At 70.9% G+C, this 55,550-nt stretch carries 62 protein-coding genes and 1 riboswitch; of the genes, 27 read left to right on the top strand and 35 right to left on the bottom strand.

Annotated elements, in window-relative coordinates; genetic code table 11:
* Nucleotides 1–27 precede the first annotated feature (27 nt).
* Nucleotides 28–252, top strand: coding sequence for a DUF3107 domain-containing protein (locus tag HP507_RS11595; RefSeq protein WP_175351940.1), 225 nt, complete (start codon nt 28–30; stop codon nt 250–252).
* Between the two features lie 4 nt (nt 253–256).
* The gene (locus HP507_RS11590; RefSeq protein ID WP_175351939.1) at nt 257–553 is read left to right on the top strand and encodes a hypothetical protein; all 297 of its coding nucleotides are present in this window, start codon (nt 257–259) and stop codon (nt 551–553) included.
* A gap of 6 nt (nt 554–559) precedes the next feature.
* On the opposite strand, the gene HP507_RS11585 is transcribed toward HP507_RS11590, so the two are convergent.
* Nucleotides 560–1,276: a ferritin-like fold-containing protein gene (locus tag HP507_RS11585; RefSeq protein WP_271207168.1), complete on the bottom strand. Its 717-nt coding sequence runs from the start codon at nt 1,274–1,276 to the stop codon at nt 560–562.
* Nucleotides 1,277–1,367: 91 nt separating this feature from the next.
* On the opposite strand from HP507_RS11585, the gene HP507_RS11580 reads away from it, so the two are divergent.
* A complete protein-coding gene (locus HP507_RS11580; protein WP_175351938.1) occupies nt 1,368–2,843 on the top strand; it encodes a DEAD/DEAH box helicase in 1,476 nt (491 codons plus the stop codon).
* A 188-nt stretch (nt 2,844–3,031) separates the two neighbouring features.
* On the opposite strand, the gene HP507_RS11575 is transcribed toward HP507_RS11580, so the two are convergent.
* Complete coding sequence (locus tag HP507_RS11575; protein ID WP_271207169.1) at nt 3,032–3,904, bottom strand: PHP domain-containing protein; 873 nt, start codon at nt 3,902–3,904, stop codon at nt 3,032–3,034.
* Between the two features lie 70 nt (nt 3,905–3,974).
* Here HP507_RS11575 and HP507_RS11570 point away from each other — a divergent pair, with 70 nt between their 5' ends.
* Nucleotides 3,975–5,459 (top strand): aminopeptidase P family protein, encoded by a 1,485-nt coding sequence (locus HP507_RS11570; RefSeq protein ID WP_175351936.1) that lies wholly within the window; start codon nt 3,975–3,977, stop codon nt 5,457–5,459.
* Between the two features lie 9 nt (nt 5,460–5,468).
* Nucleotides 5,469–5,981, top strand: coding sequence for a GNAT family N-acetyltransferase (locus tag HP507_RS11565; protein WP_333781360.1), 513 nt, complete (start codon nt 5,469–5,471; stop codon nt 5,979–5,981).
* Nucleotides 5,982–6,035: 54 nt separating this feature from the next.
* Here the strand turns inward: HP507_RS11565 and HP507_RS11560 are convergent, their stop codons facing one another.
* On the bottom strand, nt 6,036–6,965 hold the full coding sequence (locus tag HP507_RS11560; RefSeq protein ID WP_175351935.1) for a YflT domain-containing protein: 930 nt from the start codon (nt 6,963–6,965) through the stop codon (nt 6,036–6,038).
* Between the two features lie 104 nt (nt 6,966–7,069).
* On the opposite strand from HP507_RS11560, the gene HP507_RS11555 reads away from it, so the two are divergent.
* The 5 genes from HP507_RS11555 (at nt 7,070) to HP507_RS11535 (ending at nt 12,356) form a co-directional block, all read left to right on the top strand.
* Nucleotides 7,070–8,389 (top strand): magnesium transporter MgtE N-terminal domain-containing protein, encoded by a 1,320-nt coding sequence (locus HP507_RS11555; RefSeq protein WP_175351934.1) that lies wholly within the window; start codon nt 7,070–7,072, stop codon nt 8,387–8,389.
* Nucleotides 8,373–8,924 (top strand): DUF1003 domain-containing protein, encoded by a 552-nt coding sequence (locus HP507_RS11550; protein ID WP_175351933.1) that lies wholly within the window; start codon nt 8,373–8,375, stop codon nt 8,922–8,924. The genes HP507_RS11555 and HP507_RS11550 overlap by 17 nt, the downstream gene beginning before the upstream one ends.
* On the top strand, nt 8,917–10,071 hold the full coding sequence (locus HP507_RS11545; RefSeq protein ID WP_175351932.1) for a P-loop NTPase: 1,155 nt from the start codon (nt 8,917–8,919) through the stop codon (nt 10,069–10,071). The genes HP507_RS11550 and HP507_RS11545 overlap by 8 nt, the downstream gene beginning before the upstream one ends.
* 10 nt (nt 10,072–10,081) lie before the next feature.
* Nucleotides 10,082–10,930: a class I SAM-dependent methyltransferase gene (locus HP507_RS11540; RefSeq protein ID WP_175351931.1), complete on the top strand. Its 849-nt coding sequence runs from the start codon at nt 10,082–10,084 to the stop codon at nt 10,928–10,930.
* Between the two features lie 139 nt (nt 10,931–11,069).
* Complete coding sequence (locus HP507_RS11535; RefSeq protein WP_175351930.1) at nt 11,070–12,356, top strand: carbohydrate-binding protein; 1,287 nt, start codon at nt 11,070–11,072, stop codon at nt 12,354–12,356.
* A gap of 80 nt (nt 12,357–12,436) precedes the next feature.
* Here the strand turns inward: HP507_RS11535 and HP507_RS11530 are convergent, their stop codons facing one another.
* Nucleotides 12,437–12,805 carry a twin-arginine translocase TatA/TatE family subunit gene (locus HP507_RS11530; RefSeq protein ID WP_175351929.1) on the bottom strand — a complete coding sequence of 123 codons (369 nt, stop codon included), beginning with the start codon at nt 12,803–12,805 and terminating at the stop codon, nt 12,437–12,439.
* A gap of 64 nt (nt 12,806–12,869) precedes the next feature.
* On the opposite strand from HP507_RS11530, the gene HP507_RS11525 reads away from it, so the two are divergent.
* The gene (locus HP507_RS11525; RefSeq protein ID WP_175351928.1) at nt 12,870–13,502 is read left to right on the top strand and encodes an O-methyltransferase; all 633 of its coding nucleotides are present in this window, start codon (nt 12,870–12,872) and stop codon (nt 13,500–13,502) included.
* On the opposite strand, the gene HP507_RS17600 is transcribed toward HP507_RS11525, so the two are convergent.
* The 7 genes from HP507_RS17600 to dapE form a co-directional block, all read right to left on the bottom strand.
* Entirely contained in the window at nt 13,503–13,742 is a 240-nt protein-coding gene (locus HP507_RS17600; RefSeq protein ID WP_217508718.1) for a VapC50 family PIN domain-containing toxin, read from the bottom strand.
* A complete protein-coding gene (locus HP507_RS17595; protein WP_217508717.1) occupies nt 13,739–14,050 on the bottom strand; it encodes a PIN domain-containing protein in 312 nt (103 codons plus the stop codon). Before HP507_RS17595 ends, HP507_RS17600 begins: the two co-directional genes overlap by 4 nt.
* A gap of 2 nt (nt 14,051–14,052) precedes the next feature.
* Nucleotides 14,053–14,559 (bottom strand): helix-turn-helix domain-containing protein, encoded by a 507-nt coding sequence (locus HP507_RS11515; RefSeq protein ID WP_175351927.1) that lies wholly within the window; start codon nt 14,557–14,559, stop codon nt 14,053–14,055.
* A gap of 38 nt (nt 14,560–14,597) precedes the next feature.
* Entirely contained in the window at nt 14,598–15,320 is a 723-nt protein-coding gene (locus tag HP507_RS11510; protein WP_175351926.1) for an AAA family ATPase, read from the bottom strand.
* Nucleotides 15,321–15,439: 119 nt separating this feature from the next.
* Nucleotides 15,440–15,610: a DUF3117 domain-containing protein gene (locus HP507_RS11505; protein WP_017887054.1), complete on the bottom strand. Its 171-nt coding sequence runs from the start codon at nt 15,608–15,610 to the stop codon at nt 15,440–15,442.
* A gap of 118 nt (nt 15,611–15,728) precedes the next feature.
* On the bottom strand, nt 15,729–16,973 hold the full coding sequence (locus HP507_RS11500) for a hypothetical protein (protein ID WP_175351925.1): 1,245 nt from the start codon (nt 16,971–16,973) through the stop codon (nt 15,729–15,731).
* The gene (dapE, locus tag HP507_RS11495) at nt 16,958–18,037 is read right to left on the bottom strand and encodes a succinyl-diaminopimelate desuccinylase (protein WP_175351924.1); all 1,080 of its coding nucleotides are present in this window, start codon (nt 18,035–18,037) and stop codon (nt 16,958–16,960) included. The genes HP507_RS11500 and dapE overlap by 16 nt, the downstream gene beginning before the upstream one ends.
* Nucleotides 18,038–18,158: 121 nt before the next feature.
* Here dapE and dapD point away from each other — a divergent pair, with 121 nt between their 5' ends.
* Nucleotides 18,159–19,127 (top strand): 2,3,4,5-tetrahydropyridine-2,6-dicarboxylate N-succinyltransferase, encoded by a 969-nt coding sequence (gene dapD, locus HP507_RS11490; RefSeq protein ID WP_271207170.1) that lies wholly within the window; start codon nt 18,159–18,161, stop codon nt 19,125–19,127.
* Nucleotides 19,128–19,231: 104 nt separating this feature from the next.
* On the opposite strand, the gene HP507_RS11485 is transcribed toward dapD, so the two are convergent.
* The 7 genes from HP507_RS11485 to typA all read right to left on the bottom strand — a co-directional run bounded on the left by HP507_RS11485 (nt 19,232) and on the right by typA (nt 27,228).
* Nucleotides 19,232–20,530, bottom strand: coding sequence for a citrate synthase (locus HP507_RS11485; protein ID WP_175352002.1), 1,299 nt, complete (start codon nt 20,528–20,530; stop codon nt 19,232–19,234).
* A 151-nt stretch (nt 20,531–20,681) separates the two neighbouring features.
* Nucleotides 20,682–21,800 (bottom strand): succinyldiaminopimelate transaminase, encoded by a 1,119-nt coding sequence (gene dapC, locus HP507_RS11480; RefSeq protein ID WP_175351922.1) that lies wholly within the window; start codon nt 21,798–21,800, stop codon nt 20,682–20,684.
* A gap of 14 nt (nt 21,801–21,814) precedes the next feature.
* Entirely contained in the window at nt 21,815–22,132 is a 318-nt protein-coding gene (gene fdxA / locus HP507_RS11475; RefSeq protein WP_175351921.1) for a ferredoxin, read from the bottom strand.
* Between the two features lie 37 nt (nt 22,133–22,169).
* Entirely contained in the window at nt 22,170–23,354 is a 1,185-nt protein-coding gene (locus HP507_RS11470; RefSeq protein ID WP_175351920.1) for a PIG-L family deacetylase, read from the bottom strand.
* A 25-nt stretch (nt 23,355–23,379) separates the two neighbouring features.
* Nucleotides 23,380–23,922, bottom strand: coding sequence for a hypothetical protein (locus HP507_RS11465; RefSeq protein WP_175351919.1), 543 nt, complete (start codon nt 23,920–23,922; stop codon nt 23,380–23,382).
* 141 nt (nt 23,923–24,063) lie between these two features.
* Nucleotides 24,064–25,257 carry an amidohydrolase gene (locus HP507_RS11460; RefSeq protein ID WP_271207171.1) on the bottom strand — a complete coding sequence of 398 codons (1,194 nt, stop codon included), beginning with the start codon at nt 25,255–25,257 and terminating at the stop codon, nt 24,064–24,066.
* Between the two features lie 48 nt (nt 25,258–25,305).
* Complete coding sequence (gene typA / locus HP507_RS11455) at nt 25,306–27,228, bottom strand: translational GTPase TypA (protein WP_175351917.1); 1,923 nt, start codon at nt 27,226–27,228, stop codon at nt 25,306–25,308.
* Between the two features lie 122 nt (nt 27,229–27,350).
* Here typA and HP507_RS11450 point away from each other — a divergent pair, with 122 nt between their 5' ends.
* From HP507_RS11450 to HP507_RS11440, 3 genes are all read left to right on the top strand, one after another.
* The gene (locus HP507_RS11450; RefSeq protein ID WP_175351916.1) at nt 27,351–28,100 is read left to right on the top strand and encodes a CPBP family intramembrane glutamic endopeptidase; all 750 of its coding nucleotides are present in this window, start codon (nt 27,351–27,353) and stop codon (nt 28,098–28,100) included.
* A 122-nt stretch (nt 28,101–28,222) separates the two neighbouring features.
* Nucleotides 28,223–28,702, top strand: a complete 480-nt coding sequence (locus HP507_RS11445) for a peroxiredoxin (protein ID WP_175351915.1) — start codon at nt 28,223–28,225, stop codon at nt 28,700–28,702.
* A gap of 208 nt (nt 28,703–28,910) precedes the next feature.
* The gene (locus HP507_RS11440; protein WP_175351914.1) at nt 28,911–29,459 is read left to right on the top strand and encodes a hypothetical protein; all 549 of its coding nucleotides are present in this window, start codon (nt 28,911–28,913) and stop codon (nt 29,457–29,459) included.
* Nucleotides 29,460–29,570: 111 nt separating this feature from the next.
* Here HP507_RS11440 and HP507_RS11435 read toward each other — a convergent pair whose 3' ends face one another.
* Nucleotides 29,571–31,346, bottom strand: coding sequence for an ABC transporter ATP-binding protein (locus HP507_RS11435; RefSeq protein ID WP_175351913.1), 1,776 nt, complete (start codon nt 31,344–31,346; stop codon nt 29,571–29,573).
* A gap of 116 nt (nt 31,347–31,462) precedes the next feature.
* On the opposite strand from HP507_RS11435, the gene HP507_RS11430 reads away from it, so the two are divergent.
* The gene (locus tag HP507_RS11430; protein ID WP_175351912.1) at nt 31,463–32,092 is read left to right on the top strand and encodes a PH domain-containing protein; all 630 of its coding nucleotides are present in this window, start codon (nt 31,463–31,465) and stop codon (nt 32,090–32,092) included.
* 14 nt (nt 32,093–32,106) lie between these two features.
* On the opposite strand, the gene HP507_RS11425 is transcribed toward HP507_RS11430, so the two are convergent.
* The 4 genes from HP507_RS11425 to HP507_RS17950 form a co-directional block, all read right to left on the bottom strand.
* Nucleotides 32,107–33,123 carry an ABC transporter permease gene (locus tag HP507_RS11425; RefSeq protein ID WP_175351911.1) on the bottom strand — a complete coding sequence of 339 codons (1,017 nt, stop codon included), beginning with the start codon at nt 33,121–33,123 and terminating at the stop codon, nt 32,107–32,109.
* Between the two features lie 52 nt (nt 33,124–33,175).
* The gene (locus tag HP507_RS11420; RefSeq protein WP_175351910.1) at nt 33,176–34,699 is read right to left on the bottom strand and encodes an ABC transporter permease; all 1,524 of its coding nucleotides are present in this window, start codon (nt 34,697–34,699) and stop codon (nt 33,176–33,178) included.
* Nucleotides 34,700–34,935: 236 nt separating this feature from the next.
* Nucleotides 34,936–36,477 carry an ABC transporter family substrate-binding protein gene (locus HP507_RS11415; protein WP_254701070.1) on the bottom strand — a complete coding sequence of 514 codons (1,542 nt, stop codon included), beginning with the start codon at nt 36,475–36,477 and terminating at the stop codon, nt 34,936–34,938.
* Nucleotides 36,478–36,696, bottom strand: coding sequence for a hypothetical protein (locus tag HP507_RS17950; RefSeq protein WP_254701069.1), 219 nt, complete (start codon nt 36,694–36,696; stop codon nt 36,478–36,480).
* A 318-nt stretch (nt 36,697–37,014) separates the two neighbouring features.
* Here HP507_RS17950 and HP507_RS11410 point away from each other — a divergent pair, with 318 nt between their 5' ends.
* The gene (locus HP507_RS11410) at nt 37,015–39,054 is read left to right on the top strand and encodes a S9 family peptidase (RefSeq protein ID WP_175351909.1); all 2,040 of its coding nucleotides are present in this window, start codon (nt 37,015–37,017) and stop codon (nt 39,052–39,054) included.
* An 84-nt stretch (nt 39,055–39,138) separates the two neighbouring features.
* Here HP507_RS11410 and gcvP read toward each other — a convergent pair whose 3' ends face one another.
* Genes gcvP through gcvT form a run of 3 tightly spaced genes read right to left on the bottom strand, consistent with a single transcriptional unit; the run spans nt 39,139 to nt 43,557 of the window.
* The gene (gcvP, locus tag HP507_RS11405) at nt 39,139–42,063 is read right to left on the bottom strand and encodes an aminomethyl-transferring glycine dehydrogenase (RefSeq protein ID WP_175351908.1); all 2,925 of its coding nucleotides are present in this window, start codon (nt 42,061–42,063) and stop codon (nt 39,139–39,141) included.
* Nucleotides 42,060–42,437, bottom strand: a complete 378-nt coding sequence (gcvH, locus tag HP507_RS11400) for a glycine cleavage system protein GcvH (protein WP_175351907.1) — start codon at nt 42,435–42,437, stop codon at nt 42,060–42,062. The genes gcvP and gcvH overlap by 4 nt, the downstream gene beginning before the upstream one ends.
* 4 nt (nt 42,438–42,441) lie before the next feature.
* Nucleotides 42,442–43,557 (bottom strand): glycine cleavage system aminomethyltransferase GcvT, encoded by a 1,116-nt coding sequence (gene gcvT / locus HP507_RS11395; RefSeq protein ID WP_175351906.1) that lies wholly within the window; start codon nt 43,555–43,557, stop codon nt 42,442–42,444.
* A 169-nt stretch (nt 43,558–43,726) separates the two neighbouring features.
* Nucleotides 43,727–43,830: riboswitch (glycine riboswitch) on the bottom strand.
* Between the two features lie 94 nt (nt 43,831–43,924).
* Here gcvT and HP507_RS11390 point away from each other — a divergent pair.
* Genes HP507_RS11390 through HP507_RS11380 form a run of 3 tightly spaced genes read left to right on the top strand, consistent with a single transcriptional unit; the run spans nt 43,925 to nt 45,578 of the window.
* Nucleotides 43,925–44,305 (top strand): BlaI/MecI/CopY family transcriptional regulator, encoded by a 381-nt coding sequence (locus HP507_RS11390; RefSeq protein ID WP_175351905.1) that lies wholly within the window; start codon nt 43,925–43,927, stop codon nt 44,303–44,305.
* Between the two features lie 13 nt (nt 44,306–44,318).
* Nucleotides 44,319–45,056 (top strand): M56 family metallopeptidase, encoded by a 738-nt coding sequence (locus HP507_RS17945; RefSeq protein ID WP_217508714.1) that lies wholly within the window; start codon nt 44,319–44,321, stop codon nt 45,054–45,056.
* Between the two features lie 39 nt (nt 45,057–45,095).
* Nucleotides 45,096–45,578: an FBP domain-containing protein gene (locus HP507_RS11380; RefSeq protein WP_175351904.1), complete on the top strand. Its 483-nt coding sequence runs from the start codon at nt 45,096–45,098 to the stop codon at nt 45,576–45,578.
* On the opposite strand, the gene HP507_RS11375 is transcribed toward HP507_RS11380, so the two are convergent.
* Both HP507_RS11375 and HP507_RS11370 read right to left on the bottom strand, forming a co-directional pair.
* Nucleotides 45,575–46,285 carry a hypothetical protein gene (locus tag HP507_RS11375; protein ID WP_175351903.1) on the bottom strand — a complete coding sequence of 237 codons (711 nt, stop codon included), beginning with the start codon at nt 46,283–46,285 and terminating at the stop codon, nt 45,575–45,577. The genes HP507_RS11380 and HP507_RS11375 overlap by 4 nt on opposite strands.
* Nucleotides 46,282–46,449, bottom strand: a complete 168-nt coding sequence (locus HP507_RS11370; protein WP_175351902.1) for a ribbon-helix-helix domain-containing protein — start codon at nt 46,447–46,449, stop codon at nt 46,282–46,284. Before HP507_RS11370 ends, HP507_RS11375 begins: the two co-directional genes overlap by 4 nt.
* 58 nt (nt 46,450–46,507) lie before the next feature.
* Between HP507_RS11370 and HP507_RS11365 the strand changes: the two genes are divergently transcribed.
* Nucleotides 46,508–46,762: a hypothetical protein gene (locus tag HP507_RS11365; RefSeq protein ID WP_175351901.1), complete on the top strand. Its 255-nt coding sequence runs from the start codon at nt 46,508–46,510 to the stop codon at nt 46,760–46,762.
* Between the two features lie 6 nt (nt 46,763–46,768).
* On the opposite strand, the gene HP507_RS11360 is transcribed toward HP507_RS11365, so the two are convergent.
* Nucleotides 46,769–47,656, bottom strand: coding sequence for a LysR substrate-binding domain-containing protein (locus HP507_RS11360; RefSeq protein WP_175351900.1), 888 nt, complete (start codon nt 47,654–47,656; stop codon nt 46,769–46,771).
* 68 nt (nt 47,657–47,724) lie between these two features.
* Here HP507_RS11360 and HP507_RS11355 point away from each other — a divergent pair, with 68 nt between their 5' ends.
* From HP507_RS11355 to HP507_RS11340, 4 genes are all read left to right on the top strand, one after another.
* The gene (locus HP507_RS11355; RefSeq protein ID WP_175351899.1) at nt 47,725–48,219 is read left to right on the top strand and encodes a GNAT family N-acetyltransferase; all 495 of its coding nucleotides are present in this window, start codon (nt 47,725–47,727) and stop codon (nt 48,217–48,219) included.
* A 64-nt stretch (nt 48,220–48,283) separates the two neighbouring features.
* Nucleotides 48,284–48,739 (top strand): GNAT family N-acetyltransferase, encoded by a 456-nt coding sequence (locus tag HP507_RS11350; RefSeq protein ID WP_175351898.1) that lies wholly within the window; start codon nt 48,284–48,286, stop codon nt 48,737–48,739.
* 17 nt (nt 48,740–48,756) lie between these two features.
* A complete protein-coding gene (locus HP507_RS11345; protein ID WP_175351897.1) occupies nt 48,757–48,948 on the top strand; it encodes a hypothetical protein in 192 nt (63 codons plus the stop codon).
* The gene (locus tag HP507_RS11340; protein WP_175351896.1) at nt 48,945–49,721 is read left to right on the top strand and encodes a class I SAM-dependent methyltransferase; all 777 of its coding nucleotides are present in this window, start codon (nt 48,945–48,947) and stop codon (nt 49,719–49,721) included. Before HP507_RS11345 ends, HP507_RS11340 begins: the two co-directional genes overlap by 4 nt.
* A 34-nt stretch (nt 49,722–49,755) precedes the next feature.
* Here the strand turns inward: HP507_RS11340 and HP507_RS11335 are convergent, their stop codons facing one another.
* Nucleotides 49,756–50,943, bottom strand: a complete 1,188-nt coding sequence (locus HP507_RS11335; protein WP_254701068.1) for a MalY/PatB family protein — start codon at nt 50,941–50,943, stop codon at nt 49,756–49,758.
* 330 nt (nt 50,944–51,273) lie between these two features.
* Between HP507_RS11335 and HP507_RS11330 the strand changes: the two genes are divergently transcribed.
* Complete coding sequence (locus HP507_RS11330; protein WP_175351894.1) at nt 51,274–51,561, top strand: hypothetical protein; 288 nt, start codon at nt 51,274–51,276, stop codon at nt 51,559–51,561.
* Between the two features lie 101 nt (nt 51,562–51,662).
* Here HP507_RS11330 and HP507_RS11325 read toward each other — a convergent pair whose 3' ends face one another.
* Nucleotides 51,663–52,013, bottom strand: coding sequence for a hypothetical protein (locus tag HP507_RS11325; RefSeq protein ID WP_175351893.1), 351 nt, complete (start codon nt 52,011–52,013; stop codon nt 51,663–51,665).
* A 144-nt stretch (nt 52,014–52,157) separates the two neighbouring features.
* Between HP507_RS11325 and HP507_RS11320 the strand changes: the two genes are divergently transcribed.
* Nucleotides 52,158–53,108, top strand: a complete 951-nt coding sequence (locus tag HP507_RS11320) for an AraC family transcriptional regulator (protein WP_175351892.1) — start codon at nt 52,158–52,160, stop codon at nt 53,106–53,108.
* A 73-nt stretch (nt 53,109–53,181) separates the two neighbouring features.
* On the opposite strand, the gene HP507_RS11315 is transcribed toward HP507_RS11320, so the two are convergent.
* The 4 genes from HP507_RS11315 to ychF form a co-directional block, all read right to left on the bottom strand.
* Nucleotides 53,182–53,433, bottom strand: coding sequence for a hypothetical protein (locus tag HP507_RS11315; protein ID WP_175351891.1), 252 nt, complete (start codon nt 53,431–53,433; stop codon nt 53,182–53,184).
* Complete coding sequence (locus tag HP507_RS11310) at nt 53,430–53,648, bottom strand: hypothetical protein (protein ID WP_175351890.1); 219 nt, start codon at nt 53,646–53,648, stop codon at nt 53,430–53,432. The genes HP507_RS11315 and HP507_RS11310 overlap by 4 nt, the downstream gene beginning before the upstream one ends.
* A gap of 156 nt (nt 53,649–53,804) precedes the next feature.
* The gene (locus HP507_RS11305; protein ID WP_175351889.1) at nt 53,805–54,311 is read right to left on the bottom strand and encodes a MarR family winged helix-turn-helix transcriptional regulator; all 507 of its coding nucleotides are present in this window, start codon (nt 54,309–54,311) and stop codon (nt 53,805–53,807) included.
* Nucleotides 54,312–54,458: 147 nt separating this feature from the next.
* A complete protein-coding gene (ychF, locus tag HP507_RS11300) occupies nt 54,459–55,532 on the bottom strand; it encodes a redox-regulated ATPase YchF (protein ID WP_175351888.1) in 1,074 nt (357 codons plus the stop codon).
* Nucleotides 55,533–55,550 lie beyond the last annotated feature (18 nt).

The raw sequence follows: 55,550 nt of genomic DNA, 5'->3' as shown, positions 1-55,550 counted from the left end.
CGCGGGCCGCTCGGATACGCTGTGCTCGTGGACATCAAGATCGGCATCATCAACAGCCCGCGCGAGATCGCGTTCGAGACCGCCCAGACCGCAGACGAGATCGAGAAGTCCGTGTCGGAGGCCCTCGCGGCGAAGTCGACGCACCTCTCGCTCCAGGACGAGAAGGGCCGTCGGTTCATCGTCCCCGTCGCGGCACTCGCGTACGTCGAGGTCGGCGCGGAAGAGTCCCGTCGCATCGGCTTCGTCGCCTGACGACGTGGAACTGCTCTTCGCGGTCCTCGGCGGCCTGATCGTCGGCGCCATCGCGCACGTCGTCGTGCCGTGGCGCTCGAGCCGCGGGTCGCTGCTCGGGCCGGCGGTGGGCGGCATCGTCGCCGCGGTGCTGTGGGAGGCGCTGACCTGGGCCGGTTGGCAGTACGACGCGACCTGGATCTGGGTCGTCGCGCTGGTCGGCGCGGGCGTGGTCGCACTCGTCACGGAGTGGGTCCTCGGCAAGCGCCGCACCGCTGCGGACGCGGCGTACTACGAACGCGTCAAGGCCCAGGGCGCCTGACGCTCGTCAGGCGGTGAGTCCGAGCGCGTCCATCCGACGCGTGTGCGCCGCGATGAGTTCGGTCCACACCGGCTCGAGGCGTTCCTGGTCCTCACGCGCGTGGGACGCGAGCGCCGACCGGGCGACCAGCAGCGTGTCCCCGACGAGCCGTCGGCCCCACATCGCCAGACGCGACCCGACCTGCGGGTCCTCGGCGATGCGGGCGGTGAGTTCCTCGACCACGGCGGCTTCCTCCCGCGCGTCGAACACGGTCTTCAGTCGCTGCCGGACCTCGGCCGGGAGCGACCGCAGCAGACTGCCGAACAGGTCGTTGAGGATACCGGCGGTCACGTAGCCGGTGAGCATCGACTCGTACCAGTCGGCGCCGCTCGTGCGTTCGAGGAAGAGGTCGATCGCCTCACGGTGCGGTGCCATCAGCGCGGCAGGGTCGCCCCCGGTGCGCTCGATCTCGGCGACGATCGTCCGGTGCCGCTCCAGTGCGGTGGTCGCGAGCACGCCCGTGACGAGCCGACCGGAGAGCGTCGGCGCCCCGGCACCGGCACGGCCCATCGTCTCGTACAGCGAGAGTTCGAGGTACGCCCCCTGGCCCAGGTACACGTCGAGCTCGGGGGTGACGTCGTCCAGCTGGAGGCGTTCCACGGGCGACGCGCCCCGCGGGTTCCGCGACGCGAGCCACGCGGCGGCGAGCTGCGCCGCGCGCTTCCGGTTCCACCACGAGACCACGCGACGAGCATAGCGGGAACCGCCTGCCGCCCCGCCCGGCCGGGCCCGTCGGTAGACTGGTCCGGACTTCCACCAGAACTAAGGTGATTCTTTGACTTTCGCAGACCTCTCCATCGAGCAGGACATCGTCGACGCGCTCGCGACGAAGGGCATCCTCGAGCCCTTCCCGATCCAGCAGCAGACGATCCCGCTCGCCCTCACCGGCCAGGACATCATCGGCCAGGCCAAGACGGGTACGGGCAAGACCTTCGGCTTCGGCCTCCCCCTCATCCAGCGACTCGGTGCCGACCCGGAGCACGGCGTGAAGGCCCTCGTGGTCGTCCCGACCCGTGAGCTCGCGGTCCAGGTGACCGAGGACCTCGAGCTGGCCACCTCGAACCGCCCGACGAAGATCGTGTCGATCTACGGCGGCAAGGCGTACGAGGGCCAGATCGAGCAGCTCAAGGCCGGCGCCCAGATCGTCGTCGGCACCCCGGGCCGCCTCATCGACCTGCAGCGCCAGCGGCTGCTCGACCTCTCCCACGTGCAGGAGGTGGTGCTCGACGAGGCCGACCGCATGCTCGACCTCGGTTTCCTCTCGGACATCGAGCGGATCTTCCAGGCCGTTCCCGCCGTGCGGCACACGATGCTGTTCTCGGCCACGATGCCGGCACCGATCGTGGCGCTCGCTCGCCGCTTCATGACCCGGCCGGTCCACATCCGCGCGACCGACCCGGACGAGGGGCTGACGCAGGCCAACATCAAGCACGTCATCTACCGTGCGCACTCGCTCGACAAGGACGAGGTCATCGCGCGGATCCTGCAGGCGGAGGGGCGCGGCAAGACCGTCATCTTCACCCGGACGAAGCGCGCCGCGGCGAAGCTCGTCGAGGAGCTGAAGGACCGCGGGTTCAACGCCGCGGCCGTGCACGGCGACCTCAACCAGGAGCAGCGCGAGCGCGCCATGGCCGCCTTCAAGGCCGGCAAGCGCGACGTCCTCATCGCGACCGACGTCGCGGCTCGCGGCATCGACGTGGACGACGTCACGCACGTCATCAACCACACCATCCCGGACGACCCGGACACGTACCTGCACCGCGCCGGCCGCACCGGTCGTGCGGGCAAGACCGGCATCGCGGTCACGTTCGTCGACTGGGACGACCTGCACAAGTGGACGCTGATCGACAAGGCGCTCGAGTTCGGCATCCCCGAGCCCGTCGAGACCTACTCGTCGTCGCCGCACCTGTTCGAGGACCTCGACATCCCGAAGGGCACGAAGGGTCGTCTGCCCGGTGCGTCCGCGCACGCGGCCTCCGCCGGTGGCCCCGCGGAGAAGCGGTCGGGCGACCGTCAGCGCACGGGCTCGCGTCCGCCCCGCACCCGGACCCGGACTGGAGGCGCGGAGCAGCCCGCCTCGCCGGCCGCGGCATCCGAGACCCCGGCCTCCGACTCCACGGCCCCCGAGGGCGCATCGGCCGACGGTGCGGCGAAGCGGCGTCGTCGGCGCCGCCGCCGCGGAAGCGGAAGCGGCAGCGGGTCGTCCGAGGCGACCGCCTCGGCGCCGCAGGGCACGTCGGACGGCGAGTAGCGCCTCCAGGCCGAAGGGTCCGTCGCTCACGCGACGGGCCCTTCCGCGTTCCCGGGCGGGCGGGGCCGGATTCGCCCTTCCGCGAAAGCGACAGTCTGCCGCCGGACTCCCGCGGCAGACTGTCGCTTTCGCGGAACCGACGAGGCGGGCGCGCCGGGAGGTGTCGCTGACGCGACACGAAGCGTGCGTCAGGGCAGGCGGGAACCGGCACCGACGACGGGGGTGCTTCCGGTCGCCTCGGACAGGATCGTGTCGAACGCGGCCCGTGCCGTGCGGTGCTCCCCGAGGCGGTTCGGCTTGCCGGTGCCGTGGTAGTCGCTCGAGCCGGTGACGAACAGGTCGTAGCGCGTCGCCCAGTCGAGCAGGGTCCGCTTGCCGTGGGCGAGGTTCTCGCGGTGGTCGACCTCGAGTCCACCGAGACCGGCCTCGACCAGTTCGCGGAGCATCGGCTCGTCGATGACGATCCCGCGCGAGGACGCCGCCGGGTGCGCGATCACGGGCACACCGCCGGCCTGCCGGATGAGCTCGACACCACGCAGCGGGGTCGGCGCCTCGTGCGGTTCGTAGTAGCCCGACGCCGGGTGCAGGATCCCGCGGAACGCCGCACTGCGATCGGCCTCGAGCCCCCGGGCGACGAGCGCGTCGGCGATGTGCGGGCGGCCGATCGTGGCGCCGTCCCGCGACTGCGCGAGCACGTCGTCCCAGGTGAGGGGGTGGTCGCGGCCGATGCGCTCGACCATCCGGCGGGCGCGAGCGAGCCGGCCGTCGCGGATGCGACCGGTCTCCGCGACGAGGCCGTGGTCGTCGGGGTCGACGAGGTAGCCGAGGACGTGCACGCTGCGGTGGCCGACACGGGTGCTCAGCTCGAGGCCCGGGAGGAGCGTCAGCGGCAGGTCGCGGACGGTCGCCGTGGCCTCGGCCCACCCCGCCGTCGTGTCGTGGTCCGTCAGGGCGACCGCGTCCAGTCCGGCGGCCGCTGCCGCCCGGACGAGGTCCGCGGGTCGCTCGGTGCCGTCGGAGACGCTCGAGTGCGCGTGCAGGTCGATGAACGGATCGGGCACGTCGACAATGCTATCCACAGGTGAGCGGGCGCACAGGCCGCGGTCCGATGGTCGGTGGGATGATGGGTCCATGTCCGACACCACTCCCCGCGCGACGAGCAACCGTTCCACGACCCCCGGATCCTCGACGTTCAAGGACTACATCGGCTCGCAGTGGGCTGACCGCGACCGTCCACTGCCCGAGCCGCGCGAGCAGGCCGCTTTCGCCGCCGTGCGCCGCGCCCGGATCTCCGAGCTGCACCCCGGACGGACGATCGTCGTCCCGGCGGGGCAGGCCAAGGTGCGCTCGAACGACTGCGACTATCCGTTCCGCCCGCACTCCGCGTTCGCGCACCTCACCGGCTGGGGCGCCGACACGGTCGTCGGCTCGGTCCTCGTGATGACGCCGAACGGCTCCGGGCACGACGCCACGCTGTACTTCCGCGCCACCGCCGGCCGCGACTCCGAGGAGTTCTACGCGAACCCGGAGATCGGCGAGTTCTGGGTCGGGCCGCGTCCCTCGCTCGAGGAAGTGGCAGCCGACCTCGGTCTCGCGACGGCCGACCTCGGCGCGTTCGACGCCGTGAGCGCCGGGCTCGACGCATCGGCGCTGGTCGTCCGTGACGCCGACACCGACCTCACCCGCGGGCTCGACGACCGTCTCGGCAGTGCGGTGGGTGGCGCCCCCGAGTCGGACGGCGTGCCCGCGACCGACGACGCCCTCGCCCGCGACCTCTCCGAGCTCCGGCTGGTCAAGGACCCGTTCGAGGTGAACGAACTCCGCAAGGCCGTGAACGCGACGAAGGCCGGGTTCGACGACGTCATCGCCGACTTCGACGCCGTGCTCGCGCACCCCCGCGGTGAGCGCATCGTCGAGGGCACGTTCAACCGCCGCGCCAGGGCCGACGGCAACACCGTCGGCTACGACACGATCGCCGCCTCGGGCCACCACGCCTGCATCCTGCACTGGACACGCAACGACGGCGCCGTGCAGCCGGGCGACCTCATCCTCATCGACGCCGGTGTCGAGGTCGACTCGTTCTACACGGCCGACATCACCCGGACGCTGCCCGTCAGCGGGACGTTCTCCGACGTACAGCGCCTCGTCTACGAAGCCGTGCTCGAAGCTGCCGACGCCGCGTTCGCGATCGTCAAGCCGGGCATCACGTTCCGACAGGTGCACGCCACCGCGATGGAGGTCATCGCGCGGAAGACCGCCGAGTGGGGCTTCCTGCCCGGCACCGCCGAGGAGTCCCTGCAGCAGGAGAACCAGTTCCACCGCCGCTACATGGTGCACGGCACCAGCCACCACCTCGGACTCGACGTGCACGACTGCGCGAAGGCCCGGCGCGAGATGTACATCGACGGCATCGTGCAGCCCGGCATGGTGTTCACGATCGAGCCCGGCCTGTACTTCCAGCAGGACGACCTCACCGTCCCCGAGGAGTTCCGCGGCATCGGCGTCCGCATCGAGGACGACATCCTCGTGACCGAGGACGGTGCCGAGAACCTGTCGATCGGCATCCCACGGACCCCCTCGGAAGTGGAGGGGTGGATCGCCCGCTCCGGCCGCTAGCCTGAGCGGGTGACGACTCCCGAGGTCTCCCCCACCACGAACGCCGGCGCGCCCGGCGACGACGCCGCGACCGCGTTCTCGATCGACGTCGAGCACTTCGACTCCCCCGACGCGCAGCGGCTCCGAGCCGCCCAGCGCCTGGAGATCGACCGTGCCTACGGCGGCGACACCGAGCCCGGCGAGAAGCCCACCGCCGAGTCGATCGCGGTGTTCTTCCTCGCCCGCGACGAGGACGGCACGCCGCTCGGGTGCGGTGGTCTGCGGATCGTGCAGGACGGCATCACCGAGATCAAGCGGATGTACGTCCGGCCGGAGTCACGTGGCGCGGGAGTCGCGACCGCGCTCCTGCGGCGACTGGAGGACGCCGCGCTCGACCTCGGTTCGCCGGCGCTCGTGCTGGAGACCGGGAACGAGCAGAAGCGTGCCATCGGGTTCTACGAGCGCGAGGGGTTCTCCCGCATCGCGAACTTCGGCCCCTACGTCGGCGCTCCCCTGTCGATCTGCTACTCGAAGGTCCTGTAGCCGTCCGTCCGCGTGAGATCGCGGTTCGCCGCGCGGCCGCACGCGGCCGCGGAGTCAGCGGGACTCGTCGTCCTCCGGACGCTCGGCCTCGGAGGACCCCGGCGACGACGGGGCAGCAGAGGGCGCCGACGTCGGCGTGGCTCCGGTGACCCGCTCGCCGTAGCGCGGCGGCTCCTCGGCGTGCGGCTGCGACGACGCCGCGGGCGCTGCCGGTGCGGGTGCCGTCGCCGGGGTCTCCCCGTACCGAGGCCCCTCGTTCGTGCCGTAGCGCGGCGCTCCCGTCTGGCCGCCGGGAGCCGACGTGCCGGACTGCTGCGCGCCTCCGGGCTGGTGGGGCGTGGAGTGCCCACCGTAGGGCGACTGCTGCGACCTGGGGTCCTGCGGGCCGGGTCGCCACGGCTGCTGGCCGTGCAGTCCGGGGCCGGCTGCACCGGGGCCACCGGCCGCGGGCCCGCCCGGTGCGCCGGGCGTCCCCGGGTTCCAGTGCGTGGCGGGGGCGACCCCGGCTTCCCCGAGGATGCGCCGGGCCTGCCCGGTCAGCTGCGGGTCGACGACGATCTGGTAGTTCGTGGCGAGCACCTGGTGCACGCTCGTGAAGTCGCGCTGCCGCTTCGTGATCGCGAACGAGACGATGCCGTAGAGCATGCCGAACGCGGCACCGATGATGGCGGCGGCGAGGATGAGGCCGCCGGCGCTCGGCGAGAACAGGGTGAGCACGATGCCGAAGAAGATGCCGAGCCAGAGGCCGGACAGGGCGCCGGCGATGGCGGCCCGGCCGTAGGTCATCTTGCCGGTGACGCGCTCGACGGTCTTGAGGTCGTTGCCGACGATCGAGAGCTGGTTGACCGGGAAGTCGGCCTCGGCGAGCTTCGCCACCACGCGCTGCGCGTCGGGGTAGCTGTCGTACGTGCCGAGGACGTCCCCGCGCGGCAGCGTCGGGAAGGCCTGGGCGGTGCGTCCGGCGAACGGGCTCTGATTGCTCACACAGCCATCATTCACCCGGCACCTTGCAATCGCACGTGCACTCACAGGGAAGCAGCCGACCGCTCGTGGCCGAGCCGCAGGACCGACCGACTACGCTGGGTCGGGTGAGCGCCACGAAGGTCTTCGTCGCCCGCCTCGCCGGGTGCTCCGTCTTCGACCCCGCGGGCGACCGTGTCGGCCGCGTGCGGGACGTCCTCGTCGTGTACCGCCGGGTGGACGCGCCCCACGTCGTCGGCCTCATCGTCGAGGTGCCGGGGAAGCGCCGCATCTTCGTCAGCATCGGGCGCATCACGTCGATCGGTGCCGGGCAGGTCATCACGACGGGCCTCGTGAACATGCGCCGCTTCGAGCAGCGGGGTGGCGAGGTCCGGGTGATCGCGGAGATGCTCGGCCGCAAGGTCCTCATCAAGAAGGAGCGCATCCGCGCCACGGTGGAGGACGTCGCGATCGAGGACCGCGGGCAGGGCGACTGGGAGGTGTCGCAGCTCTTCCTCCGCAAGCCGAAGACCACGCCGTCGCCGTTCGGCAAGGGCCCGACGACGTTCGCGACGTGGAACGAGGTCACCGAGGACGAACTCCCCGGCGAGGCCCAGTCCGCCGAGCACGTCATCGCCGCCTACTCCGACCTGCTGCCGGCCGACCTCGCGTCGACGCTGCTCGACCTGCCGGAGGAACGCCGGTTCGAGGTCGCCGAGGAGCTCCCCGACGACCGGCTCGCCGACGTGCTCGAGGAGATGCCCGACCAGGAGCGCATCGACATCCTCACCCGGCTCGAGGACTCCCGCGCCGCCGACGTCCTCGACCACATGCAGCCCGACGACGCGGCCGACGTGCTCGCGCAGTTCTCCGACGAGCGCAGTGAGGCCCTCCTCGAGCTCATGGAGCCGGAGGAGGCGCAGGACGTGCGCATGCTCCTCGAGTACGAGCCGGACACCGCCGGTGGGCTCATGACGACCGAGCCGGTGATCGTGTCGGCCGACGCGACGGTGGCCGAGGGTCTCGCCCTGGTCCGGCGTCACGAGCTCGCTCCGGTGCTCGGCGCCGCGGTCTGCGTCACGCTGCCGCCGTACGAGCCGCCGACCGGCCGCTTCCTCGGTCTCGTGCACTTCCAGCGCATGCTGCGGTACCCGCCGAACGAGCGGCTCGGCACCCTCATCGACCAGCAGACCGAACCGGTCCGGGTCGACGCGAGCGCCGCCGAGGTCACCCGCATCATGGCGACCTACAACCTGCTGTCCGTCCCCGTGGTCGACGACGCCCACCGACTCGTCGGGGTGGTGACGATCGACGATGTCCTCGACCACGTCCTGCCGGACGACTGGCGAAGTCAGGGCGAGGGGGAACCCTCACCGCTTCCACGCCAACGACCGCGCAAGACGCCCGTGACGACGGGAAGGAGGACCACCCGTGGCCCGAACGGATGAGAACCGTCAGGAACGCCTCGACTCCCCGAAGGGCATGCGGACGCGGGTGCTCCCGACCCGGCGGCGTTCCGGTCGCGGCGACACGTTCGGTCGCGCCACCGAGGGCATCGCGCGTGCGATGGGAACCCCGTGGTTCCTCGTCGGACTGACCCTGTTCTGCCTCGTCTGGATGGGGTACAACACGCTGGCACCGAAGTCGTGGCAGTTCGACTCCGCGGCGATCGGCTTCACGGCGCTGACCCTCGTGCTGTCGCTGCAAGCGTCGTACGCCGCGCCGCTCATCCTGCTCGCCCAGAATCGGCAGGACGACCGCGACCGGGTGCAGTTCGAGCAGGACCGGCAGCGCGCCGAGCGGAACCTGGCGGACACCGAGTACCTCGCGCGCGAGGTCGTCGCGCTGCGCCTGGCGATGCGCGACATGGCGTCGAAGGACTTCATCCGCGCCGAGATCCGCTCGCTGCTCGAGGAGCTCGACCGACGTGACGCGGACGGCGCCGGCTTCGCCGACGAGTCCGGCAGCACCGCCCGTGGCTGAGGACCCCGACGAGCAGCTCGGGTCCGCGGTCCTCGCCGCGCTCGGTCGCGTGATCGACCCGGAGATCCGCCGGCCCGTCACGGAGCTCGACATGATCCGTGGTGTCGACGTCCAGCCTGGAGGCGCGGTGCGCGTCGACCTGCAGCTCACGATCGTGGGGTGCCCGGCCGCCGACACGATCGAGCGCGACGTGCGCGCCGCCGCCGGTTCCGTGCACGGCGTGTCCGCGGTGTCGGTCGACGTGTCGGTCATGGCCCCGGCCACCCGTGCCGCACTCACCGAACGACTCCGCGCCGGCAGGCCGAAGGGCGTGCAGTTCACGCCGGACTCCCTCACCCGGGTCATCGCCGTCACGAGTGGCAAGGGCGGCGTGGGCAAGTCCACCGTCACCGTGAACCTCGCGGCTGCGCTCGCGGCCCGTGGGCAGCGTGTGGGCGTGGTCGACGTGGACGTGCACGGCTTCAGCGTCCCCGGGCTGCTGGGGCTCACCGACGAGCGCGGGGTCGCACCCCGCCCGACCCGGGTGGACAGCATGATCCTGCCGCCGGTGGCGCACGACGTGAAGGTCGTCTCGATCGGGATGTTCGTCGACGACGTCTCGACCGCGGTGTCCTGGCGCGGGCCGATGCTGCACCGGACCGTCTCGCAGTTCCTGACCGACGTGTGGTTCGGCGACCTCGACGTCCTCCTGCTCGACCTGCCGCCGGGCACCGGGGACGTGGCGATCTCCGTCGGTCAGCTGCTCCCCCACGCCGAGGTGCTCGTCGTGACCACGCCCCAGGCCGCTGCGGCGGACGTGGCCGAGCGGAGCGGGATCGTCGCTCGGCAGACCGGGCAGCGGGTCATCGGCGTGGTCGAGAACATGGCGGGCCTCGTGCAGCCGGACGGATCCGTGCTGCACCTCTTCGGCGAGGGCGGCGGCGCCGAGACCGCACGGCGGCTGTCTCGCGACCAGGACGTGCCCGTCCCGGTGCTCGGCAGCGTGCCGCTGTCCGTGCCGCTCCGCGAGGGCGGGGACACCGGCGTCCCGGTGGTGCTCGGAGCCCCGGACGACCCCGCTGCGGTGGCCCTCACCGCCATCGCGGACCGGATCACCACCATGGGCCGGGGGCTGGCCGGCCGGAAGCTCGGGCTGTCCCTGTCCTAGGGTCGAGTGCATGAGCACCGACCACGTCAGCGTCGACTGGGAGCACGCCCGCGACACCAACCGCGCGAACTGGGACGACCGCGTCCCGATCCACGAGGGCGCGTACGAGATCGACGCCCTCTCCGACCCCGACCACCGCTCGGCCGTGGTCCGCGACGACCTGCCCGCCCTCGCCCCGTGGCTGCCCGACGGTTCGCTCGCCGGCCTCGACCTCTGCCACCTGCAGTGCCACATCGGCACCGACACCGTGTCGCTCGCGCGCGAGGGCGCCCGCGTCACCGGCGTCGACTTCTCCCCTGCCGCCCTCGCGTCCGCGGCGGGGCTGTCCGAGCGGCTCGGGCTCGACGTGACGTGGGTCGAGACGGACGTCCTCGACGCCCGGGCCGTGGTCGTCGGCGACTTCGACGTCGTCTACACGAGCATCGGCACGATCTGCTGGCTCGCCGACCTCGACCGGTGGGCGGCACAGGTCGCCGCGCTGCTCCGCCCGGGTGGCGTGTTCTTCATCCGCGACGGCCACCCCGCGCTCTACGCCCTCGACGAGACCGCCGACGAGCTCGTCACCCGGTACCGGTACTTCCCCGACGGCACCGCCCAGCAGTGGGACGATGCCGGCACCTACGCGGGCGACGGAACGGTCGCGAACACCCGCACCTACGAGTGGCCGCACCCGCTGTCCGAGATCGTGAACGCGCTGCTCGGTGCCGGGCTCCGGCTTCGTCGGCTCGACGAGGGGCGGACCCTGCCGTGGCGGTTCAGTCCGCGGATGGAGGACACCGCCGACGGCTCCTGGGCCTGGCCGGCGTCCGACCGGGATCGGCTGCCGGCGACCTTCACGATCGTGGCGACGAAGGACTGACGACCTGTGCGTCCTTTCATGGACAGGCCGTCGCAGTCGCGCGCACCATGCAGGGGTATTCCACAATGCTCCTGCGAAATCGGGTCGCAGGGGTTCCACCCGCCGGACGACGAGGTCCGGCCGAGGACAGGAGAACCGTGTGAAGAACAACACTCGAGCGCGGATCGGCCTCGCGGCCGCCGTCGCCGCGACGATCGCAGGGGGATCACTCGCCGCCGCACCGGCTCTCGCCGCGACACCGTCGTGTGCGAGCGCATGGAGCGCCGGCACGGCGTACACCGGTGGCGCCACGGTGAGCGAGAACGGCACGAACTACACCGCGAACTGGTGGACGCAGGGCGATGACCCCGCGACCCACTCCGGCGCGACGGGCAGCGGGCAACCGTGGACCTCGACCGGCGCCTGCACGGGCTCCGGTGGCGGCACCACGGACCCCGGCGGCGGGACGACCGACCCCGGCACGGGCGGCAGCGCCGGCACCGCGAGCGGCCTCGTGTTCAGCCCGTACAAGGACGTCACGGTGAACCTCGACTGGAACACGAACGTCATGAACACCGCGGTCACCGGCACCCGGATCCCCGTCGTCGGGGCGAGCAACAGCCTCGTCTCCACCCGGGAGCCCGGGCTCAAGGCGATCACCCTCGCCTTCGCGACCGGCACCTGCGGCAGCGAGAACTGGGGCGGTGTCGCCGCGGACGCGTTCGCGAGCGCCAACATCCCGAAGCTCGACGCCGCGGGAGTGGACTACATCGTCAGCACCGGCGGCGCCGCGGGCTCCTTCACGTGCTCCGGCACGGGGCTGCAGAGCTTCATCGCCCGCTACGCCACCCCGCACATGATCGGAGTCGACTTCGACATCGAGAGCGGTCAGTCGGCCGCCGACGTGCAGAACCTGGTGAACGCCGCAGCACTCGCCCAGACGAAGTACCCGGGACTGCGCTTCTCGTTCACCCTGGCGACCCTCGCCGCGAGTGACGGGTCGTACGGCGGCCTGAACAGCACCGGCGACGCCACCGTGAGGGCGATCAAGGCGTCGAGCCTGACGAACTACACCGTCAACCTCATGACGATGGACTTCGGCCGCGCGACCACCGCGAACTGCGTCCTCTCCGGATCCACCTGCGAGATGGGGCAGTCCTCCATCCAGGCCGTGACCAACCTCGAGCACACGTACGGCATCGCGCCGTCGAAGATCGAGGTCACCCCGATGATCGGTGTGAACGACGCCTCCGACGAGGTCTTCACCCTCGCCGACGTCGACACGCTGTCCGCCTACGCCGAGGCGAACGGCCTCGCCGGCGTGCACTACTGGTCGCTCGACCGGGACACCCCCTGCGCCTCGACGACGGCGTCGTCCACGTGCAGCTCCGTCTCGAGCGCTCCGGCGCTCGCCTGGACCGACCGGTTCCTCGCCGACCTGAAGTAGTCGCCACCACGTGACGGACGGGAGGCACGGTGCCGGCTGGCACCGTGCCTCCCGTCCGTCTGCTGGTCACGCGCCGGTCGTCAGGTCGCCTCGGCGTCGAAGGGTGCGGCCTCGCCGGCGGCGAGCGGCACCACGGGTGCCGTCGCACGCACCTTCGAGGCGGTGACCTGCGCCGTCTGCACGGCGGCCGCGCTGCCGCCGGAGTCGAGCAGGGCGTCGCGGATGATCCGCCGGGGGTCGTACTGTCGCGGGTCCAGCTTCTGCCAGTCGACCTCGTCGAACTCGGGGCCCATCTCCTCGCGCATCCGGTCCTTCGCGGTGTCGGCGAAACGACGGACGGCCTTCACGAACTCGGCGAGCTTCTGGGCGTACATCGGCAGCCGCTGCGGGCCGAGCAGGAGGACGCCGATGATCCCGATCACCAGGAACTTCTCGAAGCCGTCGAACACGGTACGAGCGTAACCCGTCCGCACCGCACAGCACCCGTAGAGTTGTCCTCCGAACGGAGTGTGCGTGTCAGAGAAAGAGTCGAACTGGAAGTTCGCCGAGGACATCGTCTCGGAGTCCGAGGTGATCGCCCGAGCGCGGGAGCACTCCCTCGAACTCGGGGTGGAGGCGATCTCCCCCGCCATCGGTGCGCAGATCGGCGTCGTCGCTGCCGCCTCACGCGCGACGAGCATGATCGAGATCGGCACCGGTCTCGGCGTCTCCGGCCTGTACCTGCTCGGCGGCGCCCCGACCGCCACCCTCACCACGATCGACATCGAGGTCGACCACCAGCAGTACGCCCGTGACGCCTACATCGCCGCGGGCACGGCCCCCGCGCGCATCCGGCTCATCCCGGGCCGCGCGAACCAGGTCCTGCCGCGCATGAACGAGGCGTCCTACGACGTCGTCCTCGTCGACGCCGACCCGGAGCACGTCATCGAGTACGTCGAGCACGGGCTGCGGCTCGCGCGCCTCGGCGGGACCGTCCTGGTGCCCCACGCGCTCTGGCGCGGGCGCGTCGCGGACCCGGTGAAGCGGGACCGGGCGACCACGGACTTCCGGCTGCTCCTCACCGAGGTGTCGACGTCGGGGGCGGTCATCAGCGCGCTGTCGCCGGCGGGCGACGGCCTGCTGCAGATGACGAAGGTCTCCGCGTAGCTAGAGGTACCTGCGCACCTCATCGGTGAAGCGTGGCACACCAGCTCGTCGCAAGGTGCCCAGGACGTCTCCCACGCTCTGCGGCGGATCGACATAGTCCTCGCTGAGTTCCCGGGGCACCCGGGTGATCATTCCGGGGTAGAGGTCGAGCTGGTCGAGGAGGAAGGCGTCAGGGTGGACGACCTCGACGTCGAACGCCTGGAGCGACTCGGCCGGGAAGTCCCGAACGGTGAACGTCACGAGTGCATCAGCCTTCGCGCGGACGCGGCGGCCAGCACGTGGCGGTCCTTCGGATCGCACGTCAGGGCGTCCACCAGGTCGTCGTGCCCGGTCACCAGCGCATCAGGGAAGTAGGTCCGCATCACGTCCAGCCGTCGGTCGATGCCCGTCGGCGAGATCCCGGCGGCCACCGCGTTGCGACGGACTTCTTCGAGGACCCCCTCGGACCACAACGGGCGGAACGCTCCCTCGTCGGCGAGCCGGAGGAGGAAGTCGGAGAGCGTGATCCCGTAGATCGTGCAGGCGTCGAAGAAGACCGTGAACGCCACGATCAGTCGGCCGTCGCCCGGTCGCGTCGGTCACGTCGGTCACGTTCGAGCGCCTGTCCGTCGCGTGCGGCCTGCCGCAGGGCTGAACGGCGGCCCGTCCGGAACTGCTCCTGGAATTCGACGAGGTCCCGGAGGAGCACTCGACGGTGCCGACCACGCTTCTCGAACGCGATGCTGCCGTCCTCGAGGTACTTGACGAGCGTGGGGCGGGACACGCCGAGGAAGTCAGCTGCCTGCTGCGTGGTCATCTGTGTGTCGTTCCGCGCAACCGTGACGCCACTGCCCTGCGCGAGCGCATCGGCGACCTGCTCGAGCACCTCGAAGATCTCCAGCGGGATCTTCCGGACACGTCCATCGGGTGCGCGGAGTTCGGCGAGCTGCTCATCGCGCGCAGCCTGCTCGATCTCGCGCAGCAGCTGGGCGAGCCCGGCGATGTCCTCACGATCATCCGTCGGGAAGTACGTCCGCGACGTGGCACGGCGGTCCGGGAGGTCAGTGGCGGTCGGCATGGCAAGAGCCTAATCGAAATAACCGAAAGGCGCCCGCGCTACGCGAGGTGGCGCAGGTAGCGTTCCGGGGCCTCGAGGAACGCCCGCTGGTTGCGGACCAGATCGAGATCGCCCCAGGCCGCCCGGCGGAGGCCCCACTCCCCCACCTCGTGGATGGTGGCACCGGGGAACGCTGCGAGCACCGGTGAGTGCGTCGACAGCACGACCTGTCCGAGACCGCTGTCCACGATGGACTGCAGCAGGCCGATGAGCGCCAGGCAGCCGGAGAACGACAGCGCGGACTCCGGTTCGTCGAGGATCCAGAGCCCGGGCCACCGCGACCGGTCGATCACGAAGTCGAGGAACGACTCCCCGTGGCTGCGTTCGTGGAACCGGGGCTCGGGACGTGCGCCGGGGTGCTCCTCGAGGAACGTGAACAGCCCGTGCATGGTCTCGGCGCGGAGGAAGAACCCGCCCTTGGACGCCCCCGGTTCCCGAACGAGGACGAGGTGCTCCCAGAGCTGGGACTCGGTCGGGCGCGTCGAGTGCCCCGACATCGTCGAACCGCCTTCCGGTCCCATCCCGAACGCGAGTGCGATCGCCTCGACCAACGTGGACTTGCCGACGCCGTTGTCGCCGACGAACACCGTCACGGGGTCCAGGTCGAGCCCGTCGTCGAGGAGCTGCCGCACGGGCGCGAGGGTCCCGGGCCACCGCTCGCGCACCAGTGGGTCCGGCGCGTACTCCTCGACGCGGCGGATGGGCAGGCGGGTCCGTGGCACGCCCCCATGGTGCCGGACGGCACCGACAGGCCGACCGGCCGACCGGCCGCTCGCCGTGAGGACGCGGGACGGCCCGGAGCGTACGCGCTCCGGGCCGTCCCGTTCGGTGCGTCGACGTACTAGGCCGAGACGACCTCGGCGAGTGCGTCGTGGAGTTCCTTCGCCTCGGCATCGTTGACCGAGACGACCAGGCGGCCTCCACCTTCGAGCGGAACCCGCACGATGATGAGTCGACCCTCCTTAACAGCCTCCATCGGCCCGTCACCGGTCCTCGGCTTCATGGCTGCCATCAGATGTCCCCTTTCGTGCAGTACATGCGCGACCATTATCTCGTATCGATGGGGGAACTGCGAAACCGCCCAGGTCGGGGGGTGGTGGATCGCCACGTCCTCACGGCTCCGCGGCCGATCACGGCGGGGTCCAGTCGTAGCCGTCCACCCACCAGCAGGAGTACAGCCACACCCACTGGAGTGCGAGGCACACCACGACGACCAGCACCCGGTACACCCGTGACCGCGGCAACGCCACGATCCCGAGCAGCGGCGCGATCGGCAGCAGGATGCGCCAGGTGCTCGACTGCGGGAAGAACACCGCCAGCAGGTACACGAGGTAGGCGACGCCCCACAGGCGCAGCTCGAGCCCGATCCGCCGCGCGGCGGGCATGAAGACGAACGCAGCGAAGCCGACGACCACCACGGCGAGCAGGATCCCGCCGGCGGGCTGCCGGAACCACCAGTCGAAGCCCTGGATCCACGGCGCGAACGGGACGAGCTCCTTCCAGCCGATGTACGACGACCGCCACGCGAGCTCGGTGTCCGTGTAGGCCTTCGGCACGCCGGTGACTGCCCAGGCGATCGCCGGCCACGCCAGTCCGACGAGCCCCGAGACGACGGCGACGACCGCGGGCGGGACGAACCGCCGAACCGTGAGCGGCGACGGCGCGCGGACCCACCCGGGGCGGACGAACCACGCCCCGAGGAACAGCACGATCAGCAGCGCGAAGGCCAGTCCGGTCGGCCGGGTCATCCCGAGCAGCAGCACGACCGGGATCATCGTCCACCAACGCCGTTCGACCATCAGCAGGAGGGCGACGAGCAGCAGGAAGAGCCCCATCGCCTCGGCGTAGGCGACCTGGAACATCACCGAGACCGGCGCCACGCAGAACAGGACGGTCGCGAACGTCGCCCGCGCCGGGTCGAGGAACCTCCCCAGGAGGCGCCGGAAGACGAGCGCCGCACCCCACCCGAAGAGCAGCGACACCGACACCGCCACGAGCTCGAACGACGCCCCGGTGAGGACCATCAGCCCCCGTACCAGGAACGGGTACGCCGGCATGAACGCCCACGCGTTCTCGGTCACGTGGCCGGCGGCGTCGACCGGCAGCGTCGAGGGGTAGCCGCCCGAAGCGATCACCCGGTACCAGGCGCCGTCCCAGATCGACGAGAACGACAGCAGGCCCGGGTGCTGGACGGTGAACGAGTTCGCCGCTTGCGCGCTCGCGAACACGCCGAGCATCACGGCCGTGACGATCCGCGCGAGCACGTAGACGACCGTGATCCGCGCCCACCACGGCACGACCCGGTAGCGGGCGTGCCGCCGGGCGCGGGCAGGGGTCAGCCGGGTGGACCCGGCCGTGGTCAGGCCGTCAGCCACCGACGCAGACCGTCCTCGACCGAGGTGATCTGGTCGACGGGGACCTGCTCGTCGTCGTGGTGGGCGTAGACCGGTTCGCCCGGCCCGTAGTTGACCGCGGGGACGCCGAGCGCGGAGAAGCGCGCGACGTCGGTCCAGCCGTACTTCGGGCGGGGCGCCGGGCCACCGACCGCGGCGACGAAGTCCTGCGCGAGCGGGGCGTCGAGGCCGGGTCGGGCACCTGCCGCGAGGTCGACGATCTGCACGTCGTACCCGTCGAAGAGCTCCCGGATGTGGGCGACGGCCTCGTCGGCGCTGCGCGAGGGCGCGAAGCGGTAGTTGACGTGCACCATCGCCTCGTCGGGGATGACGTTGCCGGCGATGCCACCCGTGATCCCGACGGCGTTGAGGCCCTCGCGGTACTCGAGCCCGTCGACCGTGACGGTGCGGGGCTCGTACGCGGCGAGGGTGGCCAGGATCGGTGCCGCCTTGTGGATGGCGTTGTCGCCGATCCAGCTGCGGGCACTGTGCGAGCGCTTGCCGTAGGTGCGGATCTCGGCGCGGAGGTTCCCGTTGCAGCCGCCCTCGATCTGCGCGCCCGACGGCTCGCCGAGGATCGCGAAGTCGCCGGCGAGGAGCTCGGGCCGGGTGCGGGCCATGCGTCCGAGGCCGTTGAGCGAGTCGCTGACCTCCTCGTGGTCGTAGAAGACCCAGGTCACGTCCACGTTCGGTGCGGCGAGGTCGTGCGCGAGCTTGAGCTGCACGGCACAGCCGGCCTTCATGTCGACGGTGCCCCGCCCCCAGAGCACGCGCTGGCCGTCGACGTCCCGGAAGGAGGTCGGCAGGTTCCCGTTGAGCGGCACGGTGTCGATGTGCCCGGCGATGACGACCCGGCGGTCGCGCCCGAGGTTCGTCCGGGCCACGACCGCGTCGCCGTCCCGGATCACCTCGAGGTGTGCGAGCGGCGTCAGGGCCGCTTCGATCGCGTCGGCGAGCGGCCCCTCGTTGCCGGACACCGACTCGATGTCGCAGATGGCGCGGGTGATGTCGATGGACGAGGCGGTGAGGTCGAGCTGCTCCGGCATGCGGTCACCTTATCGGCCGCCCCTTGCCGCTCGCCCGTTCGGCCAGGAGGCGCGGTGCGCGTCCCGGAGACCCGTCCGGCCGGTCGGGTGGTCCCGTCCGACTCCTCGGTACCCTGGTCGGGTGACCGAGACGACCGCACCGAACGACCGCCCGACCCACGCCTGGGGCCACGGCCTCGCGACGATCGCCGCCGACGGCACGACGCTCGACACCTGGTACCCCGAGACGCACCTCGGGCAGCTGCCCGCCGATGCCGCCTTCCCCGAGGAACTCCGTGCGCACGCCGTCGACGACGCCCGCCGCGGCGTCACGATCGAGGCCGTCACCACCGAGGTCACCATCGACGCAGCCCCCGCGAGCACGCCGGACGCGTACCTCCGCCTGCACCTCCTCAGCCACCTGCGCGTACGCCCGAACGAGATCAACCTCGACGGCGTCTTCGGGCACCTGCCGATCGTCGCGTGGACGAACGCCGGCCCCGTGCACCCGGCCGACCTCACCCGCCTCCGTCCCGGCCTGCAGCGCGCCGGCATCGCCGTGCACGCCGTCGACAAGTTCCCGCGTCTCCTCGACTACGTCGTGCCGGACCGCGTCCGCATCGGCGACGCCGACCGCGTCCGCTTGGGCGCTCACCTCGCCCCGGGCACCACGGTCATGCACGAGGGCTTCGTGAACTTCAACGCCGGGACCCTCGGCGACGCCATGATCGAGGGCCGTGTCTCACAGGGCGTCGTCGTCGGGAACGGCACGGACATCGGCGGCGGCGCGTCCATCATGGGCACGCTGTCCGGCGGTGGCACGCACCGGGTGTCCCTCGGCGAGCGCGCGCTCCTCGGGGCGAACGCCGGGCTCGGCATCTCACTCGGGGACGACTCCGTCGTCGAAGCGGGCCTCTACGTGACGGCCGGCACCAAGGTCGTGCTCGTCGGCGCCGTCCCGAACCCGGACGGCACGCCGAAGACGGTGAAGGCCGCGGAGCTGTCCGGCGCGCCGAACATCCTGTTCCGACGCAACTCGATCACCGGGGCCGTCGAGGCACTGCAGCGCAGGGGCGAGGGCATCCAGCTCAACACCGCGCTCCACGCGTAGCGCCCCGCGCCCGTGCGTGAGGAGCTCACGGTCCCAGCGTGACCCTGACGGACTGGAGGCGCGGTGCCAGCCGGCACCGCGCCTCCCGTTCGTCACAACGTGCGTCAGCGCGCGGGAAGGTCCCGTTCCGGGTACCCGACGTAGAGCTGCTGCGGGCGACCGATCTTGTTCAGCGGGTCGTTGTTCAGCTCGCGCCACTGCGCGATCCACCCGGGCAGACGGCCGATCGCGAACAGCACGGTGAACATCCGCGGCGGGAACCCCATCGCCTTGTAGATGATGCCCGTGTAGAAGTCGACGTTCGGGTAGAGCTTGCGGCTGACGAAGTACTCGTCCTCGAGCGCGATGCCCTCGAGCTCCATGGCGATGTCGAGCAGGTCGTCCTGCACGCCGAGCGCCTCGAGCACCTCGTGCGCGGACTCCTTCACGAGCTTCGCGCGCGGGTCGTAGTTCTTGTAGACGCGGTGTCCGAAGCCCATGAGCTTCACCCCGCGCTCCTTGTTCTTCACCCGCTCGACGAAGCGCGACACCGGCTCGCCGGAGTCCTTGATCTGCTGGAGCATCTCGAGGACGGCCTCGTTCGCACCGCCGTGCAGCGGCCCGTACAGCGCGTTGATGCCCGCAGAGATCGAGGCGAACATGTTCGCCTTCGTCGACCCGACCAGGCGGACGGTCGCCGTCGAGGCGTTCTGCTCGTGGTCCTCGTGCAGGATGAGGAGCCGCTCGAGCGCCTTCGACAGCACCGGGTTCGGCTCGTACGTCTCGGCCATGGTGCCGAAGTTGAGGCGCAGGAAGTTGTCGACGAACGACAGCGAGTTGTCCGGGTACAGGAACGCCTGCCCGATCGACTTCTTGTGCGCGTACGCCGCGATGACGGGCAGCTTCGCCAGGAGCCGGACGGTCTGCAGCTCGACCTTCTCCGGGTCGTCGACGTCCATGTCGTCCTCGTAGTAGGTCGACAGGGCGCTGACAGCGCTAGAGAGGACGGACATCGGGTGCGCCGAGTGCGGGAGGGCGTCGAACAGTCGACGGAGGTCCTCGTGCAGCAGGGTGTGCCGACGGATGCGGGCGTCGAAGTCGGCGAGCTCGGACTCCGACGGCAGCTCGCCGTAGATGAGGAGCCAGGCGACCTCGAGGAACGTGCAGTTCGACGCGACCTGGTCGATCGGGTAGCCGCGGTACCGCAGGATGCCCTGGTCGCCGTCGATGTAGGTGATCGCGCTCTTCGTCGACCCGGTGTTCACGAACCCGTAGTCGAGCGTGTTCATCCCGGTCTGCTTCTTGAACGTCGAGATGTCCATGGTGGACGCACCGTCGACGCTCGGCAGGATCGGGAACTCCGCCGTGCCGCCCGGGAACGTCAACGTCGCGGTCTCAGCCGTCTGCTCGGCGGCGGGACTCACGGGGACGGGCGTGGTCGGCGGTGTGGCCGTCTTCTGAGCGTCATTGGCAGTGTCAGTCACGATGACAGCCTAATCGCGCGCACTGTCGGTCGTGCACACATCGAGCCTCTGGACTTGGTGGGAACCGCTGATTGCGCGGACGGCGAAAGGGTCAGGCGGACGCCAGACGCCGACCGCTGGCGAGTCGCTGGGCGGCCGCGGCGATCCGCTCATCGGTGGCGGTGAGGGCCACGCGGACGTGCTCGGCACCGGCCGGACCGTAGAAGGTGCCCGGCGCGACGAGGATCCCGCGGTCCGCGAGCCACGCCACGGTGTCCAGCGCGGGCTCGCCGCGGGTGGCCCACAGGTACAGGCCCGCCTCGCTGTGGTCGATGCGGAAGCCGGCGCCCTCGAGTGCCCGTCGGAGCATGTCCCGTCGCGCTCGGTACCGGGTCTTCTGCTGCTGCACGTGGGTCTCGTCGGCGAGGGCGACGATCATCGCCTGCTGCACCGGCAGCGGAGGCATCATCCCCGTGTGCTTCCGGACAGCGAGCACGTCCGCCAGGATCGCCGCGTCGCCGGCGACGAACGCGGCCCGGTACCCGGCGAGGTTCGACTGCTTCGAGAGGGAGTACACGCTGAGGACGCCGTCGAGGGAGTCGCCGACGACTCGCGGATCGAGGATCGTCGGAGTCGGCGCGGTGTCGTACGGCGGCTCCCACCCGAGTTCGGCGTAGCACTCGTCGCCGACGATCACGGCGCCGAGTTCCCGCGCCCGCGCCACGGCGGCGCGGAGGTCCTCGATCGACAGCACGCGCCCGTCGGGGTTGCCGGGCGAGTTCAGCCAGACGAGTCGGGTCGACGACGGCCACGCTGCGGGGTCGTCGGACGCCAGGGAGGTCGCGCCGACGAGCGCCGCGCCCAGCTCGTACGTCGGGTAGGCCGCCGCCGGGAACACCACCGTGTCCCCCGTGCCGATGCCGAGCCACAGCGCCAACCCGGCGATGAACTCCTTCGAGCCGATCGTCGGGAGCGTGTTCGCCTCGGTCAGCTCGACGCCGTGCCTACGGCCGTACCAGGCCGCGATCGCCTCACGCAGGGCCGGGGTGCCGGCGACCTGCGGGTAGGCGTGCGCGTCGGTCGCCTCGGCCAGCGCCGTGCGGACGACCGCGGGCGTCGGGTCGACCGGCGAGCCCACGCTGAGGTCGACGATGCCGCCCTCGTGAGCGGCGGCCCGCTGCTTGAACGGGACGAGCTGGTCCCAGGGGAAGTCGGGGAGGTCGAGCGCCACGTGCCTGCTCCGGTTCAACCGCGGGGCGGTTCGACCATGACGACCGGGTGGTCCTTGTGGATCACACCGACCTTCGCCGCTCCGCCGGGCGAACCGACCTCTTCGAAGAACTCGACGTTGGCCTTGTAGTAGTCGGCCCATTCTTCGGGCAGGTCGTCCTCGTAGTAGATCGCCTCGACCGGGCAGACCGGCTCACACGCACCGCAGTCGACGCACTCGTCGGGGTGGATGTACAGCGACCGGTCACCCTCGTAGATGCAGTCGACCGGGCATTCATCGATGCACGCGCGGTCCTTGACGTCGACACAGGGCTGAGCGATCACGTACGTCACGGCTGGGGTGCTCCCTTCGGACTGAGCGCTCCCGAGTCTACTCGCGGCGGGTGAGGGCTCCGGACCGCAGGCCCGACAGGTCCGGCCAGGCGAGGACGAGCGCGGCGATCACCGCCGGGCCGAACGTCCACACGTAGCCCGCCGTGTTGGCGAGCACGAGCGGGGAGCTCTGGCCCCCCACGGACGACAGGACCTGCGTGGCCGCGATGATCCCGATCCCGACCGCCGCGACCATCGCCCGCGACCGGTAGAGCAGCCGGATGCCGACGGTGAGCCCGACGACGATGAGGGTCGTCAGCACCATGCCGATCGGGAACGCGCCGAGCGTCTGCTGGTGGGTGACGGTCCCGAGGCCGCCGGCGACGAGCCCGAGCACGAGGGCGACGACGACCGCGGTGACCTTCGCCTGCCCGCTCATCTCGGCGTAGGTCTGCGGCGCCGGCGCAGCAGGGGCCTCGGCGTACCGGAACGCCTCGGTCGCGGGCGCATGGTGGCGGACGCCGTGCGGCATCACCCACGACAGGGCCGTCGGGTCGGCGGGGTCGGTCGGGTCGACGGTCACCTGCGAGCGGTACTGCTCCACGGCGGCACGGACCTTCGCCCGGACCGGCAGGACGTCGACCGTGACGTCGGCCTCGGTGCTCCCGGGGTCGACGATCATCGAGAAGGGGATGTCCTCGGCCTTCGCGGCGTACCGGGCGGCGTGGTGGACGCGGACGTGGTCCGGGTGGCCGTACCCGCCGTCGTCCGCGTAGCTCACCACGGCGTCGGCGCCGGTGGAGCGGATCGCGGCGCGGATGTCGTCGACGACCTCGCCGAGGTCCGCCGCGGTCAGCGAGTCCGCGGGAGCGTCGTCGGCGGCGATCGCCCGGCCGTCGGGTCCCCACTGCATGCCCGAGTCCGTGTAGCGACGCTCCGGCAGGTCGGTCGGTCGTGCGCCCGCTCCCCCGAGCCACAGGTGCGCCGGACCCCCGAGGGCTGCCAGCGCTCCCGCGATCTCGGTCTCGCGGTGGGCGGCGACGCGGGGGCCGTCCCCGAACAGCGGTGCGAGCTCCGGCGTGAGCATCTCGCCGCGCTCGCCGCGGGTCGCCGTGAGCACCGTCACCTCGGCGCCGAGCTCGAGCAGGGTGGCGATCGTCCCACCCGACGAGAGCGTCTCGTCGTCGGGGTGGGCGTGCACGAACAGGACGCGCTCGGCGCGGGTGGCGGGGACCTTCGACATCGGGTCCAAGCGTACGGGTCGGCGACTAGCGGGGCGTCACGATGTACGTCGCGGTCACTCCGTCGCTGCCGTCGGAGAACGTGAGCACCACGCGGTAGCCGTCACTGCGGAACATCCCGAAGGCGCTCGACGAGTCCGCACGCTTCGCCGACTCGGTGAAGCCGGCGTCGGTGAGCTGCTGCGCGGCGGTCGCGAAGTCGTCGACCGAGGCCGCGCGGACCTGGGCGACCCAGCCGGAGCCGTTCGGGCCGGAGCCGCCACCGACCACGGTGCCGTCGACGAGCGGGACCGCCTCCGACGGGAACCCGTCCGGGACCTTGCCGTCCGAGGTGACGTTCGCGCCCTTGAGCGCCGTGTCGAGCGCGCCGTCGATACCGCCCGCGACCGAGGCCATGCCGTCCTGGATCGCTTTGCCGTCGATGCCCTGGACGCCCTCGGCGACGCTCGAGGCGACCGAGGAACCGAGGTCCGTGGCCTGCTCGACCGCGTCGGCGGAGCAGCCGGACAGTCCGGCGAGGGCGATGCCGGCGGCGACGGCGGCGATCAGCGTGCGTGTCGGGGTGCGCATGCGCAGCACCCTAGATGGTGAGCCGGGAGGTGCGGCGTGAGTCCCCTGGGAACGTCACGTGCACGGCGGGGTCGAGCCGCGCCTCCCGGCCGGCCCCGCAAAACGCAACCGCCTCAGTTGCGTTTTGCGGAAGGGACGGGGTCAGGCGACGTAGGCGCGCGTCGCCGCCACGAGGGCGTCGACGCCCACCGGGATCGCCGTCTCCGCCTGCGGCGCGTAGAAGGGCGAGTGGTTGCTCGGGATCTCCTCGCCGCGGCGGAAGAGCTCCGGGTCGGTGATGCCCGTGAACCAGTACACGAGCGGCGCGCCGGCCGCCGTCGCGAGCTGACCGACGTCCTCCGAGGCCATCGCGAGCCCGATCTCGAGGTCCCGCGCTCCCGGCACCTCGGCACGGATCGCGTCCAGCACGATCTGCGCCGCTGACGCGTCGTTCACGGTGACCTCGGCGCCCGGCGAGCGGGCGATCGTGGGCGCGGGCAGGCCGCCGGCCTCGCTCTCGGCGCGGACGATGCGCTCGATGGAGGCGATGATCCGCTCGCGGGTCTCCTCGTTGCGGGCTCGCGTGGAGATCTCGATGACGGCCTGGTCCGGGATGATGTTGGCCCGGGTGCCGGAGTGGAAGCTCCCGACGGTGACGACGCCGGCGTCGCTCGGAGAGACCTCGCGGGAGACCACGGTCTGCAGACGCACGACGGCGGAGGCGGCGGTGACGATCGGGTCGAGGGAGGCCTGCGGTGCCGAACCGTGCGCGCCCCGGCCGTTGAACGTCACCGTGAGCCGGTCGCTGGACGCCATCACGGGACCGCTGCCGACCGCGACGATGCCGACCGGTGCCGGCGCGGAGTGCTGCCCGAGGACGACGTCGGGCTTCGGGAACCGATCGACGAGGCCGTCCTCGACCATGGCCCGGGCGCCGGAGATGACTTCCTCGGCGGGCTGGAACACCGCGACGACGGTCCCGTGCCAGTCGCTCGTGGTCGTGGCGAGGCGTTCGAGCGTGCCGAGCAGCCACGTCACGTGGATGTCGTGGCCGCAGGCGTGCATCGTCGGGACGTCGTTGCCGTCCTCGTCGGTGCCCCGGTGCTCGCTCGCGTAGGGCAGGCCCGTGCGCTCCTGCACGGGCAGCCCGTCCATGTCGGCGCGGAGCCACACCACGGGGCCCTCGCCGTTCGACAGGACGCCGACGACGCCGGTGCGGCCCACGCCGGTCGTCACCTCGATCCCGCCGATCTCCTCGAGCTTCGCGGCGACGATGCCCGCGGTGCGGTGCTCCTGGAAGCCGAGCTCGGGGTGCGCGTGGAGGTCCTGGTACAGCGAGAGGAGGTCGAGAGTCACGGTTCCCACCGTATCTCCCGACCCCCTCTGCCGCGGAGCGTGGTGCTGCTACGCGTCCTGACGCTTCAGGCGGGCGTAGGCACGCTGACGGGCCTGCGCGTCGAGCTCCACCTTGCGGATGCGGACGGCGTCGGGGGTGACTTCGACGCACTCGTCCTCACGCGCGAACTCGAGGCACTCCTCGAGCGAGAGCTGACGGGACGGGGTCATCGACTCGAAGGTGTCGGCCGTCGACGAACGCATGTTCGTCAGCTTCTTCTCCTTGGTGATGTTCACGTCCATGTCGTCGGCGCGCGAGTTCTCGCCGATGACCATGCCCTCGTAGACCTCTTCCGTCGGGTTGACGAAGAACGTCATCCGCTCCTGGAGGTTCGTGATGGCGAACGGCGTGACGACACCGGCGCGGTCCGACACGATCGAGCCGTTGATGCGCGTCTGGATCGGGCCGGCCCACTCGCCGTAGCCGTGCGAGATCGCGTTCGCGATGCCGGTGCCGCGGGTCTCGGTGAGGAACGACGTGCGGAAGCCGATCAGGCCGCGCGACGGCACGATGAACTCCATGCGGATCCACCCGGTGCCGTGGTTCACCATGTTCTCCATGCGGCCCTTGCGGGCGGCCATGAGCTGGGTGATGGCGCCGAGGTACTCCTCCGGCGTGTCGATCGTCATGTGCTCGTAGGGCTCGAGCGTCTTGCCGTTCTCGTCCTTCTTCGTGACGACCTGCGGCTTGCCGACGGTGAGCTCGTAGCCCTCGCGACGCATCTGCTCGACGAGGATGGCGAGCGCGAGTTCACCACGACCCTGGACCTCCCACGCGTCGGGGCGGCCGATGTCCTGCACCTTGAGCGAGACGTTGCCGACGAGCTCGCGGTCGAGGCGGTCCTTGACCATGCGCGCGGTCAGCTTGTGGCCCTTGACCTTGCCCACGAGCGGCGACGTGTTCGTGCCGATCGTCATCGAGATCGCCGGGTCGTCGACCGTGATGGTCGGCAGCGGCCGGACGTCCTCCGGGTCGGTCAGGGTCTCGCCGATGGTGATGTCCTCGAAGCCGGCGACGGCGACGATGTCACCGGGGCCCGCGGACTCGGCCGGGTAGCGGTCGAGCGCCTTCGTGATGAGCAGCTCGGTGATGCGGGCGTTCTGGACGGAGCCGTCGTGCTTGACCCACGCGACCGTCTGGCCCTTCTTCATCGTGCCGTGGAAGATGCGCAGCAGCGCGAGGCGACCGAGGAACGGCGAGGCGTCGAGGTTCGTGACGTGCGCCTGCAGCGGGTGCTCGTCGTCGTACGTCGGGGCCGGGACGTGCTGGAGGATCGCCTCGAACAGCGGCTCGAGGTCGTCGTTGTCGGGCAGCTCGCCGTCGTTCGGCTTGTTGCGGCTCGCGGCGCCGTTGCGGCCGGAGGCGTACACGACCGGCACGTCGAGGATCGCGTCGAGGTCGAGGTCGTCGACCTCGTCCGACAGGTCGGAGGCGAGACCGAGGAGCAGGTCCTGCGACTCGGACACGACCTCGTCGATGCGGGAGTCGGGGCGGTCCGTCTTGTTGACGAGGAGGATCACCGGGAGCTTCGCGGCGAGGGCCTTGCGGAGCACGAAGCGGGTCTGGGGCAGCGGGCCCTCGGACGCGTCGACGAGCAGGACGACGCCGTCGACCATCGAGAGGCCGCGCTCGACCTCGCCGCCGAAGTCGGCGTGGCCGGGGGTGTCGATCACGTTGATCGTGATGCGGCCGCCCGGGTTGAACTCCTCGGCGTGCTTCCCGTTGTAGAGCACCGAGGTGTTCTTCGCGAGGATGGTGATGCCCTTCTCGCGCTCGAGGTCGTTCGAGTCCATCATCCGGTCTTCGCCCTCGAAGTGGGCGTCGAACGAGTTGGTCTGCGTGAGCATCGCGTCGACGAGCGTGGTCTTGCCGTGGTCGACGTGTGCCACGATGGCGACGTTGCGCAGGTCGGACCGGGTGGCGAGCGCCATACAGGACATCCTTCAATTTCTGGGAGAGTGTCGGGCCGGTCGTCTTGGACACACCACACCCGCGGGCAGAACGCCCGACACGCCAGTCTACCGGTAACTCGCAACCGACAGGAGTACAGCGCATGAGCCGTCGGCGAACGTGGATCGAGATCACGATCGTCCTCATGCTGTCACTCGGCGGCAGCGCGCTGTACTCGGTCCTGCAGATCATCGACGACCTGTCGCAGACGACGCCGCTCGGGAAGCAGTCCACGGCGCTCAACGCCTCGACGACCACCGTGCAGTACGTCGACCTCGCACGACAGCTCGTGGGGATCGCGGTCGACCTGGCCCCGGTCGCGCTGGTCTGCTTCCTCCTCTGGAGCACGGCCCGGCCGCACCTCGGCCGGCTCGGGATCGATCGGTTCCGCCCTCGTCCCGACCTGGGCGGTCCCGCGTTGATCGCCCTGTGCATCGGCATCCCGGGGCTCGGCCTGTACTTCGCGGGTCGGGCCCTCGGCTTCACCGTGAACGTGAACCCGGCTGCGCTCGACTCCTACTGGTGGACGGTCCCCGTCCTGCTGCTCTCCGCGATCCGGTCCGGACTGCAGGAGGAGGTCATCGTCGTCGGGTACCTCTACGAACGACTCGGCGGGCTCGGGTGGGGACGCTGGCAGGTCATCCTGTCCACCGCGGTCCTGCGCGGCACCTACCACCTGTACCAGGGCTTCGGCGCCTTCGTCGGGAACGCCGTGATGGGCGTCGCCTTCGGCTGGATCTACACGCGGTGGGGACGACTCCTCCCCCTCGTGATCACGCACTGTCTGCTCGACGCCGCGGTGTTCGTCGGCTACCCCTGGGCCGCCCACGCCTTCCCCCAGCTGTTCCACTGACCTCACCCCCCATTCGGGCGTCGGCGATGCGACGGACCCGTCCGACCCCGTCACGGCGATCCCACAGGGAACCCACAGCGCGGCGCGACGCCGCACCGATCGCGCACCCCTACCGTGAGCACATGAGCATCCCCGAGGTCGGCGACCCCGCGCCGGACTTCACCCTGCCCGGCATGATCGTGCGCGACGGGACCCGCACCGACGACGAGTACGCGCTGTCCGCCGTCATCGGCCGGACGCTCGTGCTCGCCTTCTACCCCGGCGACGCCACGCCGGTCTGCACCGCGCAGCTCTGCAGCTACCAGGAGGAACTGGACGGCTTCGACGACCTCGGCGCGGTCGTCTGGGGCGTCAGCCCGCAGGCGCTCGACTCGCACGAGGCCTTCGCCCGCGGCTCGTCACTCACGCTCCCACTGCTGAGCGACACCGCCGGCGACGCGATCCGCGCGTACGGCGTGCAGGCACCGGGCATCGGGCTCCGCCGGTCCGTGTTCGTCATCGGGCCCGACGGGGTGATCCGCTGGCGCCACGTCGGACTCGTCGGACTCCGCTTCCCGAAGGCCGAGACGATCCGGCAACAGATCGAACTCCTCGTCGCCTGAAACGGCGTGTCGATTTCCTGGATCAACACAACTGGGGTATCGACACCCGAACGGGGGGCCGAGGACCATTGCTGGCACGAGAGGTCCATACAGGATCTGCCTCCCCGGGGAATCGGGTCGTCCGGAGATACGCGCCGGTGTGTCACACCCGCTCCCCGGACGTTCCCGGGGAGGCATCTCGTAACCTCTTCGCTTGTAACCTCTTCCGGTGACCACGATCCTCGCTCCCGGCATGCGTCTGCTCGCCGTCGTCCTGTGGGTCGCGGCCGTCGCCCTCGTCCCCATCGCGCTGCTCAGCGGCGGCACTCCCTGGCTCGCCCCGGTCCCGAGCGTCTTCATCGCGTTCGTCGCGTGGGCGGTCCTCTGGCGGCCCCGCTTCGAGCTCACCCCGGAGCACCTCCGGATCGTCGACGTGCGCCGGACCAGCACCTACGCCTGGCGTCGCGTCACGGAGGTCCGCACCAAGTACGGCATCGAGATCGTCTCGAGCGAGGGCGTCCGTCGCACCTGGCTCGCCACCCGCAACACGGCTCGCCTCAGCGCCGTGGTCGACGGCGGACCGGGAGGCGCGGATCACCTCGACGTCGAAGCCACGGCCGAGCGCATCCGGGCCTTCGTGCCCGCCCCGCCCGCGCAGGACGGCCCGCCTCCGGCCACCGTGACGGCTGCGCCGATCACGCACCGTGCGCACGGGTGGACGGTCCTCGCGATGATCGTCCTCGGCGTCGTCGCGACCATGACGGCCGCGCAGTTCTGACCGCGACCGGCGGGGCGGGGTCGAGCCGCGCCTCCAGTGCGCACCACGAAGAACGACATCCCCGATGTCGTGCGACGTCGGGGATGTCGTTCGGGGTCGGTCGACCGGCGGCTACTCGTCCGAGCCGGCGGCGAGGATCTGCCGACGCAGCTCCCGCCGCTCGCGCTGCACGTCCGGATCCGGCAGCGGCACCGCGGCGATGAGCCGCTGCGTGTACGGGTCCTGCGGGTCGCGGAGGATCTGATCGCGCGTGCCGACCTCGGCGAGGTGACCGTGGTGCAGCACGGCGATCCGGTCCGCCAGGACGTCGATGACCGCGAGGTCGTGCGTGACGAACAGGCAGGCGAAGGCGAACTCGCGCTGCAGGTCCTTGAGGAGCTCGAGGACCGTCGCCTGCACCGAGACGTCGAGCGCCGACGTCGGCTCGTCGGCGATGAGCAGCTTCGGCCGCAGCGCCAGCGCGCGGGCGATGCCGATGCGCTGCTTCTGACCGCCGGAGAGCTCGTGGGGGAAGCGCGTCGAGTAGGCGGTGGGGAGGCGGACGGCCTCGAGGAGGGACTCCACCTCGCGCTCGAGCTCACGGCCCTTCAGGCCCTTGCCGAGGAGCAGCGGCTCACCGATGGACTGGCCGATCGTCATGCGCGGGTTGAGCGACGACGACGGGTCCTGGAAGACGATGCCCGCGTTCTGGTGCACCTGGCGGACGAGCGACCGGGTCGGCTTGGAGAGGTCGACGCCGGTGACCTCGAGCCCGCCCGACGTGATCGGCAGCAGACCGATCGCGGCACGGCCGAGGGTCGACTTGCCGGAACCCGACTCGCCCACGAGGCCGACCACTTCGCCCTCGTGCACGGTCAGGTCGACGCCGTCGATGGCGCGGAACGCCTTGACGCGACCGCGGCCCGGGTACTCGATGACGACGTCCTTGAACTCGAGGACCGCCGGGCCGAGCGTCTGCACGACGTCGGTGTGCGTGAGCGTCGCTCCCGCCTGCGCGGGCGTCTCGTGCTCCACGACCGACTCGAGGGTCTCCGTGAGGTCGATGACGACGTCGCCGGCCTGGCCGAGCCGGGGCACCGCGTCGAGCAGCGTGCGGGTGTACTCGTGCCGCGGGTCGGCGAAGACCTCGCGCACCGTCCCGGTCTCGACTGCGACGCCCTGCTTCATGACCACGATCCGGTCGGCGAGGTCGGCCACGACGCCCATGTCGTGCGTGATGAGCAGGACGGCGCTGCCGAGCTTGCCGGCGAGGTCGCGGAGGAGGTCGAGGATCTCCGCCTGCACCGTCACGTCGAGCGCCGTCGTGGGCTCGTCGGCGATGAGCAGCTTCGGGTCGCAGGAGATCGACTGCGCGATCATCGCGCGCTGCCGCTGCCCACCGGAGAGCTGGTGCGGGTAGGAGTCGAACGCCTTCTGCGGGTCGGGCATCTCGACCATGGTGAGGAGCTCGATCGCGCGGACCTTCGCCTCGCTCGGCGAGATGCCGTAGTGGATGCGGATCGTCTCGACGATCTGCGATCCCACCGTGAACACCGGGTTGAGGGCCGTCATCGGCTCCTGGAAGATGACCGCGATCTCCTTGCCGCGGTACTCCCGGAGCTGCGCGGACCGGAGTCCGAGCAGTTCGGTGCCGTTGAACTCGATCGAGCCGTTCACACGGGCGTTCCGGGGCAGGAGACCGAGGATCGACATCGAGCTCACGGACTTGCCCGAGCCGGACTCGCCCACGAGCGCGAGGACCTCGCCGGACCGGATCTCGTAGGACAGCTGCTTGACCGCGGGGGTCCAGACGTCGTCGACCGCGAAGTCGACGTCGAGCCCGGAGACCTTGACGACGGGGGTGCTGGTGGCGGCCGGGGTGGTGGCCGCGGAGGCGGGCGTGCTCAACGACGTCCGGTCCTTTCCCGGCCGCTCGTGGCGACCGCGTGGGTGGTGATGGAGGAGCGCTGGGGTCGGGGGTGCCGGCGTCCGGAGCGCGCGCTCCGACCTGCGACGATGGAGGCATGCCTGCCTCCCCGACGACGCGCGATGTGTTCGTGTCCAAGTTCAACCGCGGACTCGCCGTCGCGCTCTGGGTGATCGTGGCCCTGCTGTTCGTCACGACCGTCCTGAACGACACGACCTGGGCGGACCGCGCGCTGGCGCTCGTGCCCACGGCGTTCGGCGTCGTGCTCGGCTGGGTCGCGCTCTGGCGTCCTCGGCTGACGGTCGACGACGACGGCATCGAGGTCGTCAACGTGTTCCACACGGTCCGGGTGCCCTGGGCGGCGCTCGTGCACGTCGACACGCGCTTCGCCCTGACGCTCGTCACGCCTCGCCGGAAGATCGCCGTCTGGGCCGCTCCGGCGCCCGGCCGTGCCGGCGTCGCCCTGGCCCGCCGGCAGAACCAGCGTCACGGTCGCGTCGTGCCCGACACCGGCGACGGCAACCGGCGCGCCGGCGACCTGCTGTCCACGGCCTCCGGCGACGCCGCGTACCTGATCCGGCACCGCTGGGACGAGCTCCGCGAGCGCGGCGCCATCGAGCTCGGCACGGCCGACACCACGCGCGTGCCGGTCACCCTGCACTGGGCGTCGATCGCGCTGCTCGCGGCGACCGCCGTCGGTGGCTGGTTCGCCATCGCGGCTCGCTAGGACACGGGGGGACGTCACGCGCTGATCATCTCCGAGCCGGAGGTGTTCTGCGGCTCGCGCGTCTTCCGGAGGCTGAAGCGCTTCGAGCGCGGGTCGAACGCGTCGCGCAGGCCGTCGCCGATGAAGTTCACGCAGAGCGCGAGCAGCACGATGAACGACGCCGGCCACCAGAACAGGTACGGACGCGTCTGGAACGCCGACTGGTTCTGGCTGATGAGCAGACCCAGCGACGAGTCCGGTGCCTTGATGCCGTACCCGAGGTAGCTCAGGGCCGTCTCGAGCAGGATCGCGGAGGCGATGAGGAGCGTCGCGGAGACGATGATCACGCCGATCGCGTTCGGCAGGATGTGGCGGAAGATGATCCGCACGTCCGACGCGCCGGCGACCCGGGCCGCCTCGACGAACTCGCGCTCGCGGAGCGACAGGAACTCGGCGCGGACGAGACGCGCGATGACCATCCACGAGACCAGACCGAGCAGGAGCGCGAGGCCCCACGCGCCGAGGCCGTTCGCCGTCTTGCCGACCACCGCGCCGATCACGATCGCCGGGATCACGATGAAGATGTCGGTGATGCGCATGAGCACCGCGTCGACGGTCCCGCGGAAGTAGCCCGCGATCGCGCCGACGACGACGCCGATGAACGTCGCGAAGACGCCGATCACGATCATCACGAGCACCGAGTTCTGGATGCCGCGCATCGTCAGGGCGAAGTAGTCCTTCCCGATGCGGTCCTGACCGAACGGGTGGTCCGACGTGGGCGCGCCGCCGTTCTGCAGGTCCTCGAGCGCCTTGTACGAGTAGTGCCACCACCCGGGGATCGGGCCGAGACCGACCGCGGAGATGGCGAACAGCAGCACGAGGACGTAGACGACCAGCGCGACGACCGCGAGACGGTTGGCGAGGAAGCGCCGGAGGATGATCCGGCCCTGGCTCTCCCCGACCTGCTTCTCGTGCGATCCGGGCGTCTGCCCGACGTCGGTGCCGTCGCCGATGTTGGGTTCGAGCGGTGCGCCGCCCTGGATGGTGCTCATCGGATGTCCTCCTGGTGGTGCAGGTTCTTCGACGGTGCGATCACTCGGGCGCTCATCGGACGCGCACCCGCGGGTCGAGGGCCGAGTACGCCAGGTCGGCGAGGAAGTTGAACGCGATCGCGGTGATCGCGATGACGAGGAAGTAGCCCATCACCGGGTTGACGTCGGTGACCGAGAGACCGCTGTTGAACAGGCTGCCCATGCCCGAGATCGCGAACACACGCTCGGTGATGATCGCGCCACCGAGCAGCGCGCCGACGTCCGTCGCCACCAGCGTCGCGATCGGGATGAGCATGTTCCGCAGCGCGTGCCGCACGATGACGGTGCGCTCCGGCAGGCCCTTCGCACGAGCGGTGCGCACGTAGTCCTGGTCGAGGACCTCGAGCATGCCCGAGCGGGAGTACCGCGTGTAGCTCGCGAAGCTGATGAGCAGGAGCGAGATCGTCGGCAGCAGCAGGTGCGTGTAGGTGTCGATCCCGGAGATCCAGAAGTCGCCCGTCAGACCCGGCGTGGACGAGCCCACCGTGGCGATCGGACGCGACACGTAGTTCTGCGTGTAGTCGATCCACGAACGCATGAAGCGGTCGAGCAGGATGACGCCGGCGCTGAGGAACGCCGTGAGCGCGCCGATGCGCATCATCAGGCCGCGGTCGTGGCCGCCGACGAAGAAGCCGGAGGCGAGCCCGACCAGCACCGTGACCACCGCGAGGATGAAGATCGTCGCGCCGGACGACACGTTCAGCAGGCCCTGCAGCGCGAAGTAGCAGACGATCGCGATGAGGACGTTGATCCCCGCCACGAGCCAGGCACGCCGGTTCTTCGTGCCGGCGAGCAGCGCGACCATGGCCAGGCCGATGCCGGCGCTGAACAGGATGACGAACACCGGGCCGAGCGATGGGTCGGTGAACCACCCGGTCGCCTGCATGAGCAGGAGCATGCCCGCGGTGACCACTGCGCTGATCGCGCCGACCGTCAGGCGGCGCTTCAGCGTGCCGCCGACCACGAGCTGGATGACCAGACCGACGACGATCGCGATCACCACCAGGTTCACCGGTGGGATCTTGGGGTCGACGAGGAAGTTGTTGTAGTCGAGCGCGATGAACGACTTCAGCAGCACGGCCATCAGGAACGACGGCAGCGAGTACAGGAAGAAGCTGACCAGGGTGATCGAGTAGTCGAAGCCCGAGTAGACGCGCAGCGCGGTCACGACGCCGAGGCCGATGCCGAAGATGATCGCCAGGATGAACGAGAACGTCACCAGCTGGATCGTCGAACCGACTGCCTGCGGGAGGAGCTCCACGACGGGCTGGTTCTGGAAGGTGGTGCCGAGGTCGCACTGACCGATCACGCACTTGCCGACGCCGGTGATCCAGATGCCCCAGCGGAGCGGCGGGATGACGTCGAGGTGCTGTGCCGCGGTCCGCGCAGCGATGAGCTGGTCACGGTTCGGCGAGTTGCTGCTCTGGAGGTCCTGCAGGGGGTTTCCCGCGATCGCCGCCAGGTTGTACATGATGAACGATGCAGCGATGAGGATGAGGACCGAGACGAGGATCCGTCTCGCGATGAAACTCACCATGGGCGATGGGTGCCTCTCCGGTGTGGTGGATCGTACTGCTGGTCGTCCGATCTGGGCGGCCCGAGCAGCAAGAGTACTTGGTCCCGCTACGCGGTCGTCGTCGACTGCGTCAGGCGGTGGTGCCGGGATCGCCGGCGGATCGGGGTGCCGGGCAGGGCCCCGGCTCACGGGAGGGCGCCGGACTCGTCGAGTCCGGCGCCCCCTCGTGTGTGGTGGTGATCAGCGACCGGTCAGGATCACTTCGTCCAGTCCCAGACGTTCCAGACGATGCCCGTCTGGCCGCCGAAGTACTTGACGCCCTTGATCTGCGAGCTCGTCGCGAACAGACCCGGGGTCTGGAACAGCGGCAGACCGTAGCCCTTGTCGAAGGCGATCTTGTCGATCTGCTTCTTCATGTCCTCCAGCTTGCTCTGGTCGAGCGTCGTCTGGGTGTCCACGGCGAGCTTCGAGGCCTCGGCGTCGGCGAACTTGTTGTAGTTGCCCTCGTTGTTCGTCTGGAAGAGCTGCGGGATCGCGGCGTTGCCGGCACCCGGGTTGATCCAGCCGAAGATCGACGCGTCGTAGTCGCCGCCCGCGAGGAGCGAGGACCAGTCGGGCGAGCCGCCGTCGACGACCTTGATGCCGGCCTTGGCGGCCGAGGACTGGATCGCCTGGAACGTGTCCACGCGGTTCGGGTTCTCGGTGTTGTAGAGGATCTTGACGGTCGGGGTGGCACCGTTCAGGAGCTTCTTCGCCTGGGCGATGTCGACCTTCGAGTACTCGTCGGAGTCGTTCGACTTCACGGCGTCCTCATAGCCGTCCTGACCGGGCAGGTAGAGCTGCGAGTCGAGCACCTTGGCGTTCTTGTTGACCGGCGTGACGATCGACTTGAGGATCTGGTCGCGCGGGATCGTCAGGAGGAACGCCTTGCGGACGTTCTCGTCCTTGAACACGGACGAGCCGAAGTTCAGGTCGAGGTGGTCGTAGGCGACCTGCGCACCCTGGAGGACCTTGACCCCGGAGGCGGCGTCGAGCGCCTTCACCGTGTCGGCCGACGGCTGCGGCTGGATCGCGTCGACCTCGCCGTTCTGGAGGGCCGTGACCTGGGCGTTTGCGTCACCGATGAAGCGGACGACGAGCTTGCCGAACTTCACCTTGTGCGCGCCCTTGTACTCCGGGTTCGGCACGAGGGTCATCGACTGCTTCGGGGTCCAGGCGGACACCATGAGCGGACCACCGGAGACGAGCAGCTTCTTGTCGCTCGGCAGGCTGGTCTTGTCGTAGCCGGTGTTGATGAAGTCGGCGACCTTCTTCAGGGTCGCGTTCGCGGCGGCCGGCTTGGCGGGGTCACCGGCGGGGGTGTCCTTGAGCGCCTTGAGCAGGCCGGCGGTGTCGGTGCCCGCCTCTTCCGCGACGACGTGCGCCGGGAACTGGATGGGGTTGACGAGCTGCCAGTCCACGTACGGCTTCTTGTACGTGAGGGTGATCGACGTCTTGGTGATGTCGGTCGGGTAGTCCGTCTGGAACGGCGCCGCGGCGGCGAGCGAGAAGTACTGCGTGCCGCTCGTGACCTTGCCGTCGGCGTCCTGGGTGTCCGAGTCGTAGTACCCGGACTGCTGCGCCCATCCGAGGAGGAGGTCGTCAGAGGTGATCGCCTTGCCGTCGGACCACTTCGCGTCCTTGTTCAGCGTGTACTTGACCTTGAGCGGGTCGTCGCTGAGCTTCTTCACCGTGCCGAGGTCGGTGTTCGGCGTGATCTTGTAGTTCTGGTCCAGCGTGGTGAACTGAGGCTGGGTCATTTACCACAGCATCCCGTTCATGTCCAGGTTGCCCTGGGGGGTGTTGTAGTTGAACGACGTGGCCTCGTTGACCTGCGCGATCGTGATGGTCTTGTTCGACGCCGAACCGGACTCATTGGCACTCGGAGAGGTGGTGCAGCCGGCGAGGGCGATCGCTGCCGCCCCGGCCAGGGCGACGACGCCGAGCAGCTGGCGTCCTCGCTTCTTGGTGATGTTCACTCTGTGATCCTCCTGATGGAATGTGATCGAACGTGCAGGAGGCAGGCTCCACGGCGCGTTCGCAAGAACCCTAGGTGCGTGTCGGAGAGCCCTCAAAATCTCCGGAGAAGTTGTTACACATCGGAAACGTGCACGGTGGATCGTTGCGTGACACTGTGGATACTTGCGCCAGAAGGGTGCATTGCGCAACGCGTGCGCTTGACGGTGCAAACGATTCTGAACAGTCTTGCGAGGAACCCTGGAGCCGATGAACGCTCGGGAAACGTCCGGCCGCCCCATCCGGGACACCGGGACGGTGTCTGGCCGTAGCGTGAACCCGTGCTCGCGAACGACATCCCACACCTCCACGTCCCGTCCTCCCCGACCGTCAGCGGCGATCCCCGGAACGGGGGAACCGCGTTCGTCGCCGTGTCCCGACCGGACTTCGACCAGGACGTGTACCGCAGTACCGTCGAGCAGGTGACGGCCGACGGACCGATCCGCTGGACCTCCGGTGACCGCGACTCGGCACCGACCCTCTCCCCCGACGGGCGGTCGCTCGCCTTCCTGCGGACGGTCGAGGACGACCACGGCGCCTCGCGCCCGCAGCTCGCCGTGTCGCCCGTCCACGGCGGCGAGGCGCGGATCGTCACCGACCTGCCGCTCGGCGCCGGCGCTCCCGTCTGGTCACCCGACTCCACGCGGGTCGCCGTGACCGCACGATTCCCGGAGCCCGGTCGCTACGGCTCGTCCGTGCCCGGTTCCGAACGACGTCCGACGCCGAACGCCGAGGCCCCCAGGCTCATCACCCGGCTCGACTTCCACGTCGACGGAGCCGGGTACCTGGCCGACAAGCCGCAGCAGATCGTGGTCGTCGACGTCAGCGACCGCGACGCGCCCCTCGTGCGCACCGCGTTGACGAGCGCCCCCTGCTCGCTCGCCGCGCCCGCCTGGTACCCGGACGGCAGCGCGCTGCTCGTCATCGCCCCGCGGGACCTCGGCGTCCGGGAGACCCACGACGACGACCTCTACCGCGTGGACGTCACCGACGGCACGATCGACCTCGCGGTCCGGACCGAGGGTTCGGTCAGCTCGAGCACGGTGTCGGCCGACGGCACCGTGTTCTACCTCGGCGCCTCCCACGTCGACGGGCGCCTCGTCGCCGAACCCGAGGGCCTCTGGTCCGCCGTGCACGGATCGGACCCGGTCCGGCTGACGGCGCGCGAGACGGTGGACGTCACCGGCACCCCCGTCGTGCACGGCGACGACGTGCTGGTCGCGGTGCTCGACCGCGGCACCGTCGGGGTCCGGCGCGTGCCCCGCGGCACGACCGCCCCGCTGCAGCTCGACGAGCTCCCCTCCGTGCTCGGCGGCCGCCTCGTGGTCACGGGCTTCGACGTCGACGGCGACGTCCTGGTGGCCACCGCTGCGACCCCGACGTCCCCCGGCGAGGTCCTCGTCGTCGACCTGACGGCCGATGGGCCCGCCGCCACGGGCGGCCCGGCCCGAGCGGACGCCGACGGCGCGGCGACGGTCCAGGCAGCGGCGACGCTCACCGACTACGCCGCCCCGCTCCGCGACACCGCGAGCGCGCCCGGAGTCCGCCGCATCGAGGAGGTCACCGGCACCTCGGCCGACGGCACGCCCGTGCACGGCTGGGTCGTCCTCCCCAAGGGCGACGGCCCCCACCCGGTCCTCCGGGTCGTCCACGGCGGACCGTTCGGCCAGGACACCTGGGCCTTCTTCGACGAGGCGCAGGTCTACGCGAGCGCCGGGTACGCCGTCGTGATCGGCAACCCCCGCGGCTCCGGTGGCTACGGACTCGAGCACGGCCGCGCGGTCATCGGCGCGATGGGCACCGTCGACGTGGACGACGTGCTCGCCCTGCTCGACGCCGCCCTGGAGCGTCCCGACCTCGACGCCTCGCGCGTGGGCATCATGGGCGGCTCGTACGGCGGCTTCATGACGAGCTGGGTCGCCGCCCACCACGGGGACCGCTTCGTCGCCGCCTGGAGCGAGCGCGCCGTGAACGCCTGGGACTCGTTCGCGGGCAGCTCGGACATCGGGTGGTTCTTCGCGGACGCGTACGTCGGCGCCGACCCGGAGGAGCAGCGCCGACGCAGCCCGCTCACGTACGCCGCGCAGGTGGAGATCCCGTTCATGGTGGCGCACTCCGAGGAGGACTGGCGCTGCCCGATCGAGCAGGGGCACCGCCAGTTCGTCGCGCTCAAGCGCGCCGGCGTCGACGCGTCCTTCCTGGCGTTCCCGGGCGAGGGACACGAGCTCTCGCGCTCGGGGCGTCCGCAGCACCGGGCGCAGCGGTTCGAGCACGTGCTGGCCTGGTGGGCGCAGCACCTTCCCGTCACGCCGGTCGCCTGACCCGGCTGACGACGGACTGGAGGCGCGGGGCGGGTCCCGCCCCGCGCCTCCGGTCCGACCGGATCGCGTCGACGACGTGGGTCGCTACGCGAACGCCTCCACCGGCGGGCAGGCGCACACGAGGTTGCGGTCGCCGTACGCCTGGTCGATGCGCCGCACCGGCGGCCAGTACTTGCGGGTGCTGATGCCGGGCAGGGGGTAGACGGCCTGTTCCCGGGTGTAGGCGTGCGCCCACTCCCCCGAGATCACCGACGACGCCGTGTGCGGTGCGTGCACGAGCGGGTTGTCGTCCGCCGGCCACTCGCCCCGTTCGACGGCCGAGGCCTCCGCGCGGATGGCGAGCATCGCGTCGACGAACCGGTCGAGCTCGGCGAGGTCCTCGCTCTCGGTCGGCTCGACCATGAGCGTGCCGGCGACGGGGAACGACATCGTCGGCGCGTGGAACCCGTAGTCCACGAGCCGCTTGGCGACGTCGTCCACCGTGATGCCCGTGGCATCGCGCATCGGCCGGAGGTCGAGGATGCACTCGTGCGCGACCAGCCCGTCCGCGCCCGTGTAGAGCACCGGGAACGCTTCGCGCAGACGTGCCGCGATGTAGTTCGCGCCGAGGACGGCGGCCTCCGTCGCACGGGTGAGCCCCTCGAGCCCCATCATCCGGACGTACGTCCACGTGATGGGCAGGATGCTGGGGCTGCCGTACGGCGCCGCGCTGACCGGGCCCCCGCCGTGCGCCTCACGCCGCGCGCCAACGGCCGTCACGGAACCCGTGCGCCGGTCGGCGTCCTGCGCGAACGGGTGGCCGGGCAGGAACGGCGCGAGGTGCGACTTCGCCGCGACGGGACCGACGCCGGGTCCGCCGCCGCCGTGCGGGATGCAGAACGTCTTGTGCAGGTTGAGGTGCGAGACGTCCCCACCGAAGTCCCCGAAGCGGGCGTGCCCGAGCAGCGCGTTGAGGTTCGCTCCGTCGACGTAGACCTGACCGCCGGCGTCGTGCACCGCGTCGCAGATCTCGCGGATGTCGTGCTCGTAGACGCCGTGGGTGGACGGGTACGTGACCATCAGCGCGGCGAGTGTGTCGCCGTGTTCCGCGACACGGGCGCGGAGGTCGTCGAGGTCGACGTTGCCGTTCTCGTCACAGGCCACCACGACGACCCGCATGCCGGCGAGGACGGCGGACGCGGCGTTCGTGCCGTGCGCGCTGGACGGGATGAGGCAGACCGTGCGCCCCTCGTCGCCGTTCGACAGGTGGTACCCGCGGATCGCGAGGAGGCCGGCGAGCTCGCCCTGGCTGCCGGCGTTGGGCTGCAGCGACACGGTGTCGTACCCGGTGACCTCGGCGAGCCACGTCTCGAGGTCGTCGATCATGTCGAGGTAGCCCTCGACGTCCGCACGCGGGGCGAACGGGTGCACGTTCGCGAACTCCGGCCAGGTCACGGCGGCCATCTCGGTCGCCGCGTTGAGCTTCATCGTGCAGCTGCCGAGCGGGATCATGCCGCGGTCGAGCGCGTAGTCCTTGTCGGCGAGGTGCTTGAGGTAGCGCATCATGCGTGTCTCGCTGCGGTGCGCACTGAACACGGGGTGCGTGAGGTACTCGCTCTCGCGGAGCAGGGCGGACGGGAGGCGCGTGGTGGCGTCGCGTACGGCGGCTTCGGTCGCCGGCGTGGTCACGTCGACCGCCCCGAACACGGCCGCCAGGACGGTCACGTCGTCCGGGGTGGTCGTCTCGTCGACCGACACCTGGAACGTGTCGGCGTCCACGAGGTGCAGCAGGTACCCGGCTTCCCGGGCGGCGTCGACGAGGGCTCCGGCACGATCCCGTGCCCGGAGGGTCACGGTGTCGAAGAAGGCGTCGTGCACGAGCCCGAGCCCGGCTTCCTGCGCGACCGCGGCGAGCGCCGACGCCGTCCGTGCCACCCGTTCCGCGATGAAGCGGAGCCCCTCGGGGCCGTGGTAGACGGCGTACATCGAGGCCATGACGGCGAGCAGGACCTGCGCGGTGCAGATGTTGCTCGTCGCCTTCTCACGCCGGATGTGCTGCTCGCGGGTCTGCAGACTGAGGCGGTAGGCCATCTGCCCGTCGGCGTCGAACGACACCCCGACCAGGCGGCCCGGCAGCTGGCGCTCGAGCCCCGCGCGGACGGCGAGGTACCCGGCGTGCGGTCCGCCGAACCCGAGCGGGACGCCGAAGCGCTGGCTCGTGCCGACGGCGACGTCCGCGCCGAGGTCGCCCGGGGCGGCGAGGAGCGTCATGGCGAGGAGGTCCGCCGCGACGACCGCGATGCCGCCGCCGGCGTGCACGCGCTCGATGGTGCTGCTCGGGTCGACGATCCGACCGGAGCCACCGGGGTACTGCAGGATGACGCCGAACGCGCCGTCGAGCTGGTCGTCGCTCGGGCCCGACACGGCGTCGAACTCCCGCAGTGCGATCCCGACCGCGCGGGCCCGGTGGTCGAGCAGGGCACGGGTCTGCGGCAGCAGGTCGGCGTCGACGAGGAACGCGTCCCCCTTGACCTTGGACGCGCGGCGGGCGAGGAGCATCCCCTCGACCACGGCGGTGCCCTCGTCGAGCATCGAGGCGCCGGCGGTGGCCATGCCGGTCAGGTCGGCCACCATCGTCTGGAAGTTGATGAGCGCCTCGAGCCGGCCCTGTGAGATCTCCGGCTGGTAGGGCGTGTACGCGGTGTACCAGCTCGGGTTCTCGAGCACGTTGCGCTGGATCACGGCCGGTGTGTGCGTGCCGTGGTAGCCGAGGCCGATCATGGCGCGGCGGACGGTGTTGCGACCGGCCTTCGCGCGGAGTTCGGCGAGCGCCTCGGTCTCGCCGACGGCCGCCGGGATCGAGGAGTGCGTCGCCGGGGCCGCCTGGATGGACTCCGGGATCGCGGCGCGGACGAGGGCGTCGAGCGACTCGTGCCCGACGGCGTCGAGCATCGTCCGCTGGTCGGCCGGGGTCGTCCCGATGTGCCGGTCGGCGAAGGACGTCTGGAGGTTCGGGGACGAGCCGGTCATGCGATCGAGGCCCGGTACGCGTCGTGGTCCATGAGGTCCTCGGGGAAGGAGGAGCCGTCGGTCTTGATCTTCACCAGCCAGCCGGCGCCGAAGGGGTCCTGGTTGACGGTGTCCGGGGCGTCCACGACGGCGTCGTTCACCGCGACGACCTCGCCCTCGATCGGGGCGAACAGCTCGCCGACGCTCTTGGTCGACTCGATCTCGCCGATCTGCTCGCCCGCGGTGGTGGCGGTGCCCACGGCCGGGAGCTCGACGTACACGACGTCCCCGAGCTGTTCGGCGGCGTGGTCGGTGATGCCGACCGTGACGGTGTCGCCCTCGACGAGCAGCCACTCGTGGTCGGCGGTGTACTGGAGTGCGGTCTGGTCGGTCATGGCGTCAGCCTTTCGTGGCGCGGCGGTAGAAGGGGAACGGGGTGACGGTGCTGGGGACGGCCGTCCCACGGACGTCGATGTGGAGGACCTGTCCCCCGTCGGTCGCGGCGGCGAGCGCGGCCGGGTCGACGAACGCCATGGCGACCGGGTGCCCGAGCGTCGGTGAGAGCGCCCCCGACGTGACGGTGCCGACGACCGCGCCGTCGAGCAGCACGTCGTACCCGGCCCTCGGGGCACGACGCCCGGACGTCACGAGTCCGACGAGCACGCGGGCGTCGTCCGGCGGGGTGACGCCGGCCGCGCCGACGAAGTCGCCGTCCTGCGCCACGACCCGGCCGAGGCCGGCCTGTGCGGGGCGGACGTCGGTCCCGAGCTCGTGCCCGTACAGCGGCATGCCGGCTTCGAGCCGCAGGGTGTCCCGAGCGGCGAGTCCGGCGGGGACCACGCCACGGTCGGCCCCGGCCGCGAGCAGTGCGTTCCAGATCTCGATGGCGACGTCAGGGTCGCTGTAGATCTCGAACCCGTCCTCGCCCGTGTACCCGGTCCGGGCGACGAGGACGTCCGCGCCGTCGAACACGGCGTGGAGCACGCGGTAGTAGCGGAGCTCGTCGAGCGGCGACTCGGGCTGCAGGCGGTCGGCCACGACGAGGGCGTCGAGCGTGCCGGCGGCCGCCGGTCCCTGGATCGCGACGAGTGCGGTGCCGTCGGAGTCGTCCGAGACCTCCACGTCGTACCCCGCGGCCCGGTCCTGCAGCGAGGACACGGCGACCGAGCGGTTCGACGCGTTCGCGACGACGAGGAAGACGTCCTCGTCGGTGCGGTACACGACGAGGTCGTCGAGGATGCCGCCGTCCTCGGCCAGGAGCAGCGAGTACTTGGCCCGCCCGACCGGCATCGCGCCGAACGACCCGGCGAGCGCGTGGTCGAGGAACGCGACGGCGTCGGGGCCGGTGACGCCGATCTCCGCCATGTGCGAGAGGTCGAACACCCCGGCCGCCTCGCGCACGGCGTGGTGCTCGGCGAGGTCGGACGAGTACCGGACGGGCATGCGGTAGCCCGCGAAGTCGGTGAAGGTGGCTCCCGCGGCTTCGTGCGCGGATTCGAGGGGGGACGAACGCATGGCGGAGTTCTCCTGGCATCGGCAGGACCCGACGACCGTCGTCGGGCGGAACTCCCCCTCTGTCATGGGCCTGAGAGTTTCACCGCGGCCCGTGAGGTCCGGCGGCTTTCACCGTGGGCGAGCCACGGACCGACCCGGCGGGGGCATCGTGGCTGCTTTTCAGAGTGGCCTGTCCGCTGCGGTGTGGGAACCTGAGAGATTGTCGGGGGGATTGCTCCTTCGGTGGCGTGCGAGGTGCCAGGGGCACCGCACGACGTCTCCCGCGACGGATGATCGGCCGGTCTTCAGTTGTCCGCGCCGATCATACCGACCCCGCGTTTCGGGCGTGTGTCGTGTGCCACGGTTCGACATCTCGTAGAATGCCCGGATGGCAGGACAGCGATCGCGCCCCCGTGGGCAGCTCGAGCAGGCGGTGCTCGACGCGCTGTGGTCGGCGGCCGGTGCGGACGGTCTCAGCGCACGCCAGGTGCTCGACGCCTTCCCGGAGCCGCGCCCGGCGCTGACGACGGTGCTCACGGTGCTCGACCGACTCGGCCGCAAGGGTCAGGTGGAGCGCCAGCCGCACGACGACGCACCGCTGACGTTCCGCGCGACCAACAGCAGGGAGGAACAGACCGCCTCGCTCATGTCGAACGCCCTCGCCGCCGCCACCGACCGCGAAGCCGCCCTGCTGCGGTTCACCGGCTCGCTCGCCTCCGACGACCTCGACGTCCTCCGCCGCGCCCTCGACGCCCGAGCCCGTTCCTGACGGACCCGCTGCCGTGGTCGTCGCCGGAGTCGTCCTCATCGCCCTCGCCCTCGCGGTCGTGGTGCTCGCGCCCCGCTTCCTGACCCGGTCGGCGTGGACGATCGACCGCCCGCGCACCGCCCTCGTGTCGTGGTCGGTCGCCGTGCTGCTCGGCGTCGTCGGCTTCGTCGCGGGCGTCGCGCTCGTGGCCCTCGCGAACCGGCCCGTGACCGACCCGTTCCGCCTCGACGACTCCCCCACGCACGGCCTCAACATCGGCGTCGCACTGCTCGCCGTCCTCGCGTTCGTCATCGCCGTGCGCGTCCGTCCCGGCCCGGAGCACGAGGCGGTGCGCGAGGCGATGCGCTCCGGCACTGCACCCCACCGCGAGATCGACGGCACACCCGTCGCCGTCGTCGAGGCCGAGCACGCACTCGCGTGCGCCGTTCCCGGCCGCTCCGGCGGGGTGCTCGTGAGCACCGGGCTCGCGGACCGTCTGCGCACCGACGAACTGGAGGCCGTGGTCGCCCACGAACGCGCGCACCTGACCCAGCGCCACGCGGTCGCGGTCGGGGTCGCCGAGTCGATCGAGCGCGCGGTCCCGTGGATCCCCGGCGCGCGCGCGATGGCGCGCTCGACACGCGTCCTCGTGGAGTTCGCGGCGGATGACGCAGCAGCCCGACGCGTCGGACGCGACGCCCTGCGCCGGGCCGTGCTCGTGGCGGACGGGACGAGCGCGCTCGGGGCGATCCGCGCCTCCCGTCTCTCGTGAGCGGCGCGTGTCAGAGGCGGGGCATATGGTGATGACACCGTGAAGCCACTGACCGAAGCAGACATCCGTTCGTCGTTCGTCAACGCCACCCCGGACGAACTCGCCCAGCTGCCCATCCCCGGCCTGCACGAGATGCTGTGGGACGAGCGCGAGTTCCTCGGCTGGCGCGACCCGCAGGCGGCCCGCCGCGGCTACATCGTCTCGTGGATCGACGAGCGCCCCGTCGGGATCGTGGTGCGCTCGGCGAGTGGCTCGCTCCGCGCCGGCATCGCCGCGATGTGCTCCTTCTGCCACTCTCCGCAGCCGGCGACGCAGGTGCGCCTGTTCTCGGCCGCGCGCGCGGGTGAGTCCGGGCGCAACGGCAACACCATCGGCTCGTACATCTGCGAGGACCTCGGCTGCTCGATGCTGATCCGCACGGCACCGCCGCACCTCAACCCGCCGGCGACCATCGCGATGCGCGGCGAAGCGCTGCTGCAGCGCGTGCAGAACTTCACCGCGGACGTCGCGAAGACCGCCTAGCTCGACCGCGTGTAGCCGTACAGGTCCTGCTGCGCGCCGTTCACCCACAGGTCGGGACCGTCCGGGCGCGCGACCCGGAGCGTGCGGTTGTACGCCTCGTCGATGATCCGCGGTTCGTACCCGGCTTCGACCAACCGTGCGGCCAGGGCATCGAGGTCGCCCGTGTACTCGAACGAGAGCTCGACGCCGTCCTGCTCCGCGCGGTGCAGGGCGATCGCCCCGCCGCCGACCGCGGTGAAGTCGATCCAGACGCCGCTGTCGGAGGAGAGCCGACGCCGGAGACCGGCCGCTTCGGCGATCGCGGCCTGCGCGGTGACGTCGCTGCCGTACCAGATCGGCATGACCGTGAGCGGCGCCGCGGCGCGGGCCGCCGCGGACGGAGACGCCGTCGCCGTCATCGGGAGCGGACCATCCACGACGAGGAGCGGGCCGATGTCGTCGAGGACCGTCCGTCGGACGGACGCCCCGGCACCGACCAGCGCGCGCTCGAGGGCGTCGAGCGCTTCAGGACCGTCGGCGAGCAGGTTGATCCCAGTCCGCTCGTCGTTCGGGGACTCGACGCGGTGGATCGCGAGGACGCCGTCCCCGGCGAACTCGGACCACACGTCGTCACCGCCCGCGAGCGGCTCGAGACCGAGACCGCGTGCGAGTGCACGCCACGCGGACGGGTCGGTCGTGTACTGGATCTGCTGCACGGTGATCGTCATCGGGTTCCCCCTTCGGTGTCGGACACGTACTGGGCAGCGATGCGCTCGACGAGCGCGGAGAGCGAGACCCCTTCGTCGATCGCACGGTGCTTGAGGTCGCGCACCAGTTCGGCGGGGAGGTACACGTTGAACTGCACCTTGGGACTGCTCGCGCTGGCTACCATGCTAGCAATCTAGCGAGCGGCCGCCGAGTTGTCACGGGTCGATCGGTAGCGTGTGACCGTGAGCCGATTCAGCACCGCCCGGTGGGCCGTCGTCGAGGAGCTCGGGGACGGCCGCTGGCGCCTCACCCTCCGCGACGAGGCCGACGACGAGCTCGGGGCGTTCGGCCTCGGCGTCGAGGGACCATGGGACCCGGATGTCGAGCCGCACGTCGCCTTCGTGCTCGTGCAGCTCGGACTGACCCTGCGGGGCTCCCGACCGTGGCGGGAGGACGAGCTCGGCGACCTGCGGGCGCCCGTGCTGCCACCGGCGTGACCGGGGTCACTCCGTCGCGGCGATGAAGTTCCGCAGGATCTCCCGGTCGTCGCCGGCCCGGGCGGCCCAGACCAGTTCGCTCCGGTGACGGTCCCCCTCGAGGGGCAGCAGCACGACCGTGTCCGGAGCCGCCAGTGTGGCGCTCTCCGGCGCGACCGTCACCCCCAGTCCCGCACCGACGAGGTGCAGGACGGTCGCCCACGTCGTCGCCTCCTGCACCACCACCGGCCGGCGCCCGCCGGACACGACGGATGCCAGGTTGCGCTCGGTCGCGACGGCTCCGGCCACGGCCGGGAAGAACACGAACGGGTCGTCGAGCAGCTCCGACCCGCGGATCGACACCCGGCCGGCGAGCCGGTGGGCACGGGGAACGGCAGCGACGAACCGCTCGCTGCGGAACGGCCGGAACCGCACGGCGGGATCCGGATCCGGGTCGCGCACGATCGCGAGGTCGAGCTCGCCACGGACGATCCGAGCGAGGAGCCTGGAGGAGTACCCCTCGGTGAGCTCCACCCGGACGAGCGGGTACCGCTGCCGGAACACCTGCACGCGCTCGATCGGCCCGAGCGGCAGCGCCGACACGACGAACCCGACGTCGAGCCGCCCGGCTTCGCCCCGGCCGACCCGGACGGCCTCGTCGAGGTCACGCCTCGCCTGGGCGAGGAGCGAGCGCGCCCGGCCCTGCAACGTCCGGCCGGCCGGCGTGAGTGCCACGCTCCGCGAGGTCCGGACGAACAGGTCGACGCCGAGCTCGCGCTCGGTCCGCCGGATCTGCTGCGAGAGCGCCGGCTGGGCGATCCGCAGCGACTCGGCTGCACGACCGAAGTGCAGCTCGTCGGCGACGGCGAGGAACGCGCGGAGCTGACGGAGGTCGACTTCCGGTTCGCGATCCATGCACGCAGGTTATCGGTGGACAGGAACCGGTATTGGACGGCGCTCGACGGACGTCCGAGGATGGAGCCATGCCCGACGCACCCGCCACCGACTCCCTGATCATCACCGACATCACGACGTCCGCCGATGCCGAGGCCTTCCGGGTCCTCAACGAGGCCTGGATCAGTCGGTTCTTCACGCTCGAGGACGAGGACCGCAAGCTCCTCGGCGACCCCGTCGGCCAGATCGTCGAACCCGGCGGCGCGGCCTTCGTCGCACGACTCGGCGACACCGTGATCGGCTGCATCGGCATCGCGCCCGTCGGACCCGGAGTGTTCGAACTCGTCAAGATGGCCGTCTCCCCCGAGCACCAGGGACACGGGACCGGCCGGAAGCTCATCGCCACCGCGCTCGACCGCGCCCGTGCCCTCGGCGCCCACCGGGTGGTGCTCGAGAGCAACGCCCAGCTCGCCAGCGCTGTGCACCTGTACGAGCGATTCGGGTTCCGGCACCTCGGCCACGACGAGATCGCGCCGAGCCCGTACGTGCGCGCCGACGTGCACATGGCACTCGACCTGCACTGAGCGAGGCTCCGGATCACGCAGAATCCTGACGGACCGCCCCCACCGTCCGATAGCGTGCGACGAAATGCAGATCCGTGACCGAGCCGAGACCGACCTCGACCCCCTGGTCGAGGTCCTGTGGCGCGTGCACGGCACCGGCTACCCCGCGCAGTGGCCCCACGCCCCGCGCGACTGGGTCTCACCCGCGGGGCTGCTCCGCGCCTGGGTGGCGAGCGACGGCGAGCAGGTCATCGGACACGTCGGCGTCGCCGTCCCGGCCCCCGGTCGCATGGCCGAGATCACGCGTCTGTTCGTCCACCCTGCACACCGCGGCAACGGCGTCGCCGACGCCCTCCTCGCCGCCGCCGAACAGGCAGCACCCGGCACGCACGTGCGCCTCGACGTCACCGAGGAGACGCCGGAGGCATGGCGGCTCTACGAGCGACGCGGATGGTGCCTCACCGGGCGCGGACCCGCCGACTGGTGCATGCCGTCGGGCAAGGTCCCCACACTCCGGTACTACGCGAAGCGCGTCGGCTGACCCGGTACGCTCGCGCCATGGCGACACACGAAGTGCAGGCCGTGCGCGAGCGCGGTGCGTGGCAGGTGTTCATCGACGGGTTCCTGGTGACGGAGGTGTCGCGCTGGCCGTCCGTCGGGTTCGTCGCCCGCGAGTTCCTGGCGATGGACCGCACCGACGACCTGCGCATCCGCGTCGTCGGTCGCAACCAGTTCCTCGACGAGCAGTGACGACCGCGACCTTCGACGAGCTCCTGAAGGTCGGCGGGTCAGCGGACGTCACCGGCTGGGACTTCTCGTGGCTCGACGGCCGCGCGACCGAGGAACGTCCGCCGTGGGGCTACGCCCGGCTGCTGGGCGGACGACTGGCTCGCCTCGCCGCCGTCCCGGGCACCGCCAGCCTCGACATCCAGACGGGCGGCGGTGAGGTCCTCGCCGAGGCTCCGGCGTTCCCGGCGGCCGCCGTCGCGACGGAGTCCTGGCCGCCGAACGTCGCCGCGGCCACGGGGCGACTGCACCCGCGCGGCGTGGTCGTCGTCGCCGACCCCGACGAGCCACCACTGCCGTTCGCCGACGGAGCGTTCGACCTCGTCACGAGCAGGCACCCGGCCACGATCCACTGGACGGAGATCGCGCGCGTGCTCCGTCCGGGTGGCAGCTACTTCGCGCAGCACGTCGGGCCGGCGAGCGCGTTCGAACTCATCGAGTTCTTCCTCGGCCCGAAGCCGGTCGAGCGCCGAGGCCGGCACCACGACGACGAGGCCGATGCCGCACGGGCCGCCGGGCTCGACGTCGTCGATCTCCGCACCGCGCGCACCCGGATCGAGATCCACGACGTCGCCGCCGTCGTCTACCTCCTGCGCAAGGTGATCTGGTGGGTGCCGGACTTCACCGTCGAGCGGTACCGCGACCGGCTCCGCGAGCTGCACGACCTGATCCATCGAGACGGGCCGTTCGTGACGTACTCGGCCCGCCACCTCATCGAGGCGCGCAAGCCCGACTGAGCCGGCCCGCGCCTCCAGGCCGATGGCCGGTCGCTCACGCGACGTGCCAGACCAGCCCCTCCTGTGCGCTCGACGGGTACGCCGCCGCGATCCGCAGCACCGCCTCGCGCAACGTGTCCGGCGAACAGGCGAGGTTGAGCCGCGCGAACCCGCGCCCCTGCGATCCGAACCCGAGCCCGGAGTTGAGCGCGACGTAGGCGTGCTCCCGCAGCGGCACCGCCGGGTCGTCGCCCAGGCCGATGCCGCGGAAGTCGAGCCACGCCAGGTACCCGGCACGCGGGCGGGTGAAGACCACGCCGGGCAGGTGCTCGGCGAGGAGCTTCGCGAGCAACCGCTCGTTCGCGACGATCCGGGCGACGACGTCGTCGAGCCAGTCGGTGGCGAGCGTGAACGCCGCGAGGTTCGCGTGCAGCCCGAGGATGCTCGTCCGGCAGGCGACCTCTTCCCAGAGGGTGTCGAGGAGCGCCGCGGTACGCGGGTCCCCGGCGACGATGATCGAGCACTTCACACCGGCGAGGTTCCACCCCTTGCTGGCACTCGTCACGCAGACGCTGCGCGCCCCGACCGGTTCGGCGACCGCGGCGAACGGGGTGAACTCCACGCCCGGGTGGGTCAGCGGCGCGTGGATCTCGTCGCTGATGACGAGGACGTCGTAGCGGGCGGCGAGCTCCGCCACGGCGACGAGGTCGGCGCGGTCGTGCACGAGCCCGACGGGGTTGTGCGGGTTGCAGAGCAGGAAGACGCCGACGCCGCTCGCGAAGGCGCGCTCGAGCCCCTCGAGGTCGAGCCGGTAGACGCCCCACTGCTCGAGCAGGGGCACCTCCTCGACCTGACATCGGGCCTCTTCCACGAGCTCGAAGAACGGCGGGTACACCGGCGGGGTGATCGCCACGCGGCCGCCCTCGGGCAGTGCGAGCCGCAGCGACTCGACGATGCCGACGCTGACGTCGGTGGCGAGGTGGATCCGCGAGGGGTCGACCCGCCACCCCCACCGGTCGGCGGCGAACTGCGCGAAGGCGGGCGCAAGCGGCCCGGGACCGTCGAGGTACCCGAGGTCGGACTGCTGCACCCGCTCGATGAGCGCCTGCCGGATCTCCGGTGCGACGTCGTGGTCCATCTCGGCGACGAACAGGGGCAGCACGTCGGGCGCGTACCGCGTCCACTTGATGCTCGTGCGAACCCCGCGGAGCGTGCCGACCGGGTCCTCCTCGTCGCTCGCCATGCGTCCCAGCATGCATCGGACTGGAGGCGCGGCGCGAGTCCGGACGTCATCTCGCGTCGTCTTCGCGAAACCTGGACTTCGTGGTGGAGCTGCCGTATAGTGTTTGTTTGGTGCACTGCAGCGAACCCATCTGACTCGCGCACACCGAACCGTCTCGACACCGACTCACCCGAGTCGCATTCCCACGAGACCACCGCTCGATCCGAACGGACGAGCTGCACGTTGAAACTCGACGTGCGCGCCCCGCACTCGATGCGTCGCGCCGGACTCAGCCGTCCGCCGACACCGAGTCGCCCTGGGCGCCGAACGACCAGGAAGTACCGCAACACCATGACCAGCAACGAACGAATCACCATCAGCGGCACCGCACTCGCGGCGCCGACCGTCTCCCCCGACCGCATCGCCGAGTTCGGCGTGCGCGACGAGCGCTCGCAGCGCGAGTACCTCGTCCGCATCCCGGCCGACGACCTCCGTCACTTCATCTCCCGTGGCGCCCGCGTGGACGTCGACGGCGAAGCCGGCTGGACCGTCCCGGGTCGCTCCTGGCGCGGCGAGGCCAGCCGCACGCTCGTGCAGGCGCAGTCCGTCCGTGCCGGCGAGCTGGCCCTCGCCGCCTGAGTCCCGCACTCCACACACGAACGCCGCCGAGCTGGGCTCGGCGGCGTTCGTCGTTGTTCAGGGGTGCGTCGTCGTCGTTCGTCGTCGTTCGTCGTCGTCGTTCACGATCGGTCGGCCGGTTCGTCCGGCTCGTCGGCGCCGACGAACCGATGCCCGCCGTCGACGTCGACCGGGCGCGCGCTGCCCGCGCGCGAAGCGGCGTCCCGCAGCTTCCGGATGAACGCGCGGTCCTCCGGTTCGAGCTCGTCGTCCGGTGCGGTGCTCACGGTCAGCTCACTGGCGGGACCGACGAGCACCGTCGTCCGGGTCACCGAGCCGTCGTCGGCGACCGCGGGGATCGCCACGGTGTCGGTCCGGCCGTTCGCCCCGAGGACCGCAGCGTAGTCGACGACCGCGTCCGCGATCGCGTCGCCGGTCAGGATCAGACTGCCGTCGTAGTGGATGTACTTCACGTTGCCTCCTCGCCGCAGACGGTAGGTGCGCGCGATCCACGGGGACACAACGAGCGCGTTCAGTGGCCAATCGAGGGGCTCTCGTCTGCAGCCGGAGGAGGTGTGGAGCGCACAGTCGGAGAGAATCAGGGAATGGACGAGACGATGATGCAACGCACCCGAACGGTGACGCGGACCCGGGAGGTTGCGACAGCTCGGAGCGCACTGTCCGAGACGCTCATCCTGCACGGCCTCAGTTTCACCCCGGGCACCGCGCCGTTCGTCTTCGAGCAGACGGTGACGGGCACGGAGCTGCTGTCGTTGGAGTCCATGCACTGCAGCGGCACGGTCCGGGGCGAGGTCGAGTCGGGTGGCAAGGTCATCGTGAACTGGCTGAAGTCCGGGATCGGTGTGGTCGACGGCGACACACTCGTGATCGGACGACCGGTGCTCTACCGGGAGGGTCGGCAACCGTTCCGGTGGGACGGCTTCCAGAGCGACGTGATGCGCATCGACCGGGACACGCTGGAGCGCGTCGCAGCAGAGCGGGGTGGTTGGGATCCTGCACCGCTGGAGTTCAAACCGCACCACGTGCCGGAGGGACCGCCGCTCGCAGCGTGGTGGCTCGTCGTGCGCGCCATCGCCCCCGAAGTCCTCGGCCGGATCGGTCCGGTCCCAGCCGAACGGGAACGTGCGCTGACACGGTTCGCAGCGGCCGGCCTCCTCACGGCGATCCCGCACTGGCCGGTCGGTCAAGGACGAGAGGCGCCCGCCCGGACTCGTCTGGCGAAAGCGGAGGCGTTCCTGCTCGACAACGTCGCGGAACGGATCACCGTCGACGATGTCGCGGCCGCTGCCGGGCTCAGTGTCCGCGGGCTCCAGAGCGCGTTCCAGCGCGTCCACGGAGTCTCCCCGCTGTCGTACCTCAAGGGCGTGCGGCTGCTCCTGGCACGGGAGCACCTCGAGTCCGGGACGGCGGGCTCCGTCATGGAAGCGGCACGCGCTGCCGGGTTCACGCACGCCGGCCGGTTCTCGAGCGCCTACAAGGCGGAGTTCGGTGAACTGCCGCGTGACGTGCTCCGGACCGCCGCGATCCGATCGGTGGCGGACCGGTAGCGCGTCGGGGTGTCGACGGCCACCGATCGGTAGAACACGGTCCGGTGCCCGTCCGTCAACCCGTCAGGCGTGCTCAGCACGGCCGCTCCGAACGGGCTCGCTCGACGTGCGCTGCGAGCGCTGCCTGCGCTGCGGCCAACGTGGAGTAGTCCCCGATGTACTCGGCGAAGCCGTTCCGGACGGAGAAGTGGCCGTTCTGCCGGTCGATCGTGCCCGCGAACGCGGCCGCGTCGTCCGCCACCCAGAAGCCGTCATCAGCTCTGGCCCAGCCGAGCTCGCGCCGGGTTGCGGGGGACACCTTCGGGTGGTGCAGCAGGATGCTCATGCGGTGGGCTTTCTGAGGAAGTCGCCGTAGGTGGGCTCGTCGGGTGAGAGGAGGTCATCGCTGCTGGCGAGCGCCGCGGATGCGGCGTCCGGGTCGCCTCGGAGCCGGGCATCGACGAGGGCGTCGAGCTCGGCGGGCGCGAGGAGGCCGAAGCTGTGCCACTCCCCTGGGTTCCCCCGCGGGCGCTCCGGCTCCTGCTCCTGCTGATCCCACATACCGACCGTTCTTCCCCGCGGCGTGACGCGCCACGACAGCTGAGCAGGCGCTACCCGGGTCGTGCTGCCGGCGGGAGTGCCGGCTTCGTCGCGACGAGGTGCGGGTTCCTGACGGAAGTCAGCGTATGAACGCACCGCACTTCGCTACTAACTTTCTTAACTAGATGCGTTATCCGGCAAGTCGTGAACGGCGCTCGTGCGAGTTGCGGTCCGGTCGACCACCTGCTGCACGGCGGTCGCCAGTGCGATGATCCGCTCCGCCTCATCAGCCGGCACGGCGTCGAGGAGATCCTGCACGTCCCGAGGGAGTCCTTCGTACGCCTCGGCGAGACCCCCCTGCCCCTCAGGGGTCAGGCGGACGATGCGGGACCGTCGATCGTCCGGGTCGGGTTCACGACGAGCGAGGCCACGGGCGACGAGTCGGTCGACGGTGAGCGTCGCGGCCGCCCCGGTGACACCGAGGACGCTGGCGAGGTCGGTTGCTCGCGCCGGAAGGCTCGCCGCTTCCCGCATCGCCAGGAACTGCACGGCGTGGAAGTCGCTCGCCTTGAGGCCCATGCGGGCGCGCGCACGGGTCTGCAGCATGGACTCCGCCGTCCGCAGTCGGTTCACGGACTCCAGCAGCAGCACCCCGGTCGGAACCTGCTCACCGCGCTCTGCCATCAACGCCTCCGATCCTGCGGTCACCGGCGGGATGCCCGGTCGGTGACGCCCGTCGGTCCAGTCTGGCAGGCCGAGGTTGGGGGGAAGCGCCGGTTCGCCCGAGTCGACGTCGATCGGCAGCCGTGGCGGTCCTCCGTCGCCCGGGGCCTAGTTGTTGAAGCGGAACTCCACCACGTCCCCATCCTGCATGACGTAGTCCTTGCCCTCGATCCGGGCCTTGCCGTGGGCGCGCGCCTCGGCGATCGACCCGGTCTCGATGAGGTCCTCGAACGAGATGACCTCGGCCTTGATGAAGCCCTTCTCGAAGTCGGTGTGGATGACACCGGCGGCCTGGGGAGCCTTCCACCCCTTGCCGATCGTCCACGCACGCGCTTCCTTCGGCCCGGCCGTCAGGTACGTCTGCAGCCCGAGGGTGTCGAACCCGATGCGGGCGAGCTGGTCGAGGCCGGACTCGGTCTGGCCGGTCGACTCGAGGAGCTCGGCGGCGTCCGCGGGGTCGAGGTCGATGAGCTCCGACTCGATCTTGGCGTCGAGGAACACGGCCTGCGCGGGCGCGACCAGCGCGGCGAGCTCGGCCTTGCGAGTCTCGTCGGTGAGGATCGCCTCGTCGACGTTGAAGACGAAGATGAAGGGCTTCGCGCTGAGCAGCCCGAGCTCCGCGATCGGCGACAGGTCGATCGACGTCGCGGAGAGCAGCGTGCCGGCCTCGAGCGCAGCCTTGGCCTCCTGCGCGGTCGCGAGCACGATCGGCTCGGCCTGCTTGAGCTTCACCGTCTTCTCGTACCGGGGCAGCGCCTTCTCGATGGTCTCGAGGTCGGCGAGGATGAGCTCGGTGTTGATGACCTCGAGGTCGTCCTTCGGGGAGACCTTGTTCGCGACGTGCACGACGTCGTCGTCGTCGAAGCCGCGGACGACCTGAGCGATGGCGTCGGCCTCGCGGATGTTCGCGAGGAACTTGTTGCCGAGCCCCTCCCCCTCGCTGGCGCCCTTGACGATGCCGGCGATGTCGACGAACGACACGGGTGCGGGCACGGTCTTCTCGGAGTGGAAGAGCTCCGCGAGCCGGTCCAGCCGGGGGTCGGGGAGGTTCACGACGCCGATGTTCGGCTCGATGGTCGCGAACGGGTAGTTCGCCGCGAGGACCTGGTTCTTGGTCAGGGCGTTGAACAGGGTCGACTTGCCGACGTTCGGGAGACCGACGATTCCGATGGTGAGTGCCACGGGAGTACAGCCTAACGG

Origin of the sequence: Curtobacterium pusillum (genome assembly GCF_013359865.1) — a bacterium.
GTDB lineage: Bacteria > Actinomycetota > Actinomycetes > Actinomycetales > Microbacteriaceae > Curtobacterium > Curtobacterium pusillum.
This window is presented reverse-complemented; position numbering and strand designations above follow the sequence as displayed.

Bases quoted from the DNA above. Each gene is read 5' to 3' on its own strand.
- HP507_RS11375 (WP_175351903.1), bottom strand. From the start codon at position 46,285: ATGACGATCACCGTGCAGCAGATCCAGTACACGACCGACCCGTCCGCG.
- HP507_RS11335 (WP_254701068.1), bottom strand. From the start codon at position 50,943: ATGGCGAGCGACGAGGAGGACCCGGTCGGCACGCTCCGCGGGGTTCGC.
- HP507_RS11330 (WP_175351894.1), top strand. From the start codon at position 51,274: ATGACCAGCAACGAACGAATCACCATCAGCGGCACCGCACTCGCGGCG.
- HP507_RS11465 (WP_175351919.1), bottom strand. From the start codon at position 23,922: ATGCGCACCCCGACACGCACGCTGATCGCCGCCGTCGCCGCCGGCATC.
- HP507_RS11310 (WP_175351890.1), bottom strand. From the start codon at position 53,648: ATGTGGGATCAGCAGGAGCAGGAGCCGGAGCGCCCGCGGGGGAACCCA.
- HP507_RS11425 (WP_175351911.1), bottom strand. From the start codon at position 33,123: ATGAGCACCATCCAGGGCGGCGCACCGCTCGAACCCAACATCGGCGAC.
- typA (WP_175351917.1), bottom strand. From the start codon at position 27,228: ATGGCGCTCGCCACCCGGTCCGACCTGCGCAACGTCGCCATCGTGGCA.
- HP507_RS11390 (WP_175351905.1), top strand. From the start codon at position 43,925: ATGGCAGGACAGCGATCGCGCCCCCGTGGGCAGCTCGAGCAGGCGGTG.
- HP507_RS11345 (WP_175351897.1), top strand. From the start codon at position 48,757: ATGGCGACACACGAAGTGCAGGCCGTGCGCGAGCGCGGTGCGTGGCAG.
- HP507_RS11430 (WP_175351912.1), top strand. From the start codon at position 31,463: ATGCCTGCCTCCCCGACGACGCGCGATGTGTTCGTGTCCAAGTTCAAC.
- HP507_RS11355 (WP_175351899.1), top strand. From the start codon at position 47,725: ATGCCCGACGCACCCGCCACCGACTCCCTGATCATCACCGACATCACG.
- HP507_RS11470 (WP_175351920.1), bottom strand. From the start codon at position 23,354: ATGTCGAAGGTCCCCGCCACCCGCGCCGAGCGCGTCCTGTTCGTGCAC.
- HP507_RS11305 (WP_175351889.1), bottom strand. From the start codon at position 54,311: ATGGCAGAGCGCGGTGAGCAGGTTCCGACCGGGGTGCTGCTGCTGGAG.
- HP507_RS11415 (WP_254701070.1), bottom strand. From the start codon at position 36,477: ATGACCCAGCCTCAGTTCACCACGCTGGACCAGAACTACAAGATCACG.
- HP507_RS11515 (WP_175351927.1), bottom strand. From the start codon at position 14,559: ATGCCGACCGCCACTGACCTCCCGGACCGCCGTGCCACGTCGCGGACG.
- HP507_RS11420 (WP_175351910.1), bottom strand. From the start codon at position 34,699: ATGGTGAGTTTCATCGCGAGACGGATCCTCGTCTCGGTCCTCATCCTC.
- HP507_RS11370 (WP_175351902.1), bottom strand. From the start codon at position 46,449: ATGGTAGCCAGCGCGAGCAGTCCCAAGGTGCAGTTCAACGTGTACCTC.
- HP507_RS11360 (WP_175351900.1), bottom strand. From the start codon at position 47,656: ATGGATCGCGAACCGGAAGTCGACCTCCGTCAGCTCCGCGCGTTCCTC.
- gcvT (WP_175351906.1), bottom strand. From the start codon at position 43,557: ATGCGTTCGTCCCCCCTCGAATCCGCGCACGAAGCCGCGGGAGCCACC.
- HP507_RS11540 (WP_175351931.1), top strand. From the start codon at position 10,082: ATGAGCACCGACCACGTCAGCGTCGACTGGGAGCACGCCCGCGACACC.
- HP507_RS11320 (WP_175351892.1), top strand. From the start codon at position 52,158: ATGATGCAACGCACCCGAACGGTGACGCGGACCCGGGAGGTTGCGACA.
- HP507_RS11315 (WP_175351891.1), bottom strand. From the start codon at position 53,433: ATGAGCATCCTGCTGCACCACCCGAAGGTGTCCCCCGCAACCCGGCGC.
- HP507_RS11570 (WP_175351936.1), top strand. From the start codon at position 3,975: ATGTCCGACACCACTCCCCGCGCGACGAGCAACCGTTCCACGACCCCC.
- HP507_RS11505 (WP_017887054.1), bottom strand. From the start codon at position 15,610: ATGGCAGCCATGAAGCCGAGGACCGGTGACGGGCCGATGGAGGCTGTT.
- gcvH (WP_175351907.1), bottom strand. From the start codon at position 42,437: ATGACCGACCAGACCGCACTCCAGTACACCGCCGACCACGAGTGGCTG.
- HP507_RS11445 (WP_175351915.1), top strand. From the start codon at position 28,223: ATGAGCATCCCCGAGGTCGGCGACCCCGCGCCGGACTTCACCCTGCCC.
- HP507_RS11450 (WP_175351916.1), top strand. From the start codon at position 27,351: ATGAGCCGTCGGCGAACGTGGATCGAGATCACGATCGTCCTCATGCTG.
- dapE (WP_175351924.1), bottom strand. From the start codon at position 18,037: ATGCCGGAGCAGCTCGACCTCACCGCCTCGTCCATCGACATCACCCGC.
- gcvP (WP_175351908.1), bottom strand. From the start codon at position 42,063: ATGACCGGCTCGTCCCCGAACCTCCAGACGTCCTTCGCCGACCGGCAC.
- HP507_RS11350 (WP_175351898.1), top strand. From the start codon at position 48,284: ATGCAGATCCGTGACCGAGCCGAGACCGACCTCGACCCCCTGGTCGAG.